This is a genomic window from Rhodopseudomonas pseudopalustris, assembly GCF_900110435.1.
Lineage (GTDB): Bacteria > Pseudomonadota > Alphaproteobacteria > Rhizobiales > Xanthobacteraceae > Rhodopseudomonas > Rhodopseudomonas pseudopalustris.
This window is the reverse complement of record NZ_FODT01000012.1, coordinates 1-57,671: the sequence shown is the minus strand read 5'-3', so window position 1 is coordinate 57,671 and position 57,671 is coordinate 1. Positions and strand designations below refer to the sequence as shown.

Below are 57,671 nucleotides of genomic sequence, written 5' to 3'. Positions count from 1 at the left end.
CGGCAAGCTGCTCGGCCTGCCGCTCGGTTGCGACATCTGCTATACCAACCACGCCGAGGCCGATCAGGACGACATGGATACGCTGCTGGTGCTGCTCGGCGCCGCCGGCATCAGTTTCATCATGGGCATTCCCGGCGCCGACGACGTGATGCTCAATTATCAGAGCACCTCGTTCCACGACGCGCTATTTCTTCGCGACATCATGAACTTGAAACGCGCGCCCGAATTCGAGATGTGGCTGCAACGGATGCAGATCACCGACGATGCCGGGCGGCTGCGCCCGCCCTCGCCGAACCCGCTGCTCGGCGGCATGGGCAAGCTGAAATCGCTGGTCGCATGATGGACGACAACACCAACGACCGCCCCCCCGTCACGGAAAGTCCATGGGCGGAATGGCGCAAGGTCTCGCCGGCGCGGCTGGCGCTGGGCCGTGTCGGCACCGGCCTGCCGACCGACGAGGTTCTGCGTTTCGGCTGGGCGCATGCGATGGCGCGTGACGCCATTCACGCCGCGCTCGACGCGCCGAAGCTGGCGGCAAAGCTGCAACAGCAAGGCTGGATCACCGCGCAGACCCGCAGCCATGCGCCGGACCGCGTCACCTATCTGCGGCGCCCCGATCTCGGCCGCGTGCTCGATCCGCACGAAGGAGCCAGGCTGCGCGCGCTCGACATCGCAGCGGGGAACATCTGCATCGTGATCGGCGACGGATTGTCGTCAATCGCCGTGGAACGTCACGCTGCGCCGTTGCTCGCCGCGCTGCAGCCGCTGTTACCCGCCGAACTCGCCGGGTCTCCGGTGGTGATCGCGACACAGGCGCGGGTGGCGCTGGCGGACGAGGTTGCCGACGTTCTCAAGTCGCGGCTGTCGATCATGCTGATCGGCGAGCGGCCGGGGCTGAGCTCGCCCGACAGTCTCGGCATCTACATCACCCACGCGCCGTTCAGCGGCCGCAGCGACGCCGACCGCAACTGCATCTCCAACGTGCGGCCCGAGGGTCTGAGCTACGCCGCCGCCGCGTTCAAGCTCGCGTGGCTGGTGCGCGAGGCGCTCGGCCGCGGTCTGACCGGGGTGAATCTCAAGGATGAGAGCGATCTGACATTGCTCAATGGCGGCATCGCCAATCTGGATCGCCTGCCCGGTCCGACAAAATAACAGCCGCGCCACCTGACGGCGACGCGGCCACGAACATGATGTCGCGAGGTCAACCTACCCCGTTTGGTGATACCGCGGGTGCATCCGGTCGATGCGAACGATGTCGTTCGCATCGACGTCGGAACTCACCGAGCCGCAGCGAGCGCCGTCTTCACCGCGTCGATATCGCCGGGACCGCCGACCGGCATGCCCACGGCGCCGTCGGCGATACGCTTGACCAGCCCCGACAACACCTTGCCGGCGCCGATCTCGAAGAACTGGGTGACGCCCTGGCCCGCCATATAGGCGACCGACTCGCGCCAGCGCACGGTGCCGGTGACCTGCTCGACCAGCCGGCGGCGGATCTCATCCGGGTCGGTGATCGGCGCGGCCAACACGTTGCAGACCAGCGGAGCCGCGGGCGCCTTGATGGCCACGCCGGCCAGCGCCTCGGCCATCGCTTCGGCAGCGGGCTGCATCAGGGCGCAATGGAATGGCGCGGACACCGGCAACAGCATCGCGCGCTTGGCGCCCTTGGCCTTGGCGATCTCGACGGCGCGCTCCACCGCTTCCTTGTGGCCGGAGACCACGACCTGGCCACCGCCATTGTCGTTTGCGGCCTGACAGACTTGCCCCTGCGCGGCTTCGCTCGCGACAGCCACGGCCGCGTCGTAGTCGAGCCCGAGCAGCGCCGCCATCGCGCCGACGCCGACCGGCACCGCCTTCTGCATCGCCCGGCCGCGGATCCGCAGCAAACGCGCGGTGTCGCTGAGGGTCAGCGATCCGGCGGCCGCCAGCGCCGAATATTCACCGAGCGAATGGCCGGCGACGAAGGCGGCGTCGCGCCCGATCACCACCCCCGCCTCGCTCTCCAGTACACGCAGCGCGGCCAGAGAAACCGCCATCAGCGCCGGCTGGGCGTTCTCTGTGAGCTGCAGCGTTTCCGCCGGTCCCTCCCAGATGATCGCGGTCAGCTTTTCGCCGAGCGCTGCGTCGACTTCGTCGAACACCGCCTTCGCTGCCGGAAAGGCATCGGCCAGCGCCTTGCCCATGCCGACCGCTTGCGAGCCCTGCCCCGGGAATGTGAATGCTGCAGTCATCTGCGTTCCTGAACCTGTCTGAAGTTGCGCCGTAAGACACCCCACGGACCGGCTGTGTCAAGCTGACCAACGCACGGGCGGGTCCGGGTCCGCATTCCTGGCCGGGCGGCTTCATGCGCCTGCGAAGCCCCCGCATTTCCTACCGGGAAACCGCAACGGCCTCGCAAACGCTGTATTTTCAGCATCCCGGCAGTGAATTGTTTACTCTGTCTGCATGCCAAGCAGCGTCCGAGCGCATCTATCAACAGCTGTTCGACGAAAGCCCAATGACATCAAGTGGCCCTTTGCATTTGATGCGCCGCGTGAATACAGCAGCCCCCGATCATCCCGAACCTTTGAGCGCCGAGCGTCGCGGCGCGCCGAGCCGCGTGGTCGCGTGGCTGATCAACGGCCCGCGACCGCAGCCCCGCTCGATCACCCATCGTTTGTTGCTGCATGGTCTGACCCGGAAACGCACGCTGGTGCTGGCGATCCTGTCGACGACGCTGCTGACGATCGTTGCGGCTGCAATGACCGGCGCGGCGTGGGCCTATGCCTGGGTGTTGATCGAGTTGGCGTTCGGCGTCGCGCGCTACGGCGCTCTCGACAGGCTCCAGAAGGCGCGCGTCTCCGGCCAAGCCGGCGACGCCATGCTGCCGCTCTATGTGGGACTGTGCTGGGGGATCAGTTACTCCGTCGGCTGCGCGTTGTGCGTCCTGTCGGGCGAATGGCCGCTGATCATGCTGGCCGGCATGGTGATCGCCGGCGTCGCCGGCGGCATCGCCTCACGTAACGCCGGTACGCCGCGCTACGGGATCGCGCTGATCTACATTCTCGGACTTCCCTACACCTGCGCCATGATGGTCTCGCCGATTCCGCACATGTACGTGGTCGGTCTGCTGGTGCCGGTCTGGGGGCTGGGAATGGCGCTCATCCTGATGGAGAACTACGAGATCCTGCTCAATCTGTTTCTGAAGGAGCGTGAGAACCAGTGGCTGGCGAATTACGATTCCCTGACCGGCCTGCCCAACCGGACCATGCAGCGTCAACGCTTCGAGCAGTTGCTGCGCGGCGCGACCGGCACGACAGGCCGAGGCTATCAGCCGCTGACGGTGTTCTGCCTCGACCTCGACGGCTTCAAGGCGGCCAATGATCGCTACGGTCACGCGCTCGGTGACGCAGTGCTCGTGACCGTCGCCGAACGGTTGCGCAGTTGCGTGCGCGAGCACGACCTGATCTTCCGGGTCGGCGGCGACGAGTTCGTGATCCTGCTCCCGGCCACCGGAGCCACGGAAAGCGCCGCGATCGCCGAACGCGTCATCGCGCGGATCGCCGAGCCGTTCGACCTCGGCAGGACGATCGCTCTCACGATCGGCGTCAGCATCGGCAGCGCCACCTTCCCGCGCGACGGCCTGACCGCCGACGCCTTGTTACGCTCCGCCGACCACGCGATGTACGAGGCCAAGCGGCGGGGAAAAGGCACCCTCGTGCACTGCGATACGATCGACGACCCGACCGACCTGGTTCCCGAATTCGACGCCGACGCCCGCGTGGCAAGGACCGTCTGGATCCGCTCGGAGGCCTGATCCGCCAAATCCAGGGTCGCGAGGCCCGGGATTCCCGCCCGACCCTTGCCCGACCCTTGCCATTGCAACGAAAATACGTATAACCCGCGCATCCGCAGATCCCGGCCGGGAGCTGAACGGACGGTCTCAGCATTTTTGCCTGTCGGTTTTCATATGTCAGGCGATTTTGATGCGGCAGGGCCAGTCGGCCCGTCGTCCCGTGCTTCCGCCTTCTGAGCAGTCGAGTCCTTTCCGAAGGGTTCGAAGGGCTTGCCGCCGGTTCTGCGACAACACAGGAAAGGACTGTCATGCCTCTTTATGAGCATGTTTTTCTCGCGCGTCAGGACGCGAGCACCCAGCAGGTGGAAGAACTGACGACCCAGATCACCGGCGTGATCGAAGGTCTCGGCGGCAAGGTCACCAAGACCGAAGCCTGGGGACTCCGCTCCCTCACCTATCGCATGAACAAGAATCGTAAGGCGCATTTCGTGATGCTCAACATCGACGGCCCCTCCGCGGTGGTCGCCGAAGTCGAGCGCCAGGAGCGCATCAACGAAGACATCATCCGCTATCTGACGGTGCGCGTCGAAGAGCACGAGGAAGGCCCCTCGGCGATGATGCGCAAGGCCGATCGCGATCGCGAGCGGGACGACCGCGGCGGCCGCGAAGGCGGCGGCTTCCGGGGTGACCGTGAAGGCCGTGGCGATCGCGAAGGCGGTGGATTCCGTGGCGATCGTGGTCCGCGCCGTCCGCGCGAAGACGCCGACACTGCCGCAGCGAGCGAGGAGTAAGAATCATGGCTGAAGCAGGTGCACGCCGTCCGTTCTTCCGCCGTCGCAAGACCTGCCCGTTCACGGGCACGAACGCGCCGAAGATCGACTACAAGGATTCCAAGCTGTTGATGCGTTACGTCTCGGAGCGCGGCAAGATCGTGCCGAGCCGCATCACCGCGGTCTCCGCCAAGAAGCAGCGCGAACTCGCGCGCGCCATCAAGCGCGCCCGTTTCCTCGGTCTGCTGCCCTACGTCATTCGCTGATAATATCACCCGCGGCGTTCGCGCCGCGGGTTTCACCTCATGTTGCAAGTCATAAGGCGTCCGATCGTCCGGCCGCCGATGGTTGGGGCTTTTCGCCTCTAACCGCTCGAAAGGAGCGGGACAGCTGATGATGATGATCCAGATCCTGATCGCGATTGCCGCCGGGTGCGCCTCGGCGCTGATGTTCGCCTCGATCATTTCGGGCGCGCTGATCTCGTTGCTGCTGTTTTATCTGGCGCCGCTGCCGCTGATGGTGGCAGCGCTCGGATGGGGCGCAATCGGCGCCGCGGTCGGTGGGTTGCTCGGCGCGGCCGGGCTCGCAGCAATCTTCAATTTCTCCTACGCGATCGCCTTTGTCGTCACAGTCGTTGCGCCGGCCTATTGGCTCGGCCACCTTGCGATGCTGGCGCGACCATCGGACACAACGGACGCCGCGCCCCCTGCCCTGGAATGGTATCCGGTCGGCCGAATCGTGGCGTGGATAGCTGGCTTCGCCGCGCTGACCACAATGGCTGCGCTGCTGACGCTCGGCACCGACAGCGCGACGATCAGCGAAGGCCTGCGCGCTGGATTGCAGCGCACGCTCGGCTCTCGAAATCCCGGCGACGCCGACAGGCTGATCGAGGCGCTGGTCGCGGTTGCGCCACCCGCCGCCGCGACGGTCGCGATGCTGACGCTGACCTTGAACCTCTGGCTCGCCGCCAAGATCACCGCGACCTCGGGCCGGCTGAACCGGCCGTGGCCGGACCTGCGGACCGCAACGCTGCCGGCGATGACGCTGGCGGTGCTGTCACTGGCGCTCGGGCTCAGTTTCGCCGGCGGCCTGGCGGCCTTGATCGGCTCGATCGTCAGCGCGACGCTGCTGATCGGCTACGGGCTGATCGGCGCCGCCACGCTGCACACGCTGACGATGGCCGCGCGCCATCGCGGCTTTCTGCTCAGTTCGACCTATGCGCTGGTGCTGATCTTCCTGTGGCCAGCGCTCGGTTTGATCGCTCTCGGCATCGGCGATGCCGTGTTCGGCTTTCGTCAGCGCTATTTCCAGCGCCGCTCGATGCCGCCGCCGACCACCACCTGATTCAGACCCTTATCAATCAACTCGAGGAGAACAACATGGAAGTCATTCTGCTGGAACGCGTCGCCAAGCTCGGCCAGATGGGCGAACTGGTTCGCGTCAAGGACGGTTTCGCCCGCAACTTCCTGCTGCCGCGCGGCAAGGCGCTGCGTGCGACCGCCGCGAATCGCGACAAGTACGAGCACATGAAGGCCGACCTCGAGGCGCGCAACATCGAGGCCAAGGCTGAGGCTGCCAAGGTGGCCGAGAAGATCGACGGCAAGAACGTGATCGTGATCCGGCAGGCGTCGGAGACCGGCCAGCTGTTCGGCTCGGTGTCGGTGCGCGACATCGTCACGAGCTTCGAAGCCGACGGCGTCAAGATCACCCGCAGCCAGATCCTGCTCGATGCGCCGATCAAGACCATCGGCAGGCACACCATCGAAGTCGCGGTGCATCCGGAGGTCGAGGTCGGCGTCTCGGTGACGGTGGCGCGCAGCGTCGAGGAAGCCGAGCGCATCAATCGCGGCGAGGACATCTCGAGCCGTCGTGAAGATCAGGACGCCGCCGCCGAGGCGATCGCCGCCGCAGGCGAGTTCTTCGATCCGGACGCGCAGCAGGACGAAGAGCCGGAGCAGCAGTAAGCGCCGCCGCGCCCCATCCTCAACGAAAAGCCCGACCTTTCAGGTCGGGCTTTTTGCTTTGAGGAGACCTCGATTTAACGAGAGATCGGAACATCTGACGCGCTGCCCTGCGCAGGCGGCGGCGGAATCGGCGTCACGGCGATCGACGGCTCGCCGGGCGTCGTTGCGGCGGGCGTCGTTGCGGCGGGCGGTGAGGTCGTCGCGGACGCAGGCTGCTCCGCCGGCTTCGCAGCAAGCGGAGCGGCCTCAGGGGTCTTCGACGTATCGACGGCCTTCGGGGCCGGCGTCACCGCCGGAACCGGATCGGGGCGCAGCGGCACCTCAGCGGGCGTCGCTGCGCGGTCGGGCTGCGCAGCCTCGGTCTTCGGCGTTTCGGACTTCGAAGCATCTGGTTTGGAGGCGTCAGTCTTGGGAGCGTCAGTCTTGGGAGCGTCAGTCTTGGGCGTATCAATCTTGGAAGCGTCCGGCGGGGCGGCGTCGGTCCTCGGCGCATCTGGTTTCGAAGCGCCTGCCTTCGACTCGTCCGGCTTGGCGCCATCCGGTTTGGCGCTGTCTGATTTCGCGGTGTCTGGCTTCGCGCTGTCTGGCTTCGCGCTGTCTGGCTTCGCGATGGCCGGCTCGGTCGCGGCCGGCGACGGCTTCTGAGGTTCGCCCTTGGCCGCATCGGCGCCAGCAGGCGCGGCCTGTCCAGGCTTGTCCTTCCGGCCGTGCTTGCGACGTTCCTTCGCCGGCGGTTGCTCCGCAGGCGCCGGCGCGGCGGTCTCTGCCGCGGCAGAGCCTTCGGCCGGCTTGTCCGCCTCCGGCTTGGGCTGGCGTTTGCTGTTGCGACTACGGCGGACGCCCTCTTCGGCCTGCACAGGAGCGCCCGCCTCGGGCGCCACAGTTTCGGGCCGGGCCGCCTCACCCGCCACCGGGCGCTGCCTGCGGCCCTGCCGGCCCTCCGGCTGACCGGGTTCGGATTTCGCGTCGTTCTGCTTGTAGCGGGTGTCGGTAGCGCCGTTCGATATCAGATACGAGGCGAGCAATGAGGCCATGTCGCTGCTGGTCGTGTAGTGCTGGCGCAGAAACGACGCCAGCGAGCTCGGAGGCACCGACCGCACCAGACCGCGGGCGCCCTTGTGGCAAGCCGCGCAGGTGCCGGCAAAGATCTGCGACGGGCTCTTGCCGGCTTCAAGGTTCTGCGCGTGGACTGGATCCGAAACGACAGAGCCGATCAGGAGCAATACAGCCGCCGAACTGAGCAACCGGCTCACCATTTCATCCTCCGAAGCAAAAAAATCGCCGCGACAGCGGCGGTGACGTTTTAACGGATTGTGAGATGATTGGAAGCGCCGAGATCGCGCTCTCCGGGGATGAAACGGAGCGGAATATCAGCCTCGCACACGCTGGTTTCCCTGCGCGGCCATCCGAGCGTCGACTGCTGATCGACCTCGCCGGCCATCAGCGAGAGCTACATCGACGGCGAGCTGTACTGAGAAGGATTGATCGCGGATCCTGCAGCTGCACGATGCACAACGCTGAAGGCGCGGCGCGAACGCCGTCTCGTTCATCGCGACGAGCCGAGTTCGACGCGACGAGCCAAGCCGCGCTGGCGATTTGCGACAGCACTCGCGCGCTTGCCTGCCTCAGGCCGCCTCGGTTAGCCGCGAGCAGGTCTCGCTGTCCCGCCGAGCCTTGCCACCCGACAAAAAATCGTGGGTTGCGCGCAGCAAGGCCTGATCACACGGGACGCGACGGGTCTCGTCGCAAGAGACCTTGTCGAACGATTCGACCAACGATGTCAGCCAGAGCCGGTCGGATACGTCGCATCGCTTTTCCTGAGCCATCGCCGTTCCCGTGTTTCGTTGTCGTTATTTTGCGTGATCAACCCACTGTCGCGTCAACCGTTCCCAACATCCCTAAGCCAATCGAGTTGCCCCGAGGTGTGAGGTTTCTCACAAAAGACGCCGGCACAGCGAGATAGGCAGATCTATGGTTCGAACAGCGTCACCAGAACCCGTTCGAATGTCCCGAACGACATTTCGGTCGATTCCGCCCTGATCGCGCTCAGGATCGCCGCAGGGCTGATCGGGGCGTTTTGCCTGTTCTTGGTGTGACGTGTTCGGCTCAATGAATAGGTGTCTAAGGGAACCGACGAGGTTCAATTGTCCAACCGGGGGGATTCCGCGGCTTCTCGCGCCTACCCCCGTCAAGCCTGCCGGTTCGCTTGCAGGCCGCCATCCACATCTTGTTGGCGGGCTGGTGCATAACGCGCGATTGATGCTTTCGCTCCCGGGTGAATTGGCGCTTTAGTCGCGCCCCGCATCTGACAAATTCGAAAGAACAATCGAGACTATGGCCCTGACTGATTCGAATGTTCTGAAACTTGCGCCTGACGCCAGCGCACCTGCCTACCGGACAGCGCCCCACAACATCGAGGCGGAACAGGCCCTGCTCGGCGCCATTCTGGTCAACAACGACGCGTTCTACCGGGTGTCGGATTTCCTCGAGGCGAAGCACTTCTTCGAACCGATCCACCAGACCATTTTCGAGACCGCCTCCAGCATCATCCGGGCCGGCAAGGTTGCGACGCCGATCACGCTCAAGACCTTCCTTGCGGCCGACCTCGATCTCGGCGGCTTGACGGTTGCGCAATATCTGGCGCGGTTGGCTGCCGAAGCCACCACCATCATCAACGCCCACGATTACGGCCGGACGGTCTACGAATTGTCGCTGCGCCGCGACCTGATCGGGATCGGCACCGATATGGTCAACGTCGCGTTCGACGCACCGGTGGATTTTGCGCCGCGCAACCAGATCGAGGACGCCGAGCGCCGGCTGTACGAACTCGCTGAATCCGGTCGATATGACGGCGGCTTCCAGCGCTTCGCCCAGGCCCTGACCACCGCCGTCGACATGGCGGCGAAGGCGTTCCAGCGCGACGGAAAGTTGTCCGGCATTGCAACCGGAATGCGCGACCTCGACACCCGGATGGGCGGCCTGCAGCATTCCGATTTGATCGTGCTCGCCGGCCGCCCCGGCATGGGCAAGACCGCGCTCGCGACCAACATCGCCTACAATGTCGCCAAGGCCTATCGCGGCGAAGTCCAGCCCGACGGCACCATGAAGGCGGCCAATGGCGGCATCGTCGGCTTCTTCTCGTGCGAAATGTCCGCCGAGCAACTCGCCACCCGTATTCTCGCCGAACAGGCCGAGATTGCGTCCAGCAAGATCCGCCGCGGCGGCATTTCGGAGGCGGATTTCGACAAGATCCGCGACGTCTCGATCGAGTTGCAATCTCTCCCGCTTTATGTCGACGAAACCGGCGGCCTGTCGATCTCGCAGCTCACCGCGCGCGCGCGACGGCTGAAGCGGCAGAAGGGGCTCGATCTTCTGGTCGTGGACTATATCCAGCTGTTGCAGGGCAGCAGCAAGAAGGGCGACAACCGCGTCCAGGAAGTCACCGAAATCACCACGAGCCTTAAGGCGCTGGCGAAAGAGCTGAACGTCCCGGTCATCGCATTGTCGCAGCTCTCGCGTCAGGTCGAGTCCCGCGACGACAAGCGGCCCCAGCTCTCGGACTTGCGTGAATCCGGATCGATCGAGCAGGACGCCGACGTCGTCATCTTCGTGTTTCGCGAAGAATACTATCTGCAGAACAAGGAGCCGCGGCCCGGCACGCCCGAGCACGAGAAATGGGCGATGGAAATGGACCTCGTCCACGGCAAGGCGGAAGTCATCATCGCCAAGCAGCGTCACGGCCCGACCGGCACCGTCGACCTCCAATTCGAAGGCCAGTTCACGCGCTTCAGTGACCTGACCGACGCCAGCCACCTGCCCGACCGGATCTGAGGCGCTCCAACTCCCGTTGAACGAAGTTCGGGCAGAGATTATTGTGCGGCATGAACATCCTCCCCGACCCGAACGCGACTGTCGCCAGCCTTTTGACGCCTGAGGCCGCAAAGGCTGCGGCGCTCGCCGCCGCGACCGCTACGGCGCCCGGCGTTCTCACCGTCGACCTCGACGCCATCGTCGCCAACTGGCGCAAGATCGAGAAGACCGCAGTGCCGGCCGAAGCCGCCGCGGTGGTCAAGGGCGACGCCTATGGCTGTGGCATCGGGCCGGTCAGCAAGGCGCTCGCTGCCGCCGGCTGCAAAACGTTCTTCGTGGCCACGCTCGGCGAAGCCGGCGCTGTCCGTGCGATCGCGCCGGATGCGGTGATCTACGTCCTCGACGGCTTCTTCCAGACCACCGGCGACGAATTCGCCAGGCTCAACTGCCGCCCGGTGATCGGCGATCTGTACGAACTCGCCGAGTGGGACGTGTATTGCCGCCGCACCCGATGGAGCGGCGGCGCTGCGATCCACATCGACACCGGCATGAACCGGCTCGGCCTCACCGTCGCCGAAGCGCAGGGCATCGTCCCCAGGATCGCAGCGGGCGACCACGGCATCACGCTGGTGATCAGCCACCTCGCCGCCGCGGAAGCGCTCAACCATCCGATGAACGCCAGACAGGTCACGGCGTTTCGCGAGATCGCCAGCCTGTTCACCGGCGTCGCCGCGTCGCTGTCGGCCTCCTCCGGCGTCTTCCTCGGCCCGCAATTCGCCTTCGACATGGTGCGGCCGGGAGCCGCGCTTTACGGCATCAATCCGACGCCGGAGGCCGACAATCCGATGAAGCCGGTGGTCGATCTCAAAGCGCGCATCGTGCAGGTGCGCAGCGTCGAGCGCGGCGACAGCGTCGGCTATGGCGGCACCTGGACGGCGCGGCGGCCGACCCGGATCGCGGTGCTGTCGGCCGGCTACGCCGACGGTTACTTCCGCGCGGCGGGCTCCAATGACGGCACCCGCGGCGCCGATGTCGTCATCGCCGGCCAGCGTTGCCCGATCGCCGGGCGGGTTTCGATGGATCTGCTCGCGGTCGACGTCACCGACCTGCCCGCCAACGCCGCGCGCCGCGGCCTGATGGCGACGCTGATCGGCGACGGCATTACTGTCGACGAGCTCGGGCATCATTTCGGCACGATCGGCTACGAGGTGCTGACCAGCCTCGGCGCGCGCTACGCGCGGATTTATTCCGGTGGCGACGCCAAGCCTGAGGAGACGCCTGCAGAACAGAGCGGGGCCTAAACTCCCGCCTCAGCCGTGCGAGAAGGCCGAGCTAATCCTCGTGAACCAGGAACAGGAACCCGGTGATGGCGGCGCAGAACGCAAACGATCCCCCCATTCCGGCCACGAACACGATCTGGACCACAAGCGGCGCTTCGCTGGTCGCAATCACATTCGAAATCCCGAAATAGTTTCCGGCCAGCAGAACCAGCGCAAAAACGGCGCCGAACACGGCGCCCATGGCGAAATGTCCGGCGATCTGCCGCCATTTCCGCCGCTCGTACTCCCTGCGCTCGTCGTCCCGCATCTTCAGCCTTTGCGCTTATCGAGCAGAGCCTGCAACCCCTTCCGATGCGCGCGCATTCGCGGCTCCGACCCAGAAGCTCATCCGCAGCGCGACGAGGAACAGCGGCAGAATGAAAACCGGGCCGAGCGCAAGCCCGGTCAGATGCGCCAGCGACGCGGCGACCAGCGGAAGCAGCAACAAGAGACCCGCAGAAACTTGCAGCGCCCGGTCGGACACCGGGGAAGCGCCGCCGTGCCAGAGCCACGCCACGGCCAACGCGCCGAACACCAGATCATAGTCCTGCAGGTACGGCGTCGCGAAGCAGGTGCCGAGCACAAGCACAGCATTCTTGACGCCGGCCGACGCACGTCCGAACCAGACCCACGCGACGGCGATGCAGGCGAGTGCGCCCGTCGCGATCTGGACCGCATAAGCGGCCTCGACTGGTGCGCCGAGCCGCCGCGCGGCGACGAACACCGAAACAAATCGATGCCAAACCCCACTGCCGTCTTCCAGAATGATCTGCCGCAGCAAGCCGAGATTGTGTAGATATTGCGCCCACACATCCGTCCCGTAGCCGATTGCGCTGACGGCGAGGAGCCCGCCGGCAACAAGGCTTGCCGATGCGAAGGCGCGCCAATGCCGCCCCGCCAACAGCGCAACCGGAATCAGTAGCCCGAGCTGCGGCTTGTAGATCAGCAGTCCGAGCAATCCGCCGGCGAGCAGCGGCCTTCGCTCCAGCAAACCCAGACCGCCGCCCAGCAACGCCGCTGTCCACGTGCCGTTTTGTCCGCCAACCGCGTTGATGAAAACCGCTGGAGCGGACAGCGCGAGGAGCAGCGCGCTGCGCCCCGGCATCGCCAGACGCAACGCGCGATAGAACGCGTACCAGCCCGCCACCAGCCAAGTCAGCAGCGCCGGCACATAGGGAATGAACGCCAGAGGCGCCGTGAGGAGCAGCAGGACCGGCGGATAGCTGTAGTGATAGTTGTCGAGAGTCGCCCCCACCACGGATTGTTCGAAAATGTGGAATGCGTGGGTATCGTAAATCTCGTTCACGCGGCCGTGCCAGGCGAGATACGCGCCCGACCAATAATTGATGAAGTCGTCGCCGAACGGACGGCCCGCCCCGTTGGTCAGATGATCGCGCGTCTGCCGCAGCAGATCGTACAGATAGCCCAGCGCAGCTACCGCGACGAAGCTCCACGCAACGGCGGTGGTCAGCCTTGGGAGTTCTCTGCGTTGCATCGTGGGATGGAACACTCAGAAAGTTATATTGGGATTAAAGGTGCTCGGTCGGCGCGGAGGCGGACCCAAACATGCTACTGAATGACGTTCTCCTTCTTGATGGCGATTCCCACCTCCATGGCCAAAGCTTCCCCCTCCTTCGTCTGCCAGAAATGCGGCGCGGCGTATAATCGCTGGCAGGGCAAGTGCGAGTCCTGCGGCGAGTGGAACACGCTGGTCGAGGAAGCCGGCGACAGCGGCGTTCCCGTCAGCATCCGCGCCAAGCGCCGCGGGCGGCCGTTCAAGCTGGAATCGCTGGCCGGCAAGAGCGTCGACGCCCCGCGCCTGCCATCCGGCATGGCCGAACTCGACCGCGTCACCGGCGGCGGTTTTGTGCGTGGCTCGGTCCTGCTTGTCGGCGGCGATCCCGGCATCGGAAAATCGACGCTGCTGACCCAGGCCACCAGCCTGATGGCGCGCAGCGGGCATCGCGCGGTGTACATCTCGGGCGAAGAAGCGGTGGCGCAGGTGCGGCTTCGCGCGGAGCGGCTCGGCCTTGCCGCGGCGCCGGTCGAGCTCGCCGCTGAAACCTCGGTCGAAGACATCATCGCGACGCTGTCGGAAGGCGCCACGCCGCGGCTGATCGTGATCGATTCGATTCAAACGATGTGGACCGACACCGTCGAGTCCGCGCCCGGCACCGTGACCCAAGTTCGCGCCTCGGCGCAGGCGCTGATCCGCTTTGCGAAGAAATCCGGCGCTGCGATCATCCTGGTCGGCCATGTCACCAAAGACGGCCAGATCGCCGGTCCCCGCGTGGTCGAGCACATGGTCGATGCGGTGCTGTCGTTCGAGGGCGAAGGCTCGCAGCAGTTCCGCATTCTGCGCGCGGTCAAGAACCGCTTCGGCCCGACCGACGAAATCGGCGTGTTCGAAATGACCGGCCTGGGCCTGCGCGAAGTCGCCAACCCATCCGAGCTGTTTCTTTCGGAACGCGATCTCGGCTCGCCGGGCACCGCTGTGTTCGCCGGCATCGAGGGCACCCGGCCGGTGCTGGTGGAGTTGCAGGCGCTGGTTGCGCCGACAACGCTCGGCACCCCTCGCCGTGCGGTGGTCGGCTGGGATTCGGCGCGGCTGTCGATGGTGCTGGCCGTGCTCGAGGCGCATTGCGGCGTGAAACTGTCGGGCTACGACGTCTATTTCAACGTCGCGGGGGGCCTGCGCATCAACGAGCCGGCGGCCGACCTCGCCGCCGCCGCGGCGCTGGTGTCGTCTCTCGCCAATTCGCCGCTGCCGACCGACGCGGTTTATTTCGGCGAAATCTCGCTGTCCGGAGCGGTCCGGCCGGTGGCCCAGACCGCGGCGCGGCTGAAGGAAGCCGCCAAACTCGGCTTCGCGCGCGCGATCCTGCCCGAAACCGCCCGCGGCGATGCGCCCTCTGATGCGGGGCTTTCGCTGCAGACGGTTGGCGGGCTCACCAGCCTGGTCGCCGACATCGCTGCGCGCGGAACGCCGCGCCCCGCCGGCCGCGATAACGCGCCGGCCGAGAAAAATGCCACACCGGCTCGATTCCGGCGCAACGAAGGCTGAACCGGGGTGACCTTTGCCGAGCGTGCCGCTATACAACGCGCGCGCATCGCGGGCGGGCGCCCAAACGTTTCCATCGACGAAGCGGAACAATGCTGTGTCGAGGGGGCCGTTGACGGTTTTCTCGCCTTGCGTGGCATGCCATATCACCGTCACCTGAGCCGGCGCCGCCCACGCCGATTCGCCGTTTTGCAGACCGAGCGGACCTGACTAGCGATGCCGATTACGATTCTCGACCTCGTTGTCCTCGCGGTGATGTTGGTGTCCGGCCTGCTGGCGATGGTCCGCGGGTTCATGCGCGAAGTTCTGTCGATCGCGGCCTGGGGCGCCGCCGCGCTGGTCACGCTCTACGCCTTCCAGAAGCTGCTGCCGACCGCCAAGACCTATTTCTCGAACGACACCGTGGCCGCCGTCGTCGTGATCGCCGGGGTATTCCTGGGCACGCTGATCATCGTGTCGATCATCACCGTTCGGATCTCCGACATGATCCTGGATTCCAGGATCGGCGCGCTCGATCGGACGCTCGGGTTCCTGTTCGGTCTTGCGCGCGGCCTGCTGATCGTGGTGGTGGCCTATCTGTTCTTCAACTGGCTGGTTCCGGACAAGCAGCGCCCCGACTGGGTGAGCAATGCAAAATCGCGCACCGTGCTTGAAAGCACAGGCACCTGGCTGATGACGCTCTTGCCGGATGACCCAGAGAATACCATCTTGAAAAGGTTCAAGAAGAACAAGCCGGACGAAGAGCAGCAGACCGACGATTCAGCTGCGCCCGGCAGCGGTGAAGGCTATAGCAAACCCGCCCGTGACAGTTTGAAAAAGCTGATAGAGGGCAAACCGGCCGCGAAGTGAGTGCGGCCCGACAGAGAGGCGCGATGGACGCGATGCAGAGCCATTCCGACGACGCCGCAACGCCCGCTTCGGACGCTCGCGACCCGCAAGGTCTGGATAACCATATTCTCGATAGCGACATGTTCGACACTGACGGTGACACGCTGCGCGAAGAATGCGGCGTATTCGGCATTTTCGGCCACCCGGATGCGGCTGCGATCACCGCGCTCGGGCTGCACGCCTTGCAGCACCGCGGCCAGGAAGCCGCCGGCATCGTTTCGTTCGACAACGGCCGCTTCCACTCCGAGCGTCGGCTCGGCCTCGTCGGCGACACCTTCTCCCGCGCCGACGTGATCGCGCGGCTGCCGGGCAACCTTGCGGTCGGCCATGTTCGCTATTCGACCACCGGCGAGACCATTCTGCGCAACGTGCAGCCGCTGTTCGCCGAGCTCAATGCCGGCGGCTTCGCGATCGGCCACAACGGCAACCTCACAAACGGGCTGACGCTGCGCCGCGAATTGGTGCAGAGCGGCGCGATCATGCAGTCGACCACCGATACCGAGGTGATTCTGCATCTGGTGGCGAACTCCAAGCGCAGCCGCTTCATCGACCGTTTCATCGAGGCGTTGCGCGCGCTCGAAGGCGCCTATTCGCTGGTGTCGCTCACCAACAAGAAGCTGATCGGCGCTCGCGACCCGCTGGGCATCCGCCCGCTGGTGCTGGGCGAACTCGACGGCTGCCCGATCCTGGCGTCGGAGACCTGCGCGCTCGACATCATCGGTGCGAAGTACGTCCGCGACGTCGAGCCCGGCGAAGTCATCGTGTTCGATAGACACGGCGTCACCAGCCACAAACCGTTTCCGCCGATGCCGCCACGGCCCTGCATCTTCGAATACATCTACTTCGCACGACCGGATTCGATCGTCGGCGGCCGATCGGTCTATGACGTCCGCAAAGGGTTCGGCGCCGAACTCGCCCGCGAAAGCCACATCGCGGCTGATGTCGTGGTTCCAGTGCCGGATTCCGGCGTCCCGGCGGCGATCGGCTACAGCCGCGAAAGCGGCGTGCCGTTCGAACTCGGCATTATCCGCAATCACTATGTCGGGCGAACCTTCATCCAGCCGACGCAGAGCATTCGCGAACTCGGCGTGCGGATGAAGCACTCCGCCAATCGCGCGGCGATCGAAGGCAAGCGGATCGTGCTGATCGACGACAGCCTCGTGCGCGGCACCACGTCGAAGAAGATCGTCAAGATGATGCGCGACGCCGGCGCCAAGGAAGTCCACTTCCGCATCGCATCGCCGCCGATCACGCACCCCGATTACTACGGCATCGACACGCCCGACCGCGCCGGCCTGCTGGCGGCGACGCATACGCTCGAAGAGATGCGCGAACTGATCGGCGCGGATTCGCTGGCGTTCCTGTCGGTCGACGGCATCTACCGGGCGATGGGCGAGCCGGCCCGCGATCCGGCGCATCCGACGTACACCGATCATTGCTTCACCGGCGAATACCCGACCCCGCTGACGGATATGAATCAGACGGAATCGTCGCCGCGGCAATTATCGCTACTGGCGGAAGCAAGCTGAGCCGCGGACCTGCGGCTCTCTCGTCTTCGACCCCTGCGCGCTCGGCAAAGCAGACGAAACCTTGGCATGGGTTTATTCGCCTCTGTCGCTGTGCAATAGAGCCCCCCATCCGGCGCGCCACTGACGGCGCGCGCGCCCTCCCGTACGGGAGCGGCAAGCTGCAGGCCTCTTCATGACCCAACCCCTCGCCTCTCGCATCGCTCTCGTCACCGGCGCTTCGCGCGGAATCGGCTATGCGACCGCGCGCGCCTTGGCCAAGGCCGGCGCGCATGTGATCGCCGTCGCCAAGACGCAAGGCGGACTCGAGGAGCTCGACGACGCGGTGCGCAATGATGGCGGCCACGCCATTACGCTGGTGCCGGTGGATCTCACCGATTTCGAGGCGATCGCCCGCCTCGGCGCCTCGATCCACGAACGCCACGGCAAGCTCGACGTACTGGTCGGCAATGCGGGCATCGCCGGTCCGTCGTCGCCGCTCGGCCATATCGAGATGAAGTCCTGGACCGGCGTGATCGGTCTCAACCTCACCGCCAACTTCCAGCTGATCCGCTGCATGGAGCCGCTGCTGCGGATGTCCGATGCCGGACGCGCCGTGTTCCTCACCTCGCGTGCCGGCGGCAAGGCCCCGGCCTATCGCGGTCCCTACGCGGCGTCGAAGGCGGCGCTTGATACTTTAGTTCAAGTCTGGGCCAAGGAAGTCGTGAATACGACGCCGATCCGCATCAACCTGTTCGATCCAGGCCCGACCCGCACCAAGCTGCGCGGCACCATCATGCCCGGCGAAGACCCGGAAACGCTGCAGACTCCGGATCAGGTCGCGGAGTTACTGGTACCGCTGTGCCTGCCATCCTGGACGGAAACCGGCAAGCTGTTCGACGGCGCGTCCCGGACCGTGAAAGACCCCTCCGCCGATTGACTCCGGCCCGGTGGCACGATTGACTGATCGCAAGCGGGGGCAAACACCCGCTCACAATCATGCCATTCACAAGGGGGAAATGATGAGAGTAGTCTTCTCGCGTCGTCATGCCGTGGCTATCGCGCTGGCAAGCGCCGCGTTTATCTCGCCGGTACTCGCTCAGGACAAGACCGCAAAAATCGGCGTGCTCAACGACATGTCGAGCCTCTACGCCGATATCGGCGGACCGAACTCGGTCGTCTCCGCCAAGCTGGCGATCGCTGATTCCGGTCTTGAGGCGAAGGGCTGGAAGATCGAGCTGCTCGCCGGCGATCATCAGAACAAGCCAGACATCGGCGTCAACGTCGCCCGTCAGTGGATCGACGTCGACAAGGTCGACCTGATCACTGATACGCCGAACTCGGGCGTGGCGCTCGCGATCAGCAATCTGGTCAAGGAAAAGAACAGCATCCTGATGAATTCAGGCGGCGCCAGCGCCGACCTGACGGGCAAGCAGTGCACCCCCAACACCATCTCGATGACTTACGACACCTACATGCTGGCGCACGGCACCGGTCAGGCGCTGACCAAGGCCGGCGGCAATAGCTGGTTCTTCCTGACCGCGGATTACGCGTTCGGAGCGGCGCTCGAGCGCGATACCACGGCGGTGGTCAAAGCCAATGGCGGTCAGGTGCTCGGCGGCGTCAAACACCCGCTCAACACCGCCGACTTCTCGTCGTTCCTGCTGCAGGCGCAAGCGTCCAAGGCCAAGGTCATCGGCCTCGCCAATGCCGGCGGCGACACCACCAACTCGATCAAGCAGGCTTCGGAGTTCGGCATCACCGCCGGCGGGCAGAAGCTGGCGGCGCTGCTGCTGTTCGTCAACGACGTCCACTCGCTCGGCCTCAAGGTCGCGCAGGGACTGACCTTCACCGAGTCCTACTACTGGGATCTCAACGACAATACCCGCGCCTTCGCCAAGCGCTTCTCGGAGCAGTCCAAGAACAACGCCAAGCCGTCGATGACCCAGGCCGGCGTCTATGCCGCCGTGCTGCATTATCTCAAGACGCTCGACGCGATGGGCGGCAACCCGCACGACGGCGCCAAGGTTGTAGCCAAGATGAAGGAGATCCCGGCCGACGACGTGCCGTTCGGCAAGTCGGTCATCCGCGCAGACGGCCGCCGCCTGGTTCCGGCCTATCTGTTCGAGGTGAAGTCGCCGGCCGAGTCGAAGGGGCCGTGGGACTACTACAAGAAGATCGCGGACATTTCCGCCGAGGATGCGGCCCGTCCATTGTCCGAGAGCGAATGCCCGCTGGTGAAAAAATAACGCCGGCACGCGCAGTTCCGACAATCCAGATGGCCGGGCTCAGTCCCGGCCATTATCGTTTCGGGGCCGCTATGTGGAAGCTTCGATCAGGTTAGCGGCATCATCATATGTCGATACGCCTCACCACCCGTGTCGATGAAGCCAAGGCGACGGTACAAGCTTTGGGCTCGGTCATTTGACATCTGAACTGACAGCGTCAGCCGACGCGCTTCGATCGATCGGGCGGCGACGGCGAGCGCTGCGATAACTTCGCGCCCGATGCCGCGGCCCTGCGCCGCCGGCAATAGCGCGATGTCGATCAAACGAAGCGCCCTAATCGGCCGCCCGCAAGCGACGCTCCGATCGGACTCTGGCCCACCTGCCGACGTCTCTTCGACCTGCTCGATCGTCACGACTAAACGTCCAATGGCGGCGCCCTGTTCAACAATCAAGAAATACTCCGCCTGCGGGAAACTCCGACGATAGCCAATCTGTTGCGCATGGAACTGTTGCGCGAGAAGCCGCGCCAGCAGCGGCTCGGGCAAACCCATACGAGCGAACACGCCGCGCAGCGTCGCGTCGGACAAGCAGCGGCAGAACGCGGCATCGGCGGTTTCCACCGGCCGAACAATCAGTCCCGGCGCAGTCAGACTGAAATGCGTAGCAATGCGACCCATCTCGAATTCCGAGTCTATCGGCAACGCCAATTTTGACGCGCCTCATTGACGTCCGGTACGAACCGTCACAACGAACGACTGGTCGGATATCCCGGACTACGCAAGAATTCCAACAAATTGTTTGTTCTTCGCCATGATTTGCCAGCCTTGATCGAGGTGACCAATGTATCTGATGAAGCCCGAAGACTTCGAACCTTGGGTGGGCCGCGCTGTCCGCGTCGCGACCGTTCCCGAGCCGGTCGAACTCACGCTGATCAGACTGCAACGCAAGCCGTTATTCATCGGCGCAGAACGCGAACCGTTCAGTCTATTCTTTGAAGCGCCGGACGACGTGTACCTGCTGGATGCAGCCTACGAATTCGATTGCGGCCGCGGCGGCCCCTACACCATCCTGATCTCCCAGCTTCAGCCCCGAAACGGCCGACGCAGGTATCAGGCCGTCTTCAACTGACATGCGTTCAACGGCGTTGCGGGTGCAGCCTTCAGGTGCCCACAACGCCGTCACCGCACCTCGCTGTTTGCTGCCCGCCGGATCAATCCTGGACTGGATAGAGACCCGACATGCAGATGTTGGTTCGCAGCGCCAGATAGGGCGGCAAGGTCTCGACCGGAATATTGTTGCCCGTATTGCCGATCTGAACCGTACCGCCGGTAATTCCGCCGCCTCCACTCACGCCGCCCAGATTCACCGGCGTGCCAGACGTACCCGCCGGCGCATAGATTTTCGGCTGACCTCCCCCGGCCGGCCCGGTATTCGCCAGTTGCGATCCAGCAGCCGGGGATACCGACAGAGAGGTAACAGCAACACCAGTCAGGGCCTGCACCGCCGTCGGTCCGCCGGTACCACCGCCGGTCGGCGTGAATGCTGCGGCATGTGAATGCGCAGGCAGGTTCGCCTGGGTGAGCGCAACACGCTCGACACCGGCATGGGCGCCCCACGCATAGTTGCTGAGACCCGGACCCTGCCCCGCACCGATGATCACCCGCGACTGCAAATTGGGAAGCTGAAACGTGGTCCGCCCGTCACCGCCGAAGGTCGCACCGATCAACGCGAACAAGGCCTGGTTCTGCGTAACGTTGAGAGTCTGCCCGGCGGCGACCGCCCAATCGATGGGCGCGAAATTGAAGCTGACCTGCATAATCTGACCAATATATGCGTCTGCCATCTGATCCATCCTCGATATGTCAATGACCGGGTGTGAAGACGGGCACCCGCATCCCGCAATTCCAAAGCGATCGCGCGTCCATCGTGATGGTATGTTCCGCTACTTCGCTCCCATCCAATCAGCCGAACTTCGCCGCTGAGATACATATTCAGCAAATCAACCCAAGTGGCATCAAGGCACCGCCGTATCATATTCATCAAACGATGAGTACAAACGCAAGTACACGTGACCTGTCACATCTTTGCATCTGCCAATGTAATTCCATCTCGTCACTTACTTGTTTTGCTTGTACCGCCACACCCAAAATGCAACTTTTAGAATCGTTTCGAGATTATTGCACTCAGTCCGTGTCGCGTCTGCGAGTTTTTTTTAGATATTGAGCCGAGCGCCCGAGAAGCGACGAACGGTATATTTGGATGACCGATCGTCTGCCCGTTCGCCTATTTCAGGATCGAGGCATTGATGAAGGCCCTCATGGAAAGCGTACAGCGTGGCGATCCTTGCCTGGACCAGTGTAGATCGCCTGCCGCGCGCTTCTCCGCAGCCGTCGCCGCGCTGATCTGTCCATTCGCGCGCAGAGCCCGCACCCTCGCATTGGCAACGTCCGCCTGCATTGTGGCGACGCTGGCTCCGACCTTGGGGTGGGCCGCGTCTGCAAGCTGCACGGCCGTCAACGGCGGCGCCTTGAACTATTCCGTGACATTCACAGCACCAGACACCCCCGATGACGGACAGGGATACAGCACAAATCTTCAGAACTCGTTCGCGCCGGGCGACATCATCAATTATTCGATTTCCATCGTCACAAATTCAGGACAGGTCGACGCTGGTTTTCTGGCCGACTACACCTTCGGTATTCCGAGCGGCTTCAGCAATTCTCCCGCTACGGAGGGATTCCACACCAGCGCCTCGGGTAGTTACCAACTGACCTCAACCGACGTCAGCAATATCAATGGCACGCCGGGGCTCTATTCCGAGGCTAACTATCAACGCATCTTCACTGCATTCACCGGCAGCGTCGCTTTCTCTGCCACCTGCACGGCGGCGGGCACCCCCATCGTGACGTCGGTGTCGCCCACCGCGGGGCCGACTGGAGGCAGCACGTCGGTGACGATCACCGGCACGAATTTCGCCGGCGCCACGTCGGTCAGCTTCGGCGGAACATCCGTGCCGAGCGGCAGCTTCACAAGCAGCTCTGCAACCCAAATCGTCGTGCCGTCGCCGGCCGGCAGTGCCGGCACCGTGCACGTCACCGTGACCAACGCCATCGGCACGTCGCCGACGAGCTCCAGCGATCAATTTACCTATGTGGCGGCTCCGACGATCGGCTCGATCTTGCCGAGCTCAGGCCCGACGGGCGGAGGCACCAGCGTCACCATCACCGGCACCAACCTGTCCGGGGTCACCGGCGTCACCGTCGGCGGCGCATCGGCGACGCTCGGCGCCAATACGTCGACGTCGATTGCGATCACCACGCCGTCCGGAACGGCAGGCGCACGCGATGTCGTGGTGACAACCGCGGGCGGTTCGGTCACCTCGACCGGCGGGTTTACATATATCGCCGCGCCGACGATCGGTACGATCTCGCCGAGCTCGGGCCCGACCGGCGGCGGCACCAGCGTCACCATCACGGGCACCAACCTGTCCGGGGTCACCGGTGTCACCGTCGGCGGCGCATCGGCGACGCTCGGGACCAATACATCGACCTCGATCGTGATTACCACGCCGTCCGGAACGGCAGGCGCACGCGATGTCGTGGTGACAACCGCGGGCGGTTCGGTCACCTCGACCGGCGGGTTTACGTATATCGCCGCGCCGACGATCGGTACGATCTCGCCGAGCTCAGGCCCGACCGGCGGCGGCACCAGCGTCACTATCACGGGCACCAATCTGTCCGGCGTCACCGGTGTGACGGTCGGCGGGGCATCGGCAACGCTCGGAACCAATACGTCGACCTCGATCGTGATCACCACGCCGTCCGGGACGGCCGGGGCGCGCGATGTCGTGGTGACAACCGCGGGTGGCTCGGCGACGTCGACCGGCGGGTTTACGTATATCGCCGCGCCGACAATCGGTACGATCTCGCCGAGCTCAGGCCCGACCGGCGGTGGCACCAGCGTCACCATCACGGGTACCAACCTGTCCGGCGTCACCGGTGTGACGGTCGGCGGGGCATCGGCAACGCTCGGAACCAATACGTCGACCTCGATCGTGATTACCACGCCGTCCGGGACGGCCGGGGCGCGCGACGTGATCGTGACCACTGCCGGCGGGTCGGCCACCTCGACCGGCGGCTTCACCTACATCGCAGGACCTACCATCGGCACGATCTCGCCGAATTCGGGACCGACCGCAGGCGGGACCAGCGTCACCATCACCGGCACCAATCTGTCGGGTGTCACCTCGGTCACCATCGGCGGCGCGGCCGCGACGCTCGGGAGCAACACGTCGACATCGATCGTGATCACAACGCCGACCGGCACGGCCGGGGCGCGCGATGTCGTGCTGACCACGGGCGGCGGCTCGGTCACCTCGACCGGCGGATTCACCTATGCGGGCGCGCCGACGATCAGCACCGTTTCGCCAAGCTCCGGTTCGACCGGCGGCGGTACATCGGTGACGATCACAGGCACCAATCTGTCCGGCGTCACCTCGGTCACCGTCGGCGGCGCGGCCGCGACGCTCGGGACCAATACGTCGACATCGATCGTGATCACAACGCCGACCGGCACGGCCGGGGCGCGCGATGTCGTGCTGACCACGGCCGGCGGCTCGGTCACTTCGACCGGCGGCTTCACCTATATCCTGTCGCCGTCGATCAGTACGATCTCGCCGAATGCCGGCCCGAGCGCGGGCGGCACATCGGTGACGATCAGCGGCACCAATCTGTCGGGCGTCACCTCGGTCACCATCGGCGGCGCGGCCGCCACGCTGGGCACCAACACATCGACCTCGATCGTCGTGACGACTCCGGCCGGCACAGCTGGGGCCCGCGACGTCGTGGTGACGACCAGCGGTGGCTCGGTTACGGCGGTCGGCGGCTTCACCTATGCGGGACCGCCGACGATCGGCACGATATCGCCGAGTTCCGGACCAACCGGCGGCGGCACCTCGGTGACCATCACGGGCAGCAATCTTGCCAACATCACCAACGTCACCATCGGCGGGGCGGCCGCAACGCTCGGCGCGAATACGTCCACATCGATCGTGGTCACCACGCCCAGCGGCGCCGTCGGCGCGCGGGACGTCGTCGTGTCGACCGCGGGAGGATCCGTCACCTCGACTGGCGGCTTCACCTATGTGGCAGCCCCGACCATCAGTTCCATCTCACCAAGCTCCGGCCTGGCCGCCGGCGGCACCTCGGTGACCATCACCGGCACCAATCTGTCCGGCGTCACCTCGGTGACCGTCGGCGGTGCGGCGGCAACGCTCGGCATCAACACCGCGACATCGATCGTCATCGCGACTCCGGCCGGCACCGCCGGTGCACGCGACGTCGTGGTCACGACCGCGGGCGGCCCCGTCACATCGACCGCCGGCTTCACTTACATCTCGGCCGCAACGGTGACGGCGATTTCACCTGCAGTCGGCCCGATCAGCGGCGGCACATCGGTCACCATCACCGGCACAAACTTCACAGGCGCAACGGCCGTGACCATCGGTGGCGCCGCGGCCACCGGCGTCAGCATCGTGAACGCCACCACGATCACCGCGACCACGTCGGCTCACGCCGCTGGCAACGTCGACGTCGTGGTGACGACCCCCGGTGGCACTGCGACGGGATCCGGCCTTTACAGCTACGTCTCCGGCCCGGTCGTCACCTCGATTAGTCCGGCGAGCGGTCCGAGCGCCGGCGGAACATCGGTGACGATCACCGGAAGCAACCTGGCCGGGGCGACCGCGGTGAGCTTCGGCGGCGCCGCGGCCACCGCGGTGAGCGTGACGAGCGCCACCACCATCACCGCAACGACGCCGGCACATGCGGCGGGTGCGGTCGACGTCACCGTCACGACGCCCGGCGGCAGCAGCACCGGCGCCGGCCTTTTCAGCTACATCGTCGCGGCGACCACCACCACCCTCACCTCGTCGCGCAATCCCAGCGAAGCTGGTCAGCCGGTGAGCTTCACCGCGACGGTGACGGCGAACGGCTCAATTCCAACCGGAACGGTCACCTTCACCGATGGCGGCGTCGCGATCGGTTCGGTTGGGCTGTCCAGCGGCGCCGCGACGCTCACCACGAGCAGCCTGACGATTGGATCCCACACCATCGTCGCGGCATTCGCCGCCAACACCAGCTTCGCCGCCAGCACCTCGTCGCCGCTGCTGCAGGCGGTCAACACGCCGCAGGACAGCCTGAAGCTGCGCGCCATGCAGATCATGGCCAGCAAGACCATCGCCCAGACCTCCGGCGCAGCGATTTCGGGCGCGATCGATACGGCGATTTCCGAGGGCTTCAACGACGGCGGCGAGCTGATCACGCCATCAGGCTCAGGCCTGCGCTTCAACTTCACCGACGATCTCTCCCAAAGCAGAGCCGGCAATCCGGACAGCACGGTCGAAAGCCGCTGGCCGGCTTTCGCCTCGCACGGCAGCGGCGGGCCGGGCCATCAGGCAACCGGGTTCGGCATTGGCGACCCGCGATCGTCCGGGCGCGCTCAGGCCCGCTTCGACGACACGTTCGCGGCGATCGACCGCAAGCCCGACATCGCCAAAGCGCCGGCAAAGGCGCCGGCCGAGCGGAAGGACTGGCTGATGTGGGCCGAGGTCAAGGGAGCCAGCATCGGCCAATGGAATTCAACCAGTACGGCATCGGTGCTGTCAGGCAATCAGGTGAATGCGTTGATCGGACTGACGCGAAGGCCGTCCCCGGACCTGCTGATCGGTGTTATCGGCGGTTATGAGACGTTCGATTACAAGTCGGGCACGCTCAACGGCCGGCTCAAGGGCGACGGCTGGACGATCGGCTCCTACGCGGCCTGGCGATCCGCCGCCGGACTACGCTTCGATATCGCTGGCGCCTATTCGGGGATCGGTTACGACGGCTCGGCCGGCACCGCTTTCGGCAGCTTCGATGGACGGCGCTGGCTGGTGTCCGGCGGCGTCACTGGCTCCACCGAGGCGTTCGGTTTCGCGATCGAGCCTTCCGCCAAGGTGTACGCGCTATGGGAGAGCCAGAATGCCTATGTCGACTCCCTTGGCACAGCGCAGGCGCAGCGCGAATTCTTCACTGGCCGGGCCTCGGCCGGGCTCAAGGCAAGCTATCCTTGGCTCTACAGCGCGACGCTGACCCTCGCGCCCTACACCGGCGTCTTTACCGACTACTACTTCCTCGGCGACAACGCGGAGACGATCACGCTCGCTGGCGGGACGCCGCTGGCGTCGGTGCCGCTGATGGACGGCTGGTCCGCCCGGGTGACCGGGGGCATCGCAGCGCGGTTCGGCAATGGCGCGGCAGTCGCAGTCGGTGGAGAACTCGGCGGGCTGGGCGGCACAGTGCAGATCTGGACGCTCCGCGGCCGGGCGTCGGTGCCATTCTAAAGCGAGCTTTCAGCGCAGGCTCGGATCGACCGCGAACAAGCTAGCCGGTGCTGGCCTGTTTGGTCGCTTCATTGGTGGACGCAGCGATCAGCGCCGAGACCATCAGCAGCAGGCCTGCGAGCAGGAACGGCGCCCCGGGAAGAGCCAGCGGCGCGTTGCCTCCGATGAAATACGCGAAGATCAGCGTGAACAGGAACGGCCCGATCAGTTCGGCGATGCTCTTGAGGCTGGTGATGGCGCCCTGCAACTGGCCCTGCTGGTCCGGCGACACCAGCCGCGTCATCATGCCGGAGGTCGCCGGCCCTGCGATGCCCCACAGCGTCATCACCGGGATGCCGATCCAGAACAGCGCTCCGGTCGGCGCCAGCGCGTAGATCAGAAAGCCTAGCGCGCCGCCGCCATAGCCGATGATCTGGGCCCTTCGTTCGCCGAGTCGCTTCACGGCAGGCCCCACCAAGCCGCCCTGCACGATCGCGGTGCAGACCCCGACGAAAGCGAGCGCGAGCCCGACCGTGGTCTGGTCCCAGCCGTAACGGTAGGTGCTGTACAACACGAAGATCGCCGGCAGTGCGACATGCGCCACCTCGGCGCAGAACTCGACCAGAGCCATCGCCGCCAGCCGGGCATTCGAGCCCAGCAGCCGCACGGCGCCGACCGGATTGGCGGACTTCCAGCGAAACGGCGACCGCCGCTCCGGCGGCAGCGATTCCGGCAGCACGAACAGACCGTACAGCGCGTTGCACAGGCTGAGCCCAGCCGCCACCCAGAACGGCAGTCGCGGATCGATACCACCGAGCAAACCGCCGATCGCCGGGCCGAAGATGAAGCCGAGACCGAACGCGGCGCCGACCTTGCCGAACACGGCCGCGCGCTTCTCCGCCGGCGTGACGTCGGCGATATAGGCGAACGAGGTCGAAATACTCGCCGACGTGATGCCGGAGATCACCCGGCCGATGAACAGCCAGCTCAGCGTCGGCGCCAGCGCCATCAGGATGTAGTCGAGACCGAGACCGAGATTGGACAGCAGGATCACCGGGCGGCGGCCGAAACGATCGGACAGCCCGCCCAGCACCGGCGACGCGACGAACTGCATCAGCGCCCACGCCGTGCCGAACACGCCGTAGATTCGCGCCGCGTCCGCGGTGTTGTTGTCGGAGAAGCTCTCGATCAGCTTCGGCAGGATCGGCAGGATCATGCCGACGCTCAGCATATCGAGCAGGATGGTGACGAAGATGAAGCCGACCGCGGCGGGGCGCGCGCCCGGGAGCGGCGCGATCGTCCCGGGAGGTTGCTCCTCGTCGGTCATGACTTTCTCTTGCGCTTGTGTGCGAAGGGATTGGCCTTTTCGCGCAACATGATCCGGACCGGGGTGCCCGGCAACTCGAACACGCCACGCAGGCTGTTGACCAGATAGCGCAGATACGACTGCGGCACGGCGTCAGCCCGCGAGCAGAACACCACGAAGCTGGGCGGCCTCGCCTTGGTCTGGGTCACGTAGTTCAGCTTCAACCGGCGGCCGGCGACCGCCGGCGGCGGGTTCTGCGCAACCGCCTGCTCGAACCAGCGGTTGAGCGCGGCGGTCGGCACGCGCGTATTCCACACCGCATAGGCGTCCTGGATCGCCTCCATCATCCGGTCGACGCCCTCGCCGAGCATGCCGGAGGTCGCGACGATCGGAACGCCCTTGATCTGCGGCAGCCAGTGATCGGCGTCGGTGCGAAGCTGGGCGATCTGCCCACCCTGCCGCTCGACGAGATCCCATTTGTTGACCGCGATCACCAGCGCCCGCCCTTCGCGCTCGATCAGATCGGCGATGCGCAGATCCTGCTCCTCGAAGCGGTTCTGCGAATCCATCATCAGCACGACCACTTCGGCGAAGCGCACCGCGCGCAACGCGTCGGCGACCGACAGCTTCTCGAGCTTCTCCTCGATCCGCGACCGACGCCGCAGCCCCGCGGTATCGAAAATCCGGAAGTCGCGGCCCTTCCAATTCACCTCGACGGCAATCGAGTCGCGCGTGGTGCCGGCCTCGGGGCTGGTCAGCAGCCGATCCTCACCGAGCAGGCGATTGATGAAGGTCGACTTGCCGGCATTCGGCCGGCCGACGATCGCGACGCGGATCGGACGCTTGGAGAAATCCTCCTCGGTGAGGCCGTCGATCTCCTCGTCATCCTCGAGTTCGACGTCCGGTTCCGGCATCAACGCGCGCAGCGCATCGTACAGTTCGCTCAGTCCCTCGCCATGTTCGGCGGAAATCTGCACCGGATCGCCAAGGCCGAGCGCATAGGATTCCATCGCGCCGATCTCGCCGGCTTTGCCCTCGCTTTTGTTGGCCACAAGGACGACCGGCTTATTGGCGCGGCGGGCGAAATCGGCGAAGGCGCGATCGTTCGGGGTCAGCCCGGCGCGGGCGTCGAAGACGAACATCAGCGCGTCCGCGAGTTCGATCGCGGTTTCGGTCTGCTGCTGCATCCGCGCCGTCAACGAGCCCTTGGCGCCCTCGTCGAGCCCCGCAGTATCGATGATGGTGAATTCCAGATCGCCGAGGCGCCCCTCGCCTTCGCGGCGATCGCGGGTGACGCCAGGCGTGTCATCGACCAGCGCGAGCTTTTGCCCGACCAGGCGATTGAACAGCGTCGATTTGCCGACATTGGGCCGACCGATAATAGCGAATGTGAACGACATTGGTGATCCGTGCGCCGAGAAGCGGTGGCCTGTCAATGTCGCGGGATGCCGGAGGCGCCTCCGGCCGCCCGTATCAGCGCTGGAAAGTGCCGCTCGGCATCGGCGCCGGGAACGCCGATGGCGCTGCGGACTGCTCGGGCTGGGCCGATTGCGCCGGCTGATCGGCCGGCGGGGTGGTCACGCGGCGGCGGGATTGCTTCGCCGGCTTTGGCGCCGGCGGCGCAGCGGCGGTGCTGCCCTCCTCTTCCGGCGCAGGCTCTGCGTCTGGATTGGGATTGGACGCCGGCGCAGGCGCCGAACGAACCGCGGCCGCGTTGTTCCGGGACCTCGATCGCTTCGGCGTCGCTTCGGCGGGCGGCGGCTCGACGGCGACGGCCTGCTGGCGTTGCTGCTCTTCGACCGATCCCCGGTAGAGGCTCTTTGGCACGCCCTGCTCGAGGCCAGGCACGCCTTCCGGGAACACCGGCTTGCGTTCTCCCGGCAGCTTCTTCTTGTTGTCGAGGAAGTCGAACATATCGGTTGGGTCGAAGCCGCCCATGCTGCCGCAGCCGGTCAGTCCACCCGACAAGACGACCAATACGGCGAGGGAAATCAGGCGTTGCGAACGGCGCATGGACGATATCTCACATGGACTCTAAGCGGGCGTTGGTGCCGGTCGACGTCGAACTCAGCTTTTGGCAGCCGGCGGCAGCAGCGCCTGCAAGACCTCGGCACGATTGCGCAGGCTCGCCGGCGTCTCGGCGTCGGTATTGATCATTTCGATCCACTGCCGCGTGGCCGCGACATTGTTGGCGCGCCAGGCCGACAGCGCCAACATCTCGCGCGCGGTGTGGCGATAGGCGCCATTCGCACCGGAAATAGGTTCGAGCCGCTGCTGAAGATCAGTGTAGCCGGCGCTGTCCATCAGCAACTGCGCGGCGCGGATGGTCGCAAGATCGCGGTCCTGGGCCGGAACGCTGCGATCAGCGGCAATCGCGTCGTAGAGCTTGACCGCTTCCTTTGGATCGCGCTGCGCGACCTCCGCCGCGGCGCGGAGCCGCGCCAGCGTGCGATAGCCGGTCGATGTCGTCGCAGCGATCTTGTTGAACGCGGCTTCGGCCTCGGCATGTTTGTTCTGCTCGGCCAGATCGGCGGCGGCTGTGAATGCCGCGCCGGCTTCGGCCGCCTTCTTGGCCTCGTAGTACTCATAACCGCGCCAGGCGCCGACCCCCGCGATGATCAGAATCGCGCCGGCGACGATGAAGATCGAATACTTCTCCCACAGCCGCTTGAGCTGCTCGCGACGAACTTCTTCATCGACTTCATTAAATAATTCAGACACTTATAGATTTTCCTGTCCCGGATGAACCGCGCTGAGTCAAACTCGCCGCGCGTCCGTCCCCCGACGTTGCGGCGGCGATACCCTAGCGATATGGCGGCGACAAGGCAAAGCCAGCCGGATCAAGGGGATGCCCCGATATGATGAGCCGGCTTTGCCCAGTCTCAGCTCTTCGTCTTCATGCCGTAGACGTGTTCCGGCCCCGGGAACGCGCGTGACCGGACCTCTTCGGCGAAGCCCTTGATCGCCGCCTCGATGCCCGGCCCGAGTTCGCCATAGCGCTTGACGAATTTCGGTGCGCGCGGCGACAGACCGAGCATGTCTTCGAGCACGAGCACCTGACCATCGCAGGCGGCGCTGGCACCGATGCCGATGGTCGGGATCGCAATCGTCTCGGTGATCTTGCGCCCGAGCGGCTCGGCCACCGCCTCGACCACGACGGAAAACGCGCCGGCGTCGGAGACGGCGCGGGCGTCGGCCTCGATCGGCTCCCAGCTCCCCTCCTCGCGGCCCTGCGCGCGGAACGAACCCAGCGTGTTGATCGATTGCGGGGTCAGCCCGATATGGCCCATCACCGGAATGCCGCGCTCGGTGAGGAAGGCGATCGTCTCCGCCATCCGCACGCCGCCTTCGAGCTTCACGGCCCCGCACTGGGTCTCCTTGAGGATGCGGGCGGCGGAGTGGAACGCCTGCTCCTTCGACGCCTCGTAGGAGCCGAACGGCATGTCGACCACCACCAGCGCATGCTGCGAGCCGCGCATCACCGCGTGGCCCTGCAGGATCATCATCTCCAGCGTGACCGGCACGGTGGTCTCGAAGCCGTGCATGACGTTGCCGAGCGAGTCTCCGACCAGGATGACGTCGCAATAGCGGTCGACCAGCGACGCGGTGTGAGCGTGATACGAGGTCAGCATCACGATCGGGTCCCCGCCCTTGCGTGCGCGGATATCCGGGGCGGTTTTCCGTTTGATGGCCGATTGAACAGACATACTTCAGGCTCCGAACACAGGGACGCCGACGACGAGCGGATGGAAAGCGAAGGCGAGCGCCAGATAAAGGACGATGCCGACCACGACCGCGATGGCGTCGTTCTTCGGACCGCCGACCGGGATCGGCGGGCCGCCCGGATCGGCGCGATGCTTCAGCGAGATCCGATCATAGACTGCCCAGGCCAGCAACGAGCCGAACAGGATGATCGAGCCGAGATCACCGTTGGCGATCAGATGCGCGACGGCCCACAGCTTCACTGCGGTGATCATCGGGTGCTTCACCGCACGATAGATCCGGCCGCGTGAATAGGCGGCAGCCAGCAGGATCGCCACCGGCAACATCAGCAGCGCCGCGAGGTGCGTGGTCCATTTCGGGGGATGCCAAAGGTCGATCAATCCGTCGGCGCGATAGGCGCCGAAGCCATAGGCGATCAGGACGATACCCGCGATCGCCAGAACAGCGTAACCGATCTTGTAGACGGCTTCACCGCCGATCCCGATCAGCCGGGCCCGCAGGTCGCGCCGCGTCGTCACGACATGGGTGCCGATGAACAGCACCAAGCCGAAGATCATCATCGCAAGTCCCATCGCGCAACTCCTGTCCCGCCGGGTACGCGGCGGTTTCCGCGCCGGTCAAATCTCACTATGGTCCGCGCTGCCGCGCAACCTGCCGAGTTCAGCGGGCCGCGGGCGAATTCCGGGTATCATTCTTTACGGGACGGATGCAAATGCTGGAAACTGAGACCCGACGATCGCTGCTGAAAACGGTCGCACGGCTCGGGCTGACTGTCGTGCTTGGGGCGAACACCGCCATTGCGGTCGCCGCCGACGCACCGTGGCCGCCGAAGCTGGTGCGGATCATCGTGCCGTTCGCTGCAGGATCGACGCCCGACATTGTTGGACGCGTGCTTGCCGACAGCCTGCAGGCCCGGCATCCCGGCATCGGCTTTGTGGTCGAGAACAAGCCGGGCGCGTCCGGCAATATCGGCACCGATACCGTGGCAAAGTCTAAGCCCGACGGCGCAACGCTCGGCATCTCGATCGCAGGCCCCCTGGTGATCAACCGGATGCTGTTCGCGAAACTGCCATACGACCCGGAGCGCGACATCGCGCCGGTCACGATGCTGACGCGGATGCCGAGTGTGTTGGCGGTGCCGGCCGGCCTCGGCATCGGCAGCGTGGCCGACTTCGTCGCGCGGTTGAAGGACGGCAACAGCAGCCTCGCTTATGCGTCGATCGGCGCCGGTTCGCTGTCGCAATTGTGCATGGAAGCGATCGCGCAGCGGGCGGGCGCCAGGATGGTGCACATCCCGTACGCCGGATCTCCCAACGCGGTGACGGCGCTGATCCGCGGCGACGTTCAGGCAGCCTGCCTGCCGGCGATTTCGGTCGCTCCCCAACTGGCGTCGGGCGCGATCAAACTCCTGGCGGTCACGACTCCCGAGCGCTCCCCGTTCCTGCCAGTGGTGCCGACGTTGAAGGAGAGCGGAATCGACGTCCAGTCGGATGCCTGGAACGCCCTGGTCGCGCCGGGCGGTACGCCACCGGCCCTGGTCGATACGATCAACGCTGAAGTGCGCCAGTCGCTGTCCGAACCGGCGGTGATTGCAAAGCTGAGGACCCAGATGATCGCGCCGACGCCCTCCTCGCCCAACGAGCTACGCAAGACTCTGGCAGACGAGAAGCTATTGTGGGCCGATGTCATCCGCGCGGCCGGCATCCGGATCGAATGAAGCACGGCGCACGCCCGCGTTGCGGCGGCCGTTACGCCGCCGCCGCAACGCGTTTTTCCGCCGGTTATTTGTAGTAGCCGACCGCGCAGGTCTGATCGCCGACCTTGGTGACGAAGCTCACCTTCTGAACCGGGTCGGTCTGGCCGGGGCGCGGCCACATGTAGCTGACTTCCTTGACCTCGCCTTCCTTGGCGGTGGCATAGATCTCTTCGCCCAGCGCCTTGCCGGTCTTGTCCTTGAGATCCTTGAGGCTCTTTCCGTTCAGCGTCGGATGCGCAGTGAACGCACCGTCGGGTCCGCCGCAGAACGGATACAGATCGCGGTCCTTGAAACCGCCTTCGCCCTTGGCGAACTGCGCAAGCGCAGCGGCCTTATCGGCCTTCACGGCGGCAGCAGCCTTGGTAAGCATCGCCTTGGCTTCGTCGGCCGTGCCGAATTCGCCGGCGAAGGCGGCGGAAGCTACCAGCACACCAGCGCTGGCGACGACACAGAACAATGATTTCAGTTTCACGGCATCCCTCCTCTGAAGCTCCCTTGGTGGAGCGTTCGGGAAGGATAGCCTTCGCGGAAGGCTGCGGTCAGCGCGACTAAGGAATAACCATAAGTCGATACCGAGCGCAGCCGACGTATTTGCTGCGCTGCGGGAGTTAGTGCGAGGTGATCCACGCCCGCGCTTCGCGTTGCGCTGCGGCAATCTCGTCGGCCGACATCTGCGCGGCAACTTCGCGGCGCAGTTCGATCGCATCGGCCCGGCCCTTGAGCGCAGCGAGGTTGAACCATTTGTGCGCCGCGATCAGATCGACCGGCGCGCCGCGCCCCGACGCAAACAGCAGGCCGAGGTCGAACAACACATCCGGGCTCTCGCCGGCTTCGATCGGCAGCGCAGTCTCGGTGTTCAGATGTCCCTGAAGCATCTTTCTCTCCATCTCTGCCGGCCCGAACCGAGCGCGGCTCCTGTCCTCTGATCCGTCCCCACCGCCGTAGCCCGGCGCGTTGTAGGGTGATCATGACCGGTCAAATTTGAAGAGCAGTTTAAGCGTCGCGATGAACGGATTCTGAACGCGGCATCGCCACCCGGCGCCGCCGATCGAAGAAACAGCTGCGGCACAGCAATTTCCTGCGGTCGCTTACGGCTGGTTTACCCTCGGATTTGGCGAACCGATAACCATCGCCGAAATCGCCCGGTTACGATCGACGCTGTCCGGCCGAGCCGGACTGGAAGGTCAGTGCTGAACAGGAGGGATATTGAGGCGGGGGAAACGTCCGCGGGCCATGAGGCCGAACTGATCAGGAACCTAACTGATCAGGAGCCGAGCGCTGTCAGGCTCGAAAACAACGAGGGCGTCGGCGAACACGTCAGGACCAAATCTCACACGCGATGACCGCCGTGAAACTGCGGACCCAGCATCCGCACCGTACGAAGAAAAACCGTTTCTTCTACTGGACAGTTTCCAACGCGGGGTAACCCGGTCGAAAAACCAGCCGTTTGACCTGATGTCTCGCCGACACCCTCTTCGTCGACCAGGGCCGTCGCCGGGGAGCCGCTTGAAGAAGCGCGCCGCGCCGATGGTCCTTGTGACGCTGCCGGCATTGACCTGCCGGCCCTCGCCTGGGCGAGCTTACTTCTTCTTGGCGACCTTCTTCGTCTTCTTCGCAGTCTTCTTGACGGCGCTCTTGGCCTTCTTGGCCACCTTCGTCGTCTTCTTTACTGCCTTCTTCGCTTTCTTGGCCATGTTGCCCTCCGATAAGTGAGATGGCTCGATTGCTGCTGCGTGCACTCGGGAATCGAGATGCACTACTTCCCGAATACACCAACACATCGAAAAAAACAGCGTCCCGCTTAAGGAAGTGTTGATGGCTAATACGCCGCGTGGCTGCGGCGTCTTTGAAGTCGGCGTGTCGCGCAACTCACCGCGCGATCGAGTTTAGGCGCAAAAAACCTACGTCGACGTTTGTCAAGATCACAGGAAACACTTGCGCTGCAGCGATTTCTTAAACTCACTAATCGAACTAACTACTTACTTTGCTCGCGCGCGCGGCGCGCCGAGTCGGAGCGCGAGAGCAGAGCGTGGACTCTGAGTCGCGATTTTTGGCAATGAAAATATTTTCGTGCACACCCCCGCATTGGCGCACCAAGGGAGCGCCGGAGCGCCGGTTTCGGCGCGAATCGAAACGAATGATTCGAGAGCGTTTGTGTGCGCGACGCCGCGCCTTCGCGTGCCGGTGCGACCGCGAAGACGCGGCGCGAGCCGGCTCAGAGCCCGAGCTTGCGCTTCAAGAGATCGTTGACCGCCTGCGGGTTCGCCTTGCCGCCCGACGATTTCATCACCTGCCCGACGAACCATCCGAGCATCGCCGGCTTGGCGATCGCCTGCGCGACCTTGTCAGGATTGCTTGCAACGATGTCGTCGACCACTTTCTCGATCGCGGTGAGATCGGTGACCTGCTTCATGCCGCGCGCTTCGACCAGCTCGCGCGGATCGCCGCCCTCACGCCAAACGATTTCGAAAAGTTCCTTGGCAATCTTGCCGGAGATGGTGCCCTCGCCGATCAGATCGACGATCGCCGCGAGTTGCGCGGCCGACACTGGGGACGTGTCGATGTTCTGGCCGTCCTTGTTGAGGCGGCCGAACAATTCATTGATGACCCAGTTGGCCGCGAGCTTGCCGTCGCGCGCAGCGTCCGACAGCTTGGCCAGCACGGCCTCGTAGAAATCGGCGCTCTCGCGCTCGCTCACCAGCACGCCAGCGTCGTCGGACGAAAGTCCGAAAGTCCCAATGAATCGGGACTTCTTCTGGTCCGGCAGTTCCGGCAACCCGGTCTTCAGCTCGTCGACATAGGCCTGGGAAAACTCCAACGGCAAAAGATCGGGATCGGGGAAGTAGCGATAGTCGTGTGCCTCTTCCTTGGAGCGCATCGACCGCGTCTCGGCCTTGTCGGGATCGTAGAGGCGGGTCTCCTGGTCGATCGAACCGCCATCTTCGAGGATGCCGATCTGGCGGCGCGCTTCGTATTCGATCGCCTGTCCGATGAAGCGGATCGAATTGACGTTCTTGATCTCGCAGCGCGTGCCGTACGGCTCGCCCGGCTTCCGCACCGAAACGTTGACGTCGGCGCGAAGGCTGCCCTTCTCCATGTCGCCGTCGCAGGTTCCGAGATAGCGCAGGATGGTGCGGAGCTTGGAGACGTAGGCCTTGGCCTGTTCGGATGAACGCAGGTCCGGCTTGGAGACGATCTCCATCAGCGCGACGCCGGAGCGGTTGAGGTCGACAAATGTCATGGTCGGGTGCTGGTCGTGCAGCAACTTGCCAGCGTCCTGCTCGAGATGCAGCCGCTCGATGCCGACGGTGATGCTGTCGCCGTTCGGCAGGTCGACCACGACAATTCCCTCGCCGACGATTGGCGATTTGTACTGGCTGATCTGGTAGCCCTGCGGCAGGTCCGGATAGAAATAGTTCTTGCGGTCGAACACCGAGCGCAGATTGATCTGCGCGTTCAGTCCCAGTCCTGACCGGATCGCCTGCTTGACGCATTCTTCGTTGATCACCGGCAGCATTCCCGGCATTGCAGCGTCGACTAGCGAGACATGGCTGTTGGGATCGCCGCCGAAAGCGGTCGCAGCACCCGAGAACAGCTTGGCGTTGGACGAGACCTGGGCGTGGATCTCCAGCCCGATCACGACTTCCCAATCGCCGGTGGCGCCCTTGATGAGCTGGGACGGTTTGACGGGTGCGTTCATGGCGAAGCTCTCTGGCGAATTTAGCAGTCAGGGCCTGCATAGGCCGATGTGTGTCATTTTCCAACAGCCCAACGCGAAAACCGGGCTGACGCTAGGACCGCCGGCCTGCAAGCTGCACCCTTCCCGAGATCAATTCGTCGCGGGAGGCGGCGGCGCTTCGAAGCCGAGCGCAAACAGCGTGCCCTGGCCGCGAATGCTCTCCGCTCGAAACGTGACGTTGTGGGCGTTCTCTTTCAGAGTCTGCAGGATCAGCGCGCCGAGCTTGCGCGGCGACGGCCACTCCTGACCTTCCGGCAGACCGCCCCCGTCGTCCGACACGATCACCGAGACGCGGCCGCCTTCGACGGTACAGATTACCTTGATGCGGCCGCCGCTGCGCCCGATGAAGGCGTATTTCAGCGCATTGGTCAGCATTTCGTTGACCAGAAGCCCAGCCGGCATCGCGATATTGACCGACAGCGGGCAATAGCCGACGCTGAGCTCGTAGGTGATCCCTTCGCTGCCATTGGCCTGCATCACCGCCTCGGTGATGTCGGCGAGATATTGACCGAGATCGATATCACTGCCGGCGGCATTCTCTGCCGACAATATTCGATACAGCACGGTCAGCGCATCGATCCGGCTCGCCAGCCGCGCCAGCGCGACGTTCTCGCCTTCAGCCGCCGACCGGGCTTCGAGGCGCACAAGTGCCGTCACCAGTTGCAGATTATTCTTCACCCGGTGCTGCAGCTCGCGCATCAGGGTGTCGCGTTCGCGGATCTGGGTTTCGAACTGCTCGATCTGCGCGCGCTCGCGCCCGCCGACATCGACCAGTGCCGCGATCCGGAAGCTCTCGATTCCGTCATCGCTCTCGATCACCGCGGCGTAGGCCTGCACGATCAGCAACCGGGCGGACGAAGCGGCAGGCCGAAATACGCCGATGAAATCCTCGCCGTCGCGGATCGCCGCGCCGAGCGTCTGGGCTGGATCATCCTCGTTCACCAGCGCGTCGAGACAAGCCCAGCCCTGCCCTTGGACTTCGGCCGGAGGCAGCGACACCAAACCTTCGAACGCCTTGTTGATATAGACGACCCGCTGATGATCACCGCTGCCGCGCGACACCGCCACGGCCACGGGAACATTGTCGAGCAGATGCTTGTAGCGGTCATTCTCGATCGCCACCGCAATCTTCGAAGACCCCAAGATCCGATCGACGCTCGGCGGAGACGGCGCCCCTTCGTCAGAACTCATTCAAAAATCCTGCCACCAATCCTGAGGAGCATGTCGAAACGTTCCCGGAAACGCAACGCAAAACCAAATCTCGGAAACCGCTGAGCTAGGCCCACCACTTTTTGGGCGTGAACCGCCCCGCCGCCTGCTCGATCACCTCACCGAGCGAGAACAGGGTCTCCTCGTCGAACGGCCGCCCGATCAGTTGCAGCCCGAGCGGCAAGCCCTGCCCATCGGCGCCGGCCGGAACCGCGATGCCCGGAAGGCCCGCCATGTTCACCGTCACGGTGAAAATGTCGTTCAGATACATCTCGACCGGATCCGCTCCGCCCTTTTCGCCGATGCCGAACGCAGCCGACGGCGTCGCCGGGGTCAGGATCGCCGACACGCCCTGATCGAAGCATTGCTCGAAATCGCGCTTGATCAAGGTGCGGACCTTCTGCGCGCGCAGATAATAGGCGTCGTAATAGCCGGCCGACAGCACGTAGGTTCCGATCATGATGCGGCGTTTGACTTCGGCGCCGAAGCCTGCGGCGCGGGTGTTCTCATACATCTCGACGATGTTGCGGCCATTGACGCGCGCGCCATAGCGCACGCCGTCATAGCGCGCGAGGTTCGAGGACGCTTCGGCGGGCGCCACGATGTAATAGGCCGGCAGTGCGTATTTGGTGTGCGGCAGCGATACCTCGACCAGCTCGGCGCCGGAAGCCTTCAGCCACTCGGCGCCCTGCGTCCACAGTCGTTCAATCTCGGGCGGCATGCCTTCGAGCCGATACTCCTTCGGAATGCCGATCTTCATACCCTTCACCGAGGCCCCGATCGCGGTCTCGTAGTTCGGCACCGGGCGGTCGACCGAGGTAGTGTCCTTCGGATCGTGGCCCGCCATCGAGCGGAGCAGGATCGCCGAGTCCCGCACCGTGCGGGCGATCGGGCCGGCCTGATCGAGCGAGGATGCGAACGCGACGATGCCCCAGCGCGAGCAGCGGCCATAGGTCGGCTTGATGCCCACGGTGCCGGTGAACGCCGCCGGTTGCCGGATCGACCCGCCGGTGTCGGTCGCGGTGGCGCCGAGGCAGAGCCCTGCTGCGACCGCAGCGGCGGAACCGCCCGACGAACCGCCGGGCACCAGCTTCGTCTCCGAGCCCGCGCGGCGCCACGGATTGACCACCGGCCCGAAGCACGACGTCTCGTTCGACGAGCCCATCGCGAACTCGTCGTTGTTCAGCTTGCCGACCATCACCGCACCATCGCGCCATAGCTGAGTGGTGACGGTGGACTCGTAGGGCGGATGGAAATCACCGAGAATTTTCGAACAGGCGGTGGTGCGCGTGTCTTTGGTCGCGAACAGGTCCTTGATGCCGAGCGGGATGCCGGCGAGCGGTCCGCCGTCTCCCGTCGCGATCTGCGCATCGGCCGCCTGCGCCATCTTCCGCGCCTGCTCCGGGGTCTCCAGCACAAAGGCGTTGAGCCCACGCGCGGCTTCGATCGCAGCGAGATGCGCCTCGGTCAGTTCGAGAGCGGTGAAGGACTTGCGCGCGAGGCCGTCGCGGGCCTCGGCAAGCGTCAGCGATGTCAGGTCAGTCATGTGTTCAGGCACGCCTGGGTGTTTGGCCGAACCGGGCAGAATCCCGCAGTTCGCCGGGTCGAGCGCCTCGACCTGCCGCGCTGGCTAGCACAGCGCCCCCCGGAATTGAAGCGTCGGCGACTGGAGCAGGCCCAAGTCTCTATTTATTGACCGGGCTGCAGAAGAACGGCGATAGCGTCTTGTCGTTCTCGGGCGCGTCGCGGCGAGCCCTGTCGGCGGCTTGAAGGCCATCGAGCACCGCATCGATCGCCTTGGTCGGATCGACGACCTCGCCCTGGCGCTCCATCGCGTCGAGGTAGTTCATGTAGGCGGCGTAAGCCTTCTCGTCGTCGCACAGCAGGCACATCGGCTTACGTCCTATAGCGTTTCCGAGCGAAAAGTGGGAACGGCTCGGGTGAGAAAACGCGTCAAAGCAAAAAAGGTCTACTCGACCACCTTCGGCACCAGGAAAAAGTGATCTTCAGTGGCCGGCGCGTTCGCGACAACATGGTCGGCGATCTCACCGTCATTGACCCCATCGGCGCGCTTCTTCATCTGCATCGGGGTCACCGAGGTCATCGGCTCGACGCCGTCGACATCGACTTCCGCGAGCTGCTCCACGAACGCCAGCATCGCGTTCAACTCGCCCTGCAGATGCGGGACCTCGTCGTCGGTCACCGCGATCCGCGCCAGATGCGCGATGCGGCGGACGGTGGCGGCATCAACCGACATTATATAGTGCCTTTCCCGGGAGTGGCGATCCGCGCCGTATAGCAGAGCGAGGTTTTGCGTCGCAACCTCTCAACCGGGGACCTGGTCTCAGCGAGCGAGCTGGCTCAGCCGGGCCAGCGCCGCCCCGGCCAGCGCCCGCGTCATATCAGCAGCCGACATGTCGCGGCCGAGCCCGACCGCCTGCCCGGCCCACAGCATGGTGAAATCGACCCGGCCCTGCGCCTCGGCGGCAGCCTTCAGCGGCGCCAGAGCGGTCGCAGCATACGGAAACGGCGGCGCTTCCGGCGCGATCGGCCCGACCTCGCGCATGACGCGGTTGACCACGCCGCGCGCCGGTCGACCAGTCATCACATTGGTGATCACGGTGGAATCGTCTCCGGCGCGCGCCAGAGCGACGCGCCCCGGTGCGCTGACCTTGGATTCCGGACAACGCAGATAGGCAGTCCCGATCTGCACGCCGGCCGCACCCAGCGCGAAGGCCGCCGCAATGCCGCGTCCGTCCGCGATGCCGCCGGCCGCAATCACAGGCACCCGCACCGCGTCCACCACCTGCGGAAGCAGCGCGAACAGACCGGGCTGTTCGGCGATCCTGTCGGTCAGGAACATGCCGCGATGGCCGCCGGCCTCGGCGCCCTGCGCGATCACCGCATCGACGCCGCGCTCCTCGAGCCAGATTGCTTCGCGCACGATCGTGGCCGACGCGATCACGATGCAGCCAGCCGCCTTGACCCGCGCCAGCAAAGCCGGCGCCGGCAGTCCGAAATGGAAGCTCACAACCTCCGGCTTCAACTCTTCGACGAGTTCGCACATCGCTTCGTCGAATGGTGCGCGGTTGGCGAACGCGAGCGGCTTGTCGGGGTCGACGTTATATTCCTTGTAGTACTCGCCCAACCGTTGCTTCCATCCAGCCTCACGCTGCGGATCGGCATCGACCGCGTGGTGGCAGAAGAAATTCAGATTGATCGGCGTCGATACCGCCTGCCGGACGATGCCGACCTGCGCGCGGGCTTTCTCCGGCGACAGCGAGGCGCAGGCGAGCGACGGCAGCGCACCGGCGCGGGCCGCGCCGATCATGATGTCGGCGTCCTGCACGCCCACCATCGGCGCCTGCACGATCGGAATGCCAATTTTGAAGAGGTCGAGCAGTCTGCGGTCTGGCCACATGGCAAAACTCACGCGATGGGATTGATCACGGGCGACGCGGCCGGCATCGTTGCCAGCCGGGAGCGGTCTAGCACACCGCACCGCAGCGGGGCTACCAGCTCACTGCATCGATGCCGCTCTCTCATCGCATAGCGCGCGCACCCCGGAGATCATGGCGACATTTCCGTGCCCGCGCCCGCAGCGCAACACGCTTCCGCTTGCCGAGATTTGTCGATGCGATCACCGATCGCGCCGCAGCGCTGCATCCACCAAGTATATGGTCGCGGTCACAATGTTACGTTAGCATCAACGGGCGTGACCAACAAAAACCATCACGCGATGATCAAGGGAGGATGAACTGATGCTCAAGGCATTGACGCTCGGCTGTTCGATTGCGGTCGTCACCGCGCTCGCGCCCGCCATGGCCCAGGACTGGACCAAATCAAAATGGGGGCCGGACGACGAGATCGGCGCGGCCAACTATCTGACGCCCGAGCTGGCGCTGAAGGCCGCGCAACTGGTGAAAACCGGCAAGGTCTACGCGCTCGGCATCCCGGTCGATACCAAGACCCCCGCTTATCCGCCGCGCGGCTTCAAGATCACCGTGGTGCAGCCCGGCCAGGCCGGCAGCCCCGGCATGGGCCCGAGCAAGACCACCTACAATGACGACATCATCGAAGGCTGGGTCGGCGTCGGCAGCCAGATCGACGGCCTCGGCCATATCGGCGTCGAGCACGTCTACTACAACGGCAACAAGATCGCCGATTTCGGCGACCCGACCGGCCTGAAGAAGCTCGGCATCGACAAATTGCCGCCGATGGTGACGCGCGGCGTGCTGCTCGACATGGCTGCGCATTTCGGCACCGACATTGTGAAGGAAGGCACCGCCTTCAACGTCAAGGAAATCGAGGAAGTCGCCAAGAAACAAGGCGTCGAAATCCGTCAGGGCGACGTCGTGCTGTTTCACACCGGCTGGCTCGGCCTGATCGGCAAGGACGACAAGCGCTACAACAGCGGCGAGCCGGGGGTCGGCGTCGAGGGCGCGAAGTATCTCACCTCGAAGGGCGTGGTCGCGGTCGGCGCCGACACTTGGGGCGTCGAGGTGATCCCGTTCGAAAGCAAGAACATCTTCGAGGTGCACCAGATCCTGCTGCCGATGAACGGCACCTACATCCTCGAAAACATGAACACCGCCGACCTCGCGAAAGACAAGGTCTATGAGTTCATGTTCGTGCTCGGTCAGCCGCGATTCAAGGGCGCGGTGCAGAGCATGATCAACCCGGTGGCGATCCGCTGATCCGCACGCCGCACAAGTCCCAATGATCGGACGGACTGCTATTGCCCGCCAGCGGTCGATGGCGGTCCGCCGATGATGGCGCGCAGAAACGCAAGGAAGATCTGGTCGCGCGGCACGGCGCCGGGAACGGTCCCCTGCACGGCAAGACCCGACCAAAGCGCGTAGAGGCCGATGGCGATCTGCAGCGGCGGCAACGCCGGCGTGAGGTTGTGGCCTTGCAGGATTTCCTCGACCAGACGCGCGAACTCGGCATGAAAGCCGATCTTTGCCGCATTGTAGGCATCGGCGAACCGGTCGTCGCGCTGGGCGTGTAGCTGCAATTCGATCGACAAGAGCGACCATTCAGTTTGCTTCGCCAGATCGGCGAGGCGCGCGGCCACCGTCGCGGGCACATCGCCCGAAGCCTCGCCGTCCATCCCCTGCACGAGGCGCCGAAGCGTTTCCACTTCGCCAAGCACATGTCGCTCCATCAATACCAGCAGCAGGTCGTCGCGACTGGCGAAATTCGAGTAGAACGCTCCCTGGGAAAAGCCCGCCTCTTCGCACAGCCGGCGCAGCGACAGGCCGCCGATGCCGTCACGCCTGATCGCGGCGTGGGCCGAAGCGATCAGGCGTTCCCGCGTTTCCAGTCGGCTCTGTTCTCGTGTCTTGCGCATTCATTCGGTTCCGTCGCAACCTGTGAACGGAAGCAGGCGGGGCGCCGCCGCTTCCGTCCACCGCTTTCGTTACTTTTGCTTCGATGTGTCGCTTAGTCCATCCCGCATCCGGTCGAGCCAGCCGACGACCGCACCGAGCGCCTGGCTTCCCTTGCCCAACAGCGTCGACAGTTCGGCTTCGGCGCGTTCGCGAAGGGTGTCCTCCTGCTCCGGCAGCGGCGGCAAGACATGGGCGTAGTAGGTGTTGTCGAGCAGACGATGCAGCAGCCGTTCGCCGGGGAACGGCTCGTTGTTGTTGAGCGCGCGCGCGCCCCTCAGCAGGTTGCGGATGTCGTATTGCGTGGGGCTGATATCGGCGACCTGCTTGGGCAGGCCCAGCAACGTATAGACACCGATCCGCGCCGTGCGCACCGAAGACTCCATCGTGAAGATGACGTCGTTGCTGGTCTCCACGAATTGCCCGACGAGGGCCAGGTTGGTGCAGCCCTCGGGCACGACGCGGGGGCGATCACCCGCCGCCCGCGGCATGAATTGCGCGGTGATATAGGGCATCAGCGCCAGACGAACCTTGGTCTTGGCCGCGATCGCGTCGAGCTGGTCGACGATCCCCAGATGATAGCAGAGCTCCGCCAGAATTTCCCGGCCGGTGCAGGCGGGCATCGGTTTCTGGACGTAGTTGCCGTCCTTGTCCATCAGCAGGGCGTAGACCCACAGCACCAGCACATCGTCGGGCTGGGTCGGAAAATGCGGCTGGCGGTTGCAGGTGAAGCTCAACACCCAGTTCGAGTCGGTGAAGGTGATGACTCCGCCGGTCACCGTCTTGCCCGACGCCGGATCGTTGACCGATAATTCCTTCAACTTGTCGACAAGGGGCGAAGCCTTGCAGGTGAGCGTCGCCGATTCCCACATCGAGCCTGCGACATTGCCGTAGAATTTCTCGGGCTTGCCGAAGATCGGCGATTTCTTTGCCAGGTTCTTCCACAGCGTCCAGTCGCTGTCCTCGCCCGGTTCGGCATTGCCCCGGGCCAGTACGGGGGCGACGTTCATGTCGCCGTAAGCCGTGCCCTCGGTCATCGAGCCGGTCAGCGCGAACACGACGTCATTCGGCCCGACGGCGATGGTGTCGTCCTGTCCAGCCTTCTTGCAGCGGATCGCGGTCACGGTGCGCCGGTCGGCCTGCTCGACCATGTCGAGATCATAGGCCCGGACGCCGAACTGAATCTTGACGCCCTTCTCCTTGAGCAGGCGGGTCAGCGGCACGACGAAGCTGTCATACTGATTGTACTTCGGGAAAACCAAGGCCGACATGTCGGTCAGGCCGTCGATCGCATCGATGAATCGATGCATGTAGAGCTTCATTTCCAGAAGGCTCTGCCAATTCTCGAAAGCGAACATCGAGCGCCAGAGATACCAGAAATTCGTTTCGAGGAAGCTGGCGCTGAAATATTGCTCGATCGTGATGTCGTCGAGGTCTTCCTTGCGCTTCAGCAGCAGCTTGACGATCTCCCACTGGTGTAGCTTGCTCAGGCCCAGCGTCGAGAAGTCGCGGATCTGGCCCTGCTTGTGCATCAGCCGCGCCTTCGACCAGTTCGGATCGTTGTCGTTCACCAGACGATATTCGTCGAGGACGCTATATCCGTCGGGCAATTCCAGCGCTGGCACGTCTTGAAACACGTCCCAGAAATTGTCGTAGTTGAAATTCATCTCGCGGCCGCCGCGGATGATGTAGCCTTCGTCGGCGTTGCCGGCGCCATCGAGCGAGCCGCCGGCGATCTCCAGCGTATCGAGGATGGTGATGTCCTCGCCTTTCATGCCGCCGTCGCGGATCAGGTAGAAGGCGGCCGACAGCCCGGCAATGCCGCTACCGATGATCCAAGCCTTGCGCCCTTCCACCGGTTCAATCGGAACCGGACGGTTGCGCATATACGGGCCCACCATGTCGGGCGGCGGCAGCGTATCGGCCGGGCCTTTACGCCAGAAGCCTGCGCCCACATTGGCCTCGATCGGGGGCTTGCCGGAAACCGGCTTGATCGGGTGACGGGCTGATTCGGTCATGGTCTTCCCTTCCGTCGATCGCAACAGGCAAGCAATCGACCTTACTGTGATATCAAGTGATATTTGAATGACAGATGATATTGCTCAAATCAGGGCGGCGAACTGAGAATATCGCGCCAGACCAGGTATTTAGACACCGCTTTCGCGGTCAGGATCAATCAATCGGCGCCCGGATCCCCCGGGATCGACTTTGCGCCAGCAGCCACGGGCTGCTATGCGACCCCATGCCTGCACCCATTCTCCCGCTGATCGAAGCCGCCGCGCACTGGCCCGCGCGCGGCGCGCTGCTCGGCCTCGACCTCGGCACCAAGACGATCGGAGTCGCAGTCTCCGACCCCGATCGCAAGCTCGCCACCGGCATCGAAACCGTCGCGCGAACAGCCTTCACTGCCGACGCCAAGCGTGTGCTGGCGCTGGCGGCTGAGCGCAGCGCTTGCGGCTTCGTGCTCGGCCTGCCGCTGAACATGGACGGCAGCGAAGGCCCGCGCGCGCAGTCGACCCGCGCTTTCGCCCGCAATTTCGCCCGGCTCACCGAGTTGCCGATCGGGCTGTGGGACGAGCGGCTCTCGACCGCGGCGGTCGAGCGCGCGCTGATCGCCAATGACGTCAGCCGCGCGAAACGGGCCAAGATCATTGACGAACACGCCGCGATCTACATTCTCCAAGGTGCGCTCGATCGGCTGGTGGCTTTGAACCGCGCCGGGTGATCTGGTCGGCCTCAGCGCGGCCTGATCGAAGGACGGTGTCGTTGCGATGAACTGCGTGTGTGGATCGGGCAAGCTCTATGACGACTGCTGCGGCCCTCTGCTGGCCCGCACCCGCCCGGCGATGACGCCGGAAGCGCTGATGCGTTCGCGCTACGCCGCCTATGTGATGAAGGACTTCGACTACATCGTCGAGACCACCGATCCGGACAACCGCGATCTGATCGATCACGACGCCAATCGAGCCTGGATGGAAGAATCAAACTTCGTCGATCTGCTGGTGCTCGCCAGCAGCGAGAAAGGCAGCCGCGGCCTGGTCGAATTCGTTGCCCGCTTCAGCCGCGGCGGCAAGGCCGAACAGACCCATCACGAGCGCTCGCAGTTCCGCAAGCACCGCGGTCGATGGTACTTCTCCGAGGGCGAGACGGTCGGTTGAGGCGCGGTTGTCGCGGCGTCATTGCGAGGAGCTGAGCGGCGAAGCGATCCTGAGGATTACTTCGCTTCGCTCGCGATGACGTGGAGAGGCTCTCACATCTCGGGCAGCGCGCGGGCCAGCAGGCTGCGCGCCTGATCCGCAGACAGATCGGCCGCGCCGTACATTGTCGCCGGCTCGGGCGCGAGCCGCGTCCGCGCGAACAGCTCGGCATGTGGTGGATGCACTTCATTGAGCGCAGCGGCGGCGGCGAGCTTGGCCAGCGTCTCGACCGCGAGTCGCGCGGTGCGCTCGTTGTCCGCCTGCAAGAAGGCCCGTGCGACAAGACTCGCCGCGGCGGGACCGCCGGTCAGCCCCGCGGTGTCCTGGATCAGGCCCTGCAGCACCTCGGTGCCGGCGTCGCTCTCGCGCGACATCGCGCGCAGCACGTCGAGGCACATCACATTGCCGGAGCCTTCCCAGATCGCATTCACCGGCGCCTCGCGATAATGCCGCGCCAGAATGCCGTCCTCGACATAGCCGTTGCCGCCGAGGCACTCCATCGCCTCGTACACGAGCGGCGGCGCCGATTTGCACACCCAGTACTTCACCGCCGGCGTCATCAGCCGCATGTAAGCCGCCTCGAGATGATCGTGCGGCGCCTGGTCGAACGCCCGGCACAGCCGCATCACCAGCGCGACCGTGGCTTCGACCTGCAGCGCCATGTCGGCGAGCACCGACCGCATCAGCGAGTGATCGATCAGATGCTTCTGGAACACGCTGCGATGGCGGGCGTGATGCAGCGCGTGCGCAAGACCGGAGCGCATCAGCCCCGCGGAGGCGATCGCGCAATCCTGACGCGTCAGCTGCACCATCTGGATGATCGTCCGGATTCCACGCCCCGGCTCGCCGACCGGCACCGCATAGGCGCCGGCGAATTCGACTTCGGACGACGCATTGGACCGATTGCCGAGCTTGTCCTTGAGCCGCTGGAACTGAATATCGTTGACCGAGCCGTCCGGCTTGAAACGCGGCATGAAGAAACAGCTCAGCCCTTCGTCGGCCTGCGCCAGCACGAGGAACGCGTCGCACATCGGCGCCGACATGAACCATTTGTGGCCGATGATGCGATAGGCGTCGCCGTCGCGGATCGCGCGGGTCGCGTTGGAGCGAACGTCGGTGCCGCCCTGCTTCTCGGTCATTCCCATGCCGATGCTCATGCCGCGCTTCTCGGACCATGGCGCGAAAGCGGAGTCGTAGCGCTTGGTGCCGAGCACGGGCATCACTTGCGCCAACAGATCCGGCTGCGCCGCGATCGCCGCCACCGACGCGCGGGTCATCGTCACCGGGCACAGATGTCCAGTCTCGACCTGCGCGGCCATATAGAACTTCGCGGCGCGCACCACTTCCGCCGAGCCGCCGGCCGGCCGGCCGCGCCCATCCCAGGTCGAGTTGTGGATACCGGCGTGGAAACTCTCGGACATCAGCTCGTGATAGGCAGGATGGAATTCCACCTGATCGCGGCGCAGGCCCTTGGCGTCGAAGCTCTTCAACCTCGGCGAATGCTCGTTGGCGAGCCTGCCGCGATCGGCCATGTGCGCCGAGCCCCAATTGCGTCCGAATGCCTCGAGCTCGACATGGGCGTAACTGCCCTGGTTCAGCGCCACCGCTTCGACCAATGGCCGATCGGCGCCGAACAGGTCGACGTCCTCGAACGGCGGTGACTGATTGAAGACTTCGTGGGTCGCGAAAACGCTCTCGGTCATGACCATTCCAGGCTGGGGAAGAGATTCGCCGGCATGTTACGCACAAACGCGCGCAAGATCACGCCGGTTCGCGGGCCGCGGCACCCCGTCCAAATACGACGGATGCCGCGACCTTCCGTCCGCGGTTACCGCATCCGTCGCGCGATCGGGAAATCATAGGCTTGCTTGCCGACACCCGGCAGCGAAAAGTGCCACCATTCCTTGCTGAAATTGACGAAGCCCTGCCGCGCCATCGCCGCCACCAACAGCTTGCGCCAGCGGCGTTGATCTGCGGTGATGGATTTTGCCGCGGTGTGCGCCTTGGCGTCCGAACAGTCATAGCCGGCGCCCATGTCGACGCTGTCCTCCGGCGCGCGGCGCGATTCCGGCGCGGTGCAATCGGCATAGACGCGGTTCGGATCGAACGCGGGTCCCTTTGGCGCGCGGAGATCGACGATGGTCAGATCGACCGCTGCGCCGGTGGAGTGGCCGGAAACTTCGGCGATGTAGCCGAGCCGGAACAAATCGCGCTTGCTGAAGCCCGGATTGTAGCGCCTCTGCGCTTCGGTCTCGCGGCCATCCTGCGCCCATGCCACCATGTCGCGCGAAGCCCGCGCCGGCCGATAGCAATCCAGCATTTTCAGCGACAGCCGCTGCTGCGCAAGCTCGCGCTGCACGTTCTGCAGAGCGAGCCCGACCGACCGCTTCACGATGCACTCGTTCGCGTCGTAGCCGGCCAGCGGCCGGCCGACGAAATTGTTGACGCCCGCGTAGCGGATGTCCTGACGGATGCCCGGGTCGAGATCACGCAGATAGACGAAGTCGTCGGGCAAGGACTGCGCCTGCGCCGAACCAGCCGCGAGAACGACGAGCGCAACCGCGATCGTCGTCGTTGTCGGTATGTGCATCCGCTGCATCTTGCTCCGATACCAATCACCCGACATCGCCGCCGCGATATCCGCAATATCGGCGGAGATGTCGCGATCCCGTGAGCGTCTTCATTAACCGACTCCGCCGAGTTTCATCGGCGATGATCATTCCGAAACATTCACCGGCGATGTTGGCGGCTCGAGGGGGACATGACATGCGCAATCTATCTCGACTTGCGACGTTGTCGCTACTGGCGTTGACCTGGGCGGTTCCGGCCTCGGCGCAGGCGCCCGCCGCGCCGCCGCAAACGATGCAATATCTGCTCGCGCGCCTGTCAGCGGGGACAACGCTCGAACGCTATCTGCAGTTGGCTCGCTTCAGCTTCGGTCAGCTCGACGTCAACAGCGACGGACGGCTGACCAGCGTCGACGACGAGTTGATGACCGCGATGTCGTCCGCGCAATTTCGCGCCGCCTCGATGGCGCAGCTGTTGCGCGCCGATCTGAACAATGACGGTGCGGTGACCGCGGATGAACTGCGCCTCGTGCTGCGCTACGACGGGCGCGCCGGCTTCCAGGGCGACAACACGGCGGCATTGGCAGCGGCGCTCGAACAGAGGGTTGCGGTGATGATGAGGCCGGACACCGATGGCGATGGGCGGCTGACCTATGCGGAAGCTGCCGCTGCAATCCAGTCGATGCCGACCATCAAAATAACGGGAGGTGTCGCGCCACCTACCGAACTGCAGACGCTGATGGCGTCCGATGAAAATCGCGACGGCGCGTTGACGCTGCCGGAGCTGGAAGCAGCCTACGATGTGGTTTTTCGCGCCGCCGATGCCGACCGCAATGGCACCGTCAGCGCCGAGGAACTGGCCACCTATCGGGCGCGTCTCGACGAACCCAATATCGCTTCACGCCGCGAGGCGGTCGCGGCCGCCGAAAAACGCGAGGCGGAACGACAGCGGGCCGCGGCCGAGCGTGCGCAGCGCGCGGAGGCGGACGCCGCCGAGCGCAAGCGCAAGGAAGACGAGGCGCACGCCAAATGCGCGATGCCGAAGGCCACGGCCGCAGCGAAGATCGTGATGCTCGGCCTCTACGAGACCGAAGCGCTGTCCAGCGTCGCGCTCGGATCGATGGACAAGGTGACCCATGCCGGCACCATCACGGTCGAGCCCGGCGCCGAACCGCTGTATCTGGTGATCACGAGCTATGCCGCGGCGATCTGGCAGTTCAGCGGCGCGGTCGACCGGATCGAGCGCGTGGTGCTGGCGAGCCTGAAGGCCACCGGCGCGACGGGCCTGCCCGCCGAGCGCCTGACGCAACTCGCCGGGACCAATTGCCTGCCCTATTTCCACGAACTGCAATCCAGCGATACCGCAAAGGCCTCCGGCCGCGTGGCGGAGGACGCCGGACGGGCGCCCGATCTCGTCGTTGCGCGCTATGAGGTCGGCGGCTTTTCGGTGCCGTCCGGCGCCGTGCAGAGCCAGACCGACCCGCGCAAACCGCAAGTGATGGTGATCCAGAAATCCGGCGGCTCGCTCACCATCGAAGGCGATGCGTCGAACATCGTGCTGCAGACGCCGTCGATGCGCAGCGTCGAAGCCGAACTGCGGCGCTTCAGTCCAGGCGGCGTGATGGAGGTCGACGCCTCCAAAGTGGTCAGCCTGTTGCCGGCGACACCCTACGACGTGCTGCCGCAGCAGGCCGGCCTGCTGCAGTTGATGCGCAGCGGCGCGCTCACCCAGAACCGCAGCGGCGAATTCCTGATCCAGCGCAAGATCCGCTATCCGGCAGGGCTCGCCGGCGCACATTCGGTGAAATTTCTTCTGCTGGAAGGTGTGCCGCAGCCGGACGGCGATCCGGCCCACTCCAGCGTGATTTCCGAAGAGACCGGCCGACCGATCGGCAAGCCCTGAGCCCGTCTCCGCGCCATGTCGCGGGGCGCGCAAGACGACGACCCGATCGTCGAGCTACTTCGCCATCCGCTCGCGCGCGGCCTTGAAGCCGGTCACGAAGCGCGCCAGCGTGTGCGAGGTGGCGCCGCGCGGCAGCATCACTTCGATCAGCGAGAACTGCCCGCGCCGCGTCACCGCGGCATCGAGCGCGGCGGCGAGTTCGGCCCGCGTGGTGACGCGCACACCATGGCCGCCGATCGACGGCGCGATGTCGGCGAAGTGCCAGTCGTCGAGGTCGTTGAACTTCGACTCCGGCTGGAACACCCGCAGCATCTCCCAGCTGCAATTGTTGAACAGCACCACGATCGGATCGAGACCATAGCGCTTGCAATTGCCGAGCTCCCACCCGGTCATCTGGAAAGCGCCGTCGCCGACCAGGATCAGCGGCCGCAATCCGGTCGCGGCAACGCCGAAACCGGCCGGCACGCCAAAACCCATGCCGGCGTAGTAGCCCGGCGCCGCCAGCGCGGTGTTGTCGATTTCCATTGCGGTGAACAGGCAATCGCCGATGTCGGCGGTCATCGGCATCTTGCCGTGTCGGTCGAACAGATCGTTGATCGCGGTCGCGATGTCGGACGGCGCGATCGCGCTCGCATCGGCGACGAGCTTGCGCGGATAGACCATGCCCTGCCCGGCGTTGCGCGGCCGCGGCGGATGCTGCGTGGCGTGGGCGTCGAGACCCGCGATCAGGTCGGCGAGCGGCAGATCGCGATAGACGTGATGGCCGATCTGCACCTCGCGCCCGGTCGCCAGAACCGTGCGGCGCGGATCGGTCATGTTGGTCGACAGCGCGAAATTGGTGTCGGACAGGATCACGCCGAACATCAGCACCAGATCGGACTCTTCCACCAGCGCCGACAATCCGGAATCGCCGGCGGCGCCGAGATAGGTGCCGGCGACGACGTCGTCGTCGCCTTCGAGCAGGCCTCGGCCCATGAAAGTCGTCACAACCGGCAGGCCGAGCTTGCGCGCGAGCGCGGCGACCTGCTTCTCCACGCCGTAACGGCGGATTTCGACATCGACCACCACCACCGGCGATTTCGCCTTGGCGATCCGGGCGAGGATCTCTTCGGAGCATTCGGCAAGCGCACCGGGATCGGCCTCGCGCTGCGGCAGCTTCACCACCGGGTCGACCTTGGCGTCGACCATGTCGCGCGGGAATTCGATATAGACCGGCAGCGACAGTTCCAGCGCGCAGCGCAGCACCCGCGCGATTTCGGCCGGCGCCGTGAGCGGGTCGTCCAGCACCGCCTGCGCGCAGGTCACTTCCTTGAATACCGCAAGCTGCGTGTCGACGGTGCGAACCTGATGATGCAGCAGATAGCCGCTGGTGCGCTCGCGCGCGCCCGGCGCGCCGGCGATTACCACCACCGGCGAACGCTCCGCATAGGCGCCGGCGATCGAATTGACGAGATTGAACGCGCCCGCGCCATAGGTCACCACTGCGACGCCGATGCCGCCGCGATAGCGTGACGCGGCATCCGCCGCAAAGCCGACTGCCGGCTCATGGCTCACCGTGAAATAGGGTAGCGTTCCGCTCTCCTCGATCACCTTGAAGAACGGCAGCACAAAATCCCCGGGAATGCCAAAAATCTCCTTGGCGCCGTGATCCTTGAGCGCGTCGAGCAATGCGGTCGCAAGCGTCGGCATGGGAGCTCCCGAGTGTTGTGCAAAACAGGCCGGATCGCTTTACCAGAGCCGCGGCCTTCGACCAACATCGCGAGCCGGTCGCGACACGCCGGACCTCAGTTCCATAGCGCCGGGGATATTCTGCGCGGCGGTGCGGATCGCGCTTGCCCGCTCTGGCAACTCTCCCTATAGCTCTTGCTTTAATGACCCCCGCATTGAAATCGACCTTTGTCCTCGCTCACCGGCATTTGCTGGGCATCGAAGGGCTTTCCGCCGCCGACATCACCGGCCTGCTCGACCTGTCCGAGGAATATGTCGAGCTCAACCGGCAGGTCGACAAGAAGCGCGCCTCGTTGCGCGGCCGCACCCAGGTCAATCTGTTCTTCGAGGCCTCGACCCGGACGCAGTCCTCGTTCGAGATCGCCGGCAAAAGGCTCGGCGCCGACGTCATGAACATGAGCGTGTCCTCGTCCTCGATGCGCAAGGGCGAGACGCTGATGGACACCGCGGTGACGCTCAACGCGATGCACCCGGACATCCTCGTCGTTCGGCATCACGCCTCCGGCGCGATCGAGTTGCTCGCGCGAAAAGTCGACGGCTCGGTGATCAATGCCGGCGACGGCGCGCACGAGCATCCGACCCAGGCGCTGCTCGACGCGCTGACGATCCGCCGCAACAAGGGCCGGCTTGAAGGGCTGGTGGTCGCGATCTGCGGCGACGTGATGCATTCGCGCGTGGCGCGCTCCAACATCCTGTTGCTCAACACCATGGGCGCGCGCGTCCGCGTGGTCGCGCCGTCGACGCTGCTGCCCCGCGGCATCGAGCGGATGGGCGTCGAGGTCGCGCGCGACATGCGCGAAGGTCTCGACGGCGCCGACATCGTGATGATGCTGCGGCTGCAGCGCGAGCGGATGAACGGCTCGTTCGTGCCCTCCTCGCAGGAATACTTCCATTATTTTGGGCTCGACCAGAAGAAACTGGCCTATGCCAAGCCCGACGCCCTGGTGATGCATCCGGGGCCGATGAATCGCGGAGTTGAGATCGACTCGATCGTCGCCGATGGCGCGCAGTCGGTGATCCGCGAACAGGTGGAAATGGGCGTGGCGGTGCGGATGGCGGTGCTCGAAGCGCTCGCCCGCAACCTGCCCAACGCTTGAAGCTGGAACGGGAATTGAGATGCTGAACGACCGCCGCCCGATCCTGCTCGCCAATGCTCGCCTGATCGATCCGGCGCGCGATTTCGACGGCGTCGGCGACGTGCTGATCGCCGACGGCGTGATCCGCGACGCCCGCCGCGGCATCGGCGCCGCCGGCGTGCCGGAAGGCACCGACATCATCAATTGCGGCGGCATGATCGTGGCCCCCGGCCTGATCGACATGCGCGCCTTCGTCGGCGAACCCGGCGCCAGCCACCGCGAGACCTTCGCCTCGGCCAGCCAGGCCGCAGCAGCCGGCGGCATCACCACCATCATCTGCCAGCCGAACACTTCGCCGGTGATCGACAATTCGGCGACGGTGGACTTCGTGATGCGCCGCGCCCGCGACACCGCGATCGTCAACATTCACCCGATGGCGGCGCTGACCAAGGGTCTCGCCGGCGCGGAGATGACCGAGATCGGCCTGTTGAAGGCCGCCGGCGCCGTGGCCTTCAGCGACGGCGATCGCAGCGTCATGAACGCGCGGGTGATGCGCAGCGCGCTGACCTACGCCCGCGATTTCGACGCCCTGATCGTTCACCACACCGAAGACCCCGATCTGGTCGGCGAAGGCGTGATGAACGAGGGTGAATTCGCCACCCGCCTCGGGCTCTCCGGTATGCCGAACGCCGCCGAGGCCGTGGTGCTGGAGCGCGACGTCCGCCTCGCCGCCCTGACCGGCGGCCGCTATCACGCCGCTTCGCTGACCTGCATCGAGTCGCTGGAGATTTTGCAGCGCGCGCGAGACGCCGGCATCAACGTCTCGGCCTCGGTATCGATCAATCATGTCTCGCTGAATGAGAACGACATCGGGCCGTACCGCACCTTCCTCAAGCTGTCGCCGCCGCTGCGCACCGAGAACGACCGCAAGGCTCTGATCGCCGCCATCGCTTCGGGTCTCGTCGACGTCATCATGTCGGACCACAATCCGCAGGACGTCGAGGTCAAGCGGCTGCCGTTCGCCGAGGCCGCCGCCGGCGCGATCGGCCTGGAGACGATGCTGCCGGCCGGCTTGCGACTGGTGCACAATGGCGAGCTGGACCTGCTGACCCTGATCCGTGCGATGTCGACCCGCCCGGCCGAATTGCTCGGCCTGCCCGGCGGCACGCTGCGCGCAGGCTCGCCGGCCGATCTGATCATGATCGACATCGACACCCCGTGGGTGGTCGATCCGAACGAACTGAAATCGAAGTGCAAGAATACCCCGTTCGACGAAGCTCGGTTCTCGGGACGGGTGACGCGGACCATCGTCGGCGGACGCACCGTCTACGAACATGTGTGAGTAAGGCGAGGACACGCCAATGATCGGGATCTACATCGCCGCACTCGTGCTCGGCTATCTGTTCGGCTCGATCCCGTTCGGCCTGATCCTGACCAGGATCGCCGGCACGGAAGATCTTCGCTCGATCGGCTCCGGCAATATCGGCGCGACCAACGTGCTGCGCACCGGCCGCAAGGGACTGGCGGCGGCGACGCTGCTGCTCGACGCGCTGAAGGGCACCGCCGCGGTGCTGATCGCGGCAGGCTTCGGCGGCGCCGAAGCAGCGATGCTGGCGGCGCTCGGCGCATTCCTCGGCCATTTGTTTCCGGTCTGGCTGAAGTTCAAAGGCGGCAAGGGCGTCGCCGTCTATATCGGCGTGCTGCTCGGGCTGTTCTGGCCTGCCGCATTGGTGTTCTGCGTGCTCTGGCTCGCGACCGCCTACACCACCCGCTACTCGTCGCTGTCGGCGCTGGTCGCCGCCTTCATCACGCCGATTTTCCTGTGGTGGTTCGGCCACCCCACCATGGCGTCGCTGTTCGCGGTGCTGACACTGCTGCTGTTCTGGATGCACCGCGAGAACATCAAGCGGCTACAGAGCGGCACTGAAAGCCGGATCGGCGAGAAGAAGTAGCAGCGATCGTCATTGCGAGCGAAACGAAGCAATCCAGCGCGCCCATCGCCGCCTCCGGGTTTGCTCCGTCACGACGCTGCTCGCCATGATGGGTCGCCGCAGATTTTGGCGCGTGATCTCACCAGGACCGAAGTACCACCGCTGACCCTCCCGCCCCGCCTTCGTCGAACTTGCCCACACCTATAAGTTGCGCAACACTCGCCTTGCGGAGGCGGGCGTGAGCGACAGCGGCGGGAACCCAGGCACTACGCGCCTCACCGAGGCGCAGCGGATCGACTGGCTACGGCTGATCCGCGCCGACAATGTCGGGCCGCGGACTTTTCGGTCGCTGATCAATCATTTCGGCTCGGCGCACGCCGCGCTGGAGCGGCTACCCGAACTCGCCCGCCGCGGCGGCGCAGCGCGGGCCGGTCGCATTCCCAGCGAAGACGAGGCGCGCCGGGAGATCGATGGCGGCCACCGGCTCGGCGTCGAACTGGTCGCGCCGGGCGAACCCGGCTACCCGCCTCGCCTCGCGCTGATCGACGACGCGCCGCCGCTGCTCGGAGTTCATTGCGTGCCCGATGCGCTCGCCGAGATGCAGCGGCCAATGATCGCGATCGTCGGCTCGCGCAACGCCTCCGGCGCCGGATTGAAATTCGCCTCCGAACTCGCGCGCGATCTCGGCGCCGCCGGCTTCGTGGTGATCTCGGGACTGGCCCGCGGCGTTGATCAGGCTGCGCATCGCGCGAGCCTCGCCAATGGCACGGTCGCCGTGCTGGCCGGCGGTCACGACAAGATCTATCCGCCCGAACACGAAGACCTGCTGCTCGACATCGTCGAGGCGCGCGGCGCAGCGATTTCAGAGATGCCGCTCGGCCACGTCCCGCGCGGCAAGGATTTTCCCCGCCGCAACCGGTTGATTTCCGGGGCGGCTGTCGGGGTCGCGGTGATCGAGGCGGCCTATCGCTCCGGCTCGCTGATCACCGCCCGCCGCGCCGCCGACCAAGGCCGCGAGGTATTTGCCGTGCCGGGCTCGCCACTCGATCCGCGCGCCGCCGGAACCAACGATCTGATCAAACAGGGGGCGACGCTGATCACCTCGGCCGACGACATTATCCAGGCCGTCGCCCCGATCCTGGATCGGCCGGTGGAATTGCCGGGCCGCGAGCCGGAACACCCGGCTCCGGCGAGCGAGCCGGATGCCAGCCACCGCGGCCGTGTCGTCAATCTGCTCGGGCCAAGCCCGATCGGCATCGACGATCTGATCCGGCTGTCCGGCATCCCGCCGGCTGTCGTGCGTACCGTGCTGCTCGAACTGGAACTCGCCGGCCGCCTGGAGCGCCACGGCGGCGGATTGGTGTCGCTGCTCTAGCAGGCTGTTGAAAAAGGCACTGGCGGCAGGCCTCTCGGCATGATTCCCTTCGATGCGAATGCTTCGAGGGGAAGACGATGCGTGGAAGTGA

The 57,671-nt window shown here is 65.1% G+C and carries 51 protein-coding genes (1 of these 51 running past the window's edge); 25 read left to right on the top strand and 26 right to left on the bottom strand.

What is annotated here, in order from left to right; all coding sequences use genetic code 11:
• Together BMY71_RS20040 and eutC are read left to right on the top strand one after the other, a co-directional pair.
• Positions 1–340: the final stretch of an ethanolamine ammonia-lyase subunit EutB gene (locus tag BMY71_RS20040; protein WP_092685899.1), read on the top strand. The gene continues 1,055 nt to the left of window position 1, outside the view; 340 of the gene's 1,395 nt are visible here — the last part of the coding sequence; its start codon lies off the left edge, out of view; it ends in the stop codon at positions 338–340.
• Positions 337–1,152, top strand: a complete 816-nt coding sequence (eutC, locus tag BMY71_RS20035) for an ethanolamine ammonia-lyase subunit EutC (RefSeq protein WP_092685898.1) — start codon at positions 337–339, stop codon at positions 1,150–1,152. The genes BMY71_RS20040 and eutC overlap by 4 nt, the downstream gene beginning before the upstream one ends.
• Positions 1,153–1,277: 125 nt before the next feature.
• Here eutC and fabD read toward each other — a convergent pair whose 3' ends face one another.
• Entirely contained in the window at positions 1,278–2,231 is a 954-nt protein-coding gene (gene fabD / locus BMY71_RS20030; protein ID WP_092685897.1) for an ACP S-malonyltransferase, read from the bottom strand.
• A gap of 293 nt (positions 2,232–2,524) precedes the next feature.
• Here fabD and BMY71_RS20025 point away from each other — a divergent pair, with 293 nt between their 5' ends.
• The 5 genes from BMY71_RS20025 (at position 2,525) to rplI (ending at position 6,509) form a co-directional block, all read left to right on the top strand.
• On the top strand, positions 2,525–3,796 hold the full coding sequence (locus BMY71_RS20025; RefSeq protein ID WP_244526122.1) for a GGDEF domain-containing protein: 1,272 nt from the start codon (positions 2,525–2,527) through the stop codon (positions 3,794–3,796).
• 287 nt (positions 3,797–4,083) lie between these two features.
• Positions 4,084–4,566, top strand: a complete 483-nt coding sequence (gene rpsF, locus BMY71_RS20020; protein ID WP_011503385.1) for a 30S ribosomal protein S6 — start codon at positions 4,084–4,086, stop codon at positions 4,564–4,566.
• A gap of 5 nt (positions 4,567–4,571) precedes the next feature.
• Positions 4,572–4,811, top strand: coding sequence for a 30S ribosomal protein S18 (gene rpsR, locus BMY71_RS20015; protein ID WP_011503386.1), 240 nt, complete (start codon positions 4,572–4,574; stop codon positions 4,809–4,811).
• Positions 4,812–4,941: 130 nt separating this feature from the next.
• The gene (locus tag BMY71_RS20010; protein ID WP_092685986.1) at positions 4,942–5,889 is read left to right on the top strand and encodes a hypothetical protein; all 948 of its coding nucleotides are present in this window, start codon (positions 4,942–4,944) and stop codon (positions 5,887–5,889) included.
• Positions 5,890–5,924: 35 nt separating this feature from the next.
• Complete coding sequence (gene rplI / locus BMY71_RS20005) at positions 5,925–6,509, top strand: 50S ribosomal protein L9 (RefSeq protein WP_011503388.1); 585 nt, start codon at positions 5,925–5,927, stop codon at positions 6,507–6,509.
• A 74-nt stretch (positions 6,510–6,583) separates the two neighbouring features.
• Here the strand turns inward: rplI and BMY71_RS20000 are convergent, their stop codons facing one another.
• Positions 6,584–7,765, bottom strand: a complete 1,182-nt coding sequence (locus tag BMY71_RS20000; protein WP_092685895.1) for a prolipoprotein diacylglyceryl transferase — start codon at positions 7,763–7,765, stop codon at positions 6,584–6,586.
• 369 nt (positions 7,766–8,134) lie between these two features.
• The gene (locus BMY71_RS19995) at positions 8,135–8,335 is read right to left on the bottom strand and encodes a hypothetical protein (RefSeq protein WP_011503390.1); all 201 of its coding nucleotides are present in this window, start codon (positions 8,333–8,335) and stop codon (positions 8,135–8,137) included.
• A 508-nt stretch (positions 8,336–8,843) separates the two neighbouring features.
• On the opposite strand from BMY71_RS19995, the gene BMY71_RS19990 reads away from it, so the two are divergent.
• The gene (locus BMY71_RS19990) at positions 8,844–10,340 is read left to right on the top strand and encodes a replicative DNA helicase (RefSeq protein ID WP_011503391.1); all 1,497 of its coding nucleotides are present in this window, start codon (positions 8,844–8,846) and stop codon (positions 10,338–10,340) included.
• A 50-nt stretch (positions 10,341–10,390) separates the two neighbouring features.
• Positions 10,391–11,620 (top strand): alanine racemase, encoded by a 1,230-nt coding sequence (gene alr, locus BMY71_RS19985; protein WP_011503392.1) that lies wholly within the window; start codon positions 10,391–10,393, stop codon positions 11,618–11,620.
• Positions 11,621–11,651: 31 nt separating this feature from the next.
• On the opposite strand, the gene BMY71_RS19980 is transcribed toward alr, so the two are convergent.
• Together BMY71_RS19980 and BMY71_RS19975 are read right to left on the bottom strand one after the other, a co-directional pair.
• A complete protein-coding gene (locus BMY71_RS19980) occupies positions 11,652–11,840 on the bottom strand; it encodes a hypothetical protein (protein WP_244526118.1) in 189 nt (62 codons plus the stop codon).
• 81 nt (positions 11,841–11,921) lie between these two features.
• Positions 11,922–13,133 carry a glycosyltransferase family 87 protein gene (locus BMY71_RS19975; RefSeq protein WP_011503394.1) on the bottom strand — a complete coding sequence of 404 codons (1,212 nt, stop codon included), beginning with the start codon at positions 13,131–13,133 and terminating at the stop codon, positions 11,922–11,924.
• A gap of 117 nt (positions 13,134–13,250) precedes the next feature.
• Here BMY71_RS19975 and radA point away from each other — a divergent pair, with 117 nt between their 5' ends.
• The 5 genes from radA (at position 13,251) to BMY71_RS19950 (ending at position 19,341) form a co-directional block, all read left to right on the top strand.
• A complete protein-coding gene (gene radA, locus BMY71_RS19970; RefSeq protein WP_092685985.1) occupies positions 13,251–14,702 on the top strand; it encodes a DNA repair protein RadA in 1,452 nt (483 codons plus the stop codon).
• A gap of 213 nt (positions 14,703–14,915) precedes the next feature.
• Complete coding sequence (locus BMY71_RS19965) at positions 14,916–15,548, top strand: CvpA family protein (protein ID WP_011503396.1); 633 nt, start codon at positions 14,916–14,918, stop codon at positions 15,546–15,548.
• Between the two features lie 23 nt (positions 15,549–15,571).
• Positions 15,572–17,116 (top strand): amidophosphoribosyltransferase, encoded by a 1,545-nt coding sequence (purF, locus tag BMY71_RS19960; RefSeq protein WP_092685893.1) that lies wholly within the window; start codon positions 15,572–15,574, stop codon positions 17,114–17,116.
• Positions 17,117–17,288: 172 nt separating this feature from the next.
• Positions 17,289–18,032: an SDR family NAD(P)-dependent oxidoreductase gene (locus BMY71_RS19955; protein ID WP_092685892.1), complete on the top strand. Its 744-nt coding sequence runs from the start codon at positions 17,289–17,291 to the stop codon at positions 18,030–18,032.
• A gap of 82 nt (positions 18,033–18,114) precedes the next feature.
• Positions 18,115–19,341: an ABC transporter substrate-binding protein gene (locus tag BMY71_RS19950; protein ID WP_092685984.1), complete on the top strand. Its 1,227-nt coding sequence runs from the start codon at positions 18,115–18,117 to the stop codon at positions 19,339–19,341.
• Between the two features lie 86 nt (positions 19,342–19,427).
• On the opposite strand, the gene BMY71_RS19945 is transcribed toward BMY71_RS19950, so the two are convergent.
• Positions 19,428–19,997 (bottom strand): GNAT family N-acetyltransferase, encoded by a 570-nt coding sequence (locus BMY71_RS19945; RefSeq protein WP_139202689.1) that lies wholly within the window; start codon positions 19,995–19,997, stop codon positions 19,428–19,430.
• A 163-nt stretch (positions 19,998–20,160) separates the two neighbouring features.
• Here BMY71_RS19945 and BMY71_RS19940 point away from each other — a divergent pair, with 163 nt between their 5' ends.
• Positions 20,161–20,448: a DUF6916 family protein gene (locus BMY71_RS19940; RefSeq protein WP_041805359.1), complete on the top strand. Its 288-nt coding sequence runs from the start codon at positions 20,161–20,163 to the stop codon at positions 20,446–20,448.
• 82 nt (positions 20,449–20,530) lie between these two features.
• Here the strand turns inward: BMY71_RS19940 and BMY71_RS19935 are convergent, their stop codons facing one another.
• A complete protein-coding gene (locus BMY71_RS19935; RefSeq protein WP_092685983.1) occupies positions 20,531–21,163 on the bottom strand; it encodes a phage tail protein in 633 nt (210 codons plus the stop codon).
• Positions 21,164–21,625: 462 nt separating this feature from the next.
• On the opposite strand from BMY71_RS19935, the gene BMY71_RS19930 reads away from it, so the two are divergent.
• Positions 21,626–26,701, top strand: coding sequence for a beta strand repeat-containing protein (locus BMY71_RS19930; RefSeq protein ID WP_092685890.1), 5,076 nt, complete (start codon positions 21,626–21,628; stop codon positions 26,699–26,701).
• A gap of 40 nt (positions 26,702–26,741) precedes the next feature.
• On the opposite strand, the gene BMY71_RS19925 is transcribed toward BMY71_RS19930, so the two are convergent.
• From BMY71_RS19925 to BMY71_RS19900, 6 genes are all read right to left on the bottom strand, one after another.
• Complete coding sequence (locus BMY71_RS19925; protein ID WP_092685889.1) at positions 26,742–28,007, bottom strand: TCR/Tet family MFS transporter; 1,266 nt, start codon at positions 28,005–28,007, stop codon at positions 26,742–26,744.
• Positions 28,004–29,386 (bottom strand): ribosome biogenesis GTPase Der, encoded by a 1,383-nt coding sequence (gene der, locus BMY71_RS19920; RefSeq protein ID WP_011503405.1) that lies wholly within the window; start codon positions 29,384–29,386, stop codon positions 28,004–28,006. Before der ends, BMY71_RS19925 begins: the two co-directional genes overlap by 4 nt.
• 73 nt (positions 29,387–29,459) lie before the next feature.
• Positions 29,460–29,999 carry a hypothetical protein gene (locus BMY71_RS19915; RefSeq protein ID WP_092685888.1) on the bottom strand — a complete coding sequence of 180 codons (540 nt, stop codon included), beginning with the start codon at positions 29,997–29,999 and terminating at the stop codon, positions 29,460–29,462.
• A 54-nt stretch (positions 30,000–30,053) separates the two neighbouring features.
• Positions 30,054–30,707, bottom strand: a complete 654-nt coding sequence (locus BMY71_RS19910; RefSeq protein ID WP_011503407.1) for a tetratricopeptide repeat protein — start codon at positions 30,705–30,707, stop codon at positions 30,054–30,056.
• 161 nt (positions 30,708–30,868) lie between these two features.
• Positions 30,869–31,693: a 3-methyl-2-oxobutanoate hydroxymethyltransferase gene (gene panB, locus BMY71_RS19905; RefSeq protein WP_011503408.1), complete on the bottom strand. Its 825-nt coding sequence runs from the start codon at positions 31,691–31,693 to the stop codon at positions 30,869–30,871.
• A gap of 3 nt (positions 31,694–31,696) precedes the next feature.
• A complete protein-coding gene (locus tag BMY71_RS19900) occupies positions 31,697–32,281 on the bottom strand; it encodes an NnrU family protein (protein ID WP_011503409.1) in 585 nt (194 codons plus the stop codon).
• A gap of 140 nt (positions 32,282–32,421) precedes the next feature.
• On the opposite strand from BMY71_RS19900, the gene BMY71_RS19895 reads away from it, so the two are divergent.
• A complete protein-coding gene (locus tag BMY71_RS19895; RefSeq protein ID WP_175557734.1) occupies positions 32,422–33,426 on the top strand; it encodes a Bug family tripartite tricarboxylate transporter substrate binding protein in 1,005 nt (334 codons plus the stop codon).
• 64 nt (positions 33,427–33,490) lie between these two features.
• Here the strand turns inward: BMY71_RS19895 and BMY71_RS19890 are convergent, their stop codons facing one another.
• From BMY71_RS19890 to BMY71_RS19855, 8 genes are all read right to left on the bottom strand, one after another.
• Entirely contained in the window at positions 33,491–33,937 is a 447-nt protein-coding gene (locus BMY71_RS19890) for a cache domain-containing protein (protein WP_011503411.1), read from the bottom strand.
• Between the two features lie 136 nt (positions 33,938–34,073).
• Positions 34,074–34,340, bottom strand: coding sequence for an SEL1-like repeat protein (locus tag BMY71_RS19885; protein ID WP_041806017.1), 267 nt, complete (start codon positions 34,338–34,340; stop codon positions 34,074–34,076).
• A 1,340-nt stretch (positions 34,341–35,680) separates the two neighbouring features.
• Entirely contained in the window at positions 35,681–37,165 is a 1,485-nt protein-coding gene (gene gatB / locus BMY71_RS19880; protein ID WP_011503414.1) for an Asp-tRNA(Asn)/Glu-tRNA(Gln) amidotransferase subunit GatB, read from the bottom strand.
• Positions 37,166–37,294: 129 nt separating this feature from the next.
• Positions 37,295–38,395: a sensor histidine kinase gene (locus BMY71_RS19875; RefSeq protein ID WP_092685887.1), complete on the bottom strand. Its 1,101-nt coding sequence runs from the start codon at positions 38,393–38,395 to the stop codon at positions 37,295–37,297.
• Between the two features lie 85 nt (positions 38,396–38,480).
• Positions 38,481–39,959, bottom strand: a complete 1,479-nt coding sequence (gene gatA, locus BMY71_RS19870; RefSeq protein WP_092685886.1) for an Asp-tRNA(Asn)/Glu-tRNA(Gln) amidotransferase subunit GatA — start codon at positions 39,957–39,959, stop codon at positions 38,481–38,483.
• A 139-nt stretch (positions 39,960–40,098) separates the two neighbouring features.
• Entirely contained in the window at positions 40,099–40,305 is a 207-nt protein-coding gene (locus BMY71_RS19865) for a hypothetical protein (RefSeq protein ID WP_011503417.1), read from the bottom strand.
• A gap of 77 nt (positions 40,306–40,382) precedes the next feature.
• Complete coding sequence (gene gatC, locus BMY71_RS19860) at positions 40,383–40,670, bottom strand: Asp-tRNA(Asn)/Glu-tRNA(Gln) amidotransferase subunit GatC (RefSeq protein WP_011503418.1); 288 nt, start codon at positions 40,668–40,670, stop codon at positions 40,383–40,385.
• 87 nt (positions 40,671–40,757) lie between these two features.
• Positions 40,758–41,834: an NAD(P)H-dependent flavin oxidoreductase gene (locus tag BMY71_RS19855; RefSeq protein ID WP_092685885.1), complete on the bottom strand. Its 1,077-nt coding sequence runs from the start codon at positions 41,832–41,834 to the stop codon at positions 40,758–40,760.
• Positions 41,835–42,174: 340 nt separating this feature from the next.
• Between BMY71_RS19855 and BMY71_RS19850 the strand changes: the two genes are divergently transcribed.
• Positions 42,175–43,110, top strand: a complete 936-nt coding sequence (locus BMY71_RS19850; RefSeq protein ID WP_092685884.1) for a cyclase family protein — start codon at positions 42,175–42,177, stop codon at positions 43,108–43,110.
• Between the two features lie 38 nt (positions 43,111–43,148).
• On the opposite strand, the gene BMY71_RS19845 is transcribed toward BMY71_RS19850, so the two are convergent.
• On the bottom strand, positions 43,149–43,766 hold the full coding sequence (locus tag BMY71_RS19845; protein ID WP_092685883.1) for a TetR/AcrR family transcriptional regulator: 618 nt from the start codon (positions 43,764–43,766) through the stop codon (positions 43,149–43,151).
• Positions 43,767–43,835: 69 nt separating this feature from the next.
• Entirely contained in the window at positions 43,836–45,821 is a 1,986-nt protein-coding gene (locus BMY71_RS19840; RefSeq protein WP_092685882.1) for an oleate hydratase, read from the bottom strand.
• 224 nt (positions 45,822–46,045) lie between these two features.
• Between BMY71_RS19840 and ruvX the strand changes: the two genes are divergently transcribed.
• Complete coding sequence (ruvX, locus tag BMY71_RS19835; RefSeq protein WP_011503423.1) at positions 46,046–46,528, top strand: Holliday junction resolvase RuvX; 483 nt, start codon at positions 46,046–46,048, stop codon at positions 46,526–46,528.
• Between the two features lie 46 nt (positions 46,529–46,574).
• Positions 46,575–46,961: a YchJ family protein gene (locus BMY71_RS19830; RefSeq protein WP_011503424.1), complete on the top strand. Its 387-nt coding sequence runs from the start codon at positions 46,575–46,577 to the stop codon at positions 46,959–46,961.
• Positions 46,962–47,053: 92 nt separating this feature from the next.
• Here BMY71_RS19830 and BMY71_RS19825 read toward each other — a convergent pair whose 3' ends face one another.
• On the bottom strand, positions 47,054–48,703 hold the full coding sequence (locus BMY71_RS19825) for an acyl-CoA dehydrogenase family protein (RefSeq protein ID WP_092685981.1): 1,650 nt from the start codon (positions 48,701–48,703) through the stop codon (positions 47,054–47,056).
• Between the two features lie 125 nt (positions 48,704–48,828).
• A complete protein-coding gene (locus BMY71_RS19820; protein WP_092685980.1) occupies positions 48,829–49,590 on the bottom strand; it encodes a M15 family metallopeptidase in 762 nt (253 codons plus the stop codon).
• Positions 49,591–49,766: 176 nt separating this feature from the next.
• On the opposite strand from BMY71_RS19820, the gene BMY71_RS19815 reads away from it, so the two are divergent.
• Entirely contained in the window at positions 49,767–51,470 is a 1,704-nt protein-coding gene (locus tag BMY71_RS19815) for an EF-hand domain-containing protein (RefSeq protein ID WP_175557733.1), read from the top strand.
• Between the two features lie 54 nt (positions 51,471–51,524).
• On the opposite strand, the gene ipdC is transcribed toward BMY71_RS19815, so the two are convergent.
• The gene (gene ipdC / locus BMY71_RS19810) at positions 51,525–53,159 is read right to left on the bottom strand and encodes an indolepyruvate/phenylpyruvate decarboxylase (protein ID WP_092685880.1); all 1,635 of its coding nucleotides are present in this window, start codon (positions 53,157–53,159) and stop codon (positions 51,525–51,527) included.
• Positions 53,160–53,341: 182 nt separating this feature from the next.
• Between ipdC and BMY71_RS19805 the strand changes: the two genes are divergently transcribed.
• From BMY71_RS19805 to dprA, 4 genes are all read left to right on the top strand, one after another.
• Positions 53,342–54,295: an aspartate carbamoyltransferase catalytic subunit gene (locus tag BMY71_RS19805; protein ID WP_092685879.1), complete on the top strand. Its 954-nt coding sequence runs from the start codon at positions 53,342–53,344 to the stop codon at positions 54,293–54,295.
• 19 nt (positions 54,296–54,314) lie between these two features.
• Positions 54,315–55,616, top strand: coding sequence for a dihydroorotase (locus BMY71_RS19800; RefSeq protein WP_092685878.1), 1,302 nt, complete (start codon positions 54,315–54,317; stop codon positions 55,614–55,616).
• A 19-nt stretch (positions 55,617–55,635) separates the two neighbouring features.
• On the top strand, positions 55,636–56,226 hold the full coding sequence (plsY, locus tag BMY71_RS19795; protein ID WP_092685877.1) for a glycerol-3-phosphate 1-O-acyltransferase PlsY: 591 nt from the start codon (positions 55,636–55,638) through the stop codon (positions 56,224–56,226).
• Positions 56,227–56,443: 217 nt separating this feature from the next.
• Positions 56,444–57,580 (top strand): DNA-processing protein DprA, encoded by a 1,137-nt coding sequence (gene dprA / locus BMY71_RS19790; RefSeq protein WP_092685979.1) that lies wholly within the window; start codon positions 56,444–56,446, stop codon positions 57,578–57,580.
• Positions 57,581–57,671 lie beyond the last annotated feature (91 nt).

Bases quoted from the DNA above. Each gene is read 5' to 3' on its own strand.
- eutC (WP_092685898.1), top strand. From the start codon at position 337: ATGATGGACGACAACACCAACGACCGCCCCCCCGTCACGGAAAGTCCA.
- fabD (WP_092685897.1), bottom strand. From the start codon at position 2,231: ATGACTGCAGCATTCACATTCCCGGGGCAGGGCTCGCAAGCGGTCGGC.
- BMY71_RS20025 (WP_244526122.1), top strand. From the start codon at position 2,525: ATGCGCCGCGTGAATACAGCAGCCCCCGATCATCCCGAACCTTTGAGC.
- rpsF (WP_011503385.1), top strand. From the start codon at position 4,084: ATGCCTCTTTATGAGCATGTTTTTCTCGCGCGTCAGGACGCGAGCACC.
- rpsR (WP_011503386.1), top strand. From the start codon at position 4,572: ATGGCTGAAGCAGGTGCACGCCGTCCGTTCTTCCGCCGTCGCAAGACC.
- BMY71_RS20010 (WP_092685986.1), top strand. From the start codon at position 4,942: ATGATGATCCAGATCCTGATCGCGATTGCCGCCGGGTGCGCCTCGGCG.
- rplI (WP_011503388.1), top strand. From the start codon at position 5,925: ATGGAAGTCATTCTGCTGGAACGCGTCGCCAAGCTCGGCCAGATGGGC.
- BMY71_RS20000 (WP_092685895.1), bottom strand. From the start codon at position 7,765: ATGGTGAGCCGGTTGCTCAGTTCGGCGGCTGTATTGCTCCTGATCGGC.
- BMY71_RS19995 (WP_011503390.1), bottom strand. From the start codon at position 8,335: ATGGCTCAGGAAAAGCGATGCGACGTATCCGACCGGCTCTGGCTGACA.
- BMY71_RS19990 (WP_011503391.1), top strand. From the start codon at position 8,844: ATGGCCCTGACTGATTCGAATGTTCTGAAACTTGCGCCTGACGCCAGC.
- alr (WP_011503392.1), top strand. From the start codon at position 10,391: ATGAACATCCTCCCCGACCCGAACGCGACTGTCGCCAGCCTTTTGACG.
- BMY71_RS19980 (WP_244526118.1), bottom strand. From the start codon at position 11,840: ATGGGCGCCGTGTTCGGCGCCGTTTTTGCGCTGGTTCTGCTGGCCGGA.
- BMY71_RS19975 (WP_011503394.1), bottom strand. From the start codon at position 13,133: ATGCAACGCAGAGAACTCCCAAGGCTGACCACCGCCGTTGCGTGGAGC.
- radA (WP_092685985.1), top strand. From the start codon at position 13,251: ATGGCCAAAGCTTCCCCCTCCTTCGTCTGCCAGAAATGCGGCGCGGCG.
- BMY71_RS19965 (WP_011503396.1), top strand. From the start codon at position 14,916: ATGCCGATTACGATTCTCGACCTCGTTGTCCTCGCGGTGATGTTGGTG.
- purF (WP_092685893.1), top strand. From the start codon at position 15,572: ATGGACGCGATGCAGAGCCATTCCGACGACGCCGCAACGCCCGCTTCG.
- BMY71_RS19955 (WP_092685892.1), top strand. From the start codon at position 17,289: ATGACCCAACCCCTCGCCTCTCGCATCGCTCTCGTCACCGGCGCTTCG.
- BMY71_RS19950 (WP_092685984.1), top strand. From the start codon at position 18,115: ATGAGAGTAGTCTTCTCGCGTCGTCATGCCGTGGCTATCGCGCTGGCA.
- BMY71_RS19945 (WP_139202689.1), bottom strand. From the start codon at position 19,997: ATGGGTCGCATTGCTACGCATTTCAGTCTGACTGCGCCGGGACTGATT.
- BMY71_RS19940 (WP_041805359.1), top strand. From the start codon at position 20,161: ATGTATCTGATGAAGCCCGAAGACTTCGAACCTTGGGTGGGCCGCGCT.
- BMY71_RS19935 (WP_092685983.1), bottom strand. From the start codon at position 21,163: ATGGCAGACGCATATATTGGTCAGATTATGCAGGTCAGCTTCAATTTC.
- BMY71_RS19930 (WP_092685890.1), top strand. From the start codon at position 21,626: ATGAAGGCCCTCATGGAAAGCGTACAGCGTGGCGATCCTTGCCTGGAC.
- BMY71_RS19925 (WP_092685889.1), bottom strand. From the start codon at position 28,007: ATGACCGACGAGGAGCAACCTCCCGGGACGATCGCGCCGCTCCCGGGC.
- der (WP_011503405.1), bottom strand. From the start codon at position 29,386: ATGTCGTTCACATTCGCTATTATCGGTCGGCCCAATGTCGGCAAATCG.
- BMY71_RS19915 (WP_092685888.1), bottom strand. From the start codon at position 29,999: ATGCGCCGTTCGCAACGCCTGATTTCCCTCGCCGTATTGGTCGTCTTG.
- panB (WP_011503408.1), bottom strand. From the start codon at position 31,693: ATGTCTGTTCAATCGGCCATCAAACGGAAAACCGCCCCGGATATCCGC.
- BMY71_RS19900 (WP_011503409.1), bottom strand. From the start codon at position 32,281: ATGGGACTTGCGATGATGATCTTCGGCTTGGTGCTGTTCATCGGCACC.
- BMY71_RS19895 (WP_175557734.1), top strand. From the start codon at position 32,422: ATGCTGGAAACTGAGACCCGACGATCGCTGCTGAAAACGGTCGCACGG.
- BMY71_RS19885 (WP_041806017.1), bottom strand. From the start codon at position 34,340: ATGCTTCAGGGACATCTGAACACCGAGACTGCGCTGCCGATCGAAGCC.
- gatB (WP_011503414.1), bottom strand. From the start codon at position 37,165: ATGAACGCACCCGTCAAACCGTCCCAGCTCATCAAGGGCGCCACCGGC.
- BMY71_RS19875 (WP_092685887.1), bottom strand. From the start codon at position 38,395: ATGAGTTCTGACGAAGGGGCGCCGTCTCCGCCGAGCGTCGATCGGATC.
- gatA (WP_092685886.1), bottom strand. From the start codon at position 39,959: ATGACTGACCTGACATCGCTGACGCTTGCCGAGGCCCGCGACGGCCTC.
- BMY71_RS19865 (WP_011503417.1), bottom strand. From the start codon at position 40,305: ATGTGCCTGCTGTGCGACGACGAGAAGGCTTACGCCGCCTACATGAAC.
- gatC (WP_011503418.1), bottom strand. From the start codon at position 40,670: ATGTCGGTTGATGCCGCCACCGTCCGCCGCATCGCGCATCTGGCGCGG.
- BMY71_RS19855 (WP_092685885.1), bottom strand. From the start codon at position 41,834: ATGTGGCCAGACCGCAGACTGCTCGACCTCTTCAAAATTGGCATTCCG.
- BMY71_RS19850 (WP_092685884.1), top strand. From the start codon at position 42,175: ATGCTCAAGGCATTGACGCTCGGCTGTTCGATTGCGGTCGTCACCGCG.
- BMY71_RS19845 (WP_092685883.1), bottom strand. From the start codon at position 43,766: ATGCGCAAGACACGAGAACAGAGCCGACTGGAAACGCGGGAACGCCTG.
- BMY71_RS19840 (WP_092685882.1), bottom strand. From the start codon at position 45,821: ATGACCGAATCAGCCCGTCACCCGATCAAGCCGGTTTCCGGCAAGCCC.
- ruvX (WP_011503423.1), top strand. From the start codon at position 46,046: ATGCCTGCACCCATTCTCCCGCTGATCGAAGCCGCCGCGCACTGGCCC.
- BMY71_RS19830 (WP_011503424.1), top strand. From the start codon at position 46,575: ATGAACTGCGTGTGTGGATCGGGCAAGCTCTATGACGACTGCTGCGGC.
- BMY71_RS19825 (WP_092685981.1), bottom strand. From the start codon at position 48,703: ATGACCGAGAGCGTTTTCGCGACCCACGAAGTCTTCAATCAGTCACCG.
- BMY71_RS19820 (WP_092685980.1), bottom strand. From the start codon at position 49,590: ATGCACATACCGACAACGACGACGATCGCGGTTGCGCTCGTCGTTCTC.
- BMY71_RS19815 (WP_175557733.1), top strand. From the start codon at position 49,767: ATGCGCAATCTATCTCGACTTGCGACGTTGTCGCTACTGGCGTTGACC.
- ipdC (WP_092685880.1), bottom strand. From the start codon at position 53,159: ATGCCGACGCTTGCGACCGCATTGCTCGACGCGCTCAAGGATCACGGC.
- BMY71_RS19805 (WP_092685879.1), top strand. From the start codon at position 53,342: ATGACCCCCGCATTGAAATCGACCTTTGTCCTCGCTCACCGGCATTTG.
- BMY71_RS19800 (WP_092685878.1), top strand. From the start codon at position 54,315: ATGCTGAACGACCGCCGCCCGATCCTGCTCGCCAATGCTCGCCTGATC.
- plsY (WP_092685877.1), top strand. From the start codon at position 55,636: ATGATCGGGATCTACATCGCCGCACTCGTGCTCGGCTATCTGTTCGGC.